Below are 57,671 nucleotides of genomic sequence, written 5' to 3'. Positions count from 1 at the left end.
ATTTATCTGTGCGTATTATATAATTGTTGGGAAGCCTGTAATTTTTAAAGAAATTATTTTGCAGGTACTTGTTTTCGTACGAATAGTTGCGCTTTATTAAATGAAAGGCGGCTGCTGTATATTCGCCAACATTTAAGGTATCAACCAGGTAATAACCGTTTGGCAGCGCTACCAGTCCATTGGTTTTTGGCAGATCTTCAAGGCGGTTGTAGAAAGTAATTCCGCGGTCGGACCAAAAAAACAGCTCATTATTTCTAAAAACCATCGAACCAAATCCGGTTTCGCCCACAAGCGTTTTTTCCTGGCTAAAAAATTCGCTGATACCCTCATCCAGATCATCTTCAATCAGCACCTGTTTAATTTCCAGAAGCTTATTCTGAAGCTCTGCTTCGTTTACCAGCAGCTGAGTTTGAAAATCGCTGATAAGTTTGGTTTCCGGATTTCGCCGTAGTAAACCATTTTCAAGAATGGCCGCCACAACCAAAATACCAATGGCTAAAGTAAGGTAAGTATATTTATTTAGTTTAAGCAACATTTGCTATTCATGATGATACGGTTCGCCTTTTAAAATTGTCATCGCTCTGTATATTTGCTCTACGCACAACAATCGCACCATTTGATGCGAAAATGTTAACCGCGATAGTGAAATTTTTGAACTGGCTCGTTTATACACTTCTTCAGAGAAACCATATGGGCCGCCCACTACAAGTATCAGTTCTTTTGGTCCGCTTATCATTTTCTTTTCTAAAAACTGCGAAAAATCCACCGACGAGAACATTTTTCCTTTCTCATCAAACAAATGCAACTCTTTGCCCGGCGCCAGTTTTGAAAGAACAATTTCGCCTTCCTTGTTTTTCTGCATTTCCGGATTGGTATTTTTCCCCTTTTTAATATCGGGAATAACTTCCATTTCGAAACTAATGTAGTGTTTCAGGCGTTTCAAATATTCATTTATCCCATCGCGTATGTAGGCCGCATCCGTTTTACCAACAACCAATAATGTAATCTTCATTTCGCTAAAATCGTTTATGTTCAGCAATCAGGTGTAAGTGGCCGCATATTATCCAATTCTTAAACTTCCCGGATGACAAAAAGACACCAGCACATAATTCACTGAAGGCGAATTAAATATAATTATGTTTCTACAACAATCGCCCAAATGATTTTTAATTTTATAAATTTACAGTAAAAATAAGTGTATAAAAGCGTTTTTGCACAGTTTTTGCTTATTATGCAACACATATGCTGAATTAAAATATGATGACAAAATTTAAACATATAGTTTCAATCATCCTGATCTTTTGTAGTTTCATATCGATAGCTGCTAATTCGTCTCAGGATAAAAAGGTACCGAACGAAATTAATGTTGGTTTGGCAACCGGAGATGCAAAAGTACTTTCCACTTATTTTAACCAAAACGTAGAACTGGTAGTACTTGATAACGACAATGTTTACAGCAAAGCCCAGGCCCAACAAATTGTAACCAACTTTTTCAGCAAATTTCCGCCGATAGAAAAAAATGCTTTTAGCATTATTCACGACAGTGGAAAAGAGAATGCGCAATACGTAATCGGGAGATTAAAAACAGAAAAAGGCGATTTCAGGGTTTACTTACTTCTGAAACAAAACGATGGTAAACAGTACATTCACGTACTACGAATTGAACAACAGTAATAGCCGGTATGGCAACGGAAAAAATCACTTTTAAACGAATTAAAAAGCTGAGCGAAAGAGCCGTTGAACACGCTAAACAAATTTCGCTTCCCCTTTTTGATGGAGTACCCTTATACGATGTTTTGTTGTTTTTCTGGAGAAGTATCGTCGACGGATCGATAACAACCCGTGCTTCAGGTATTGCATTTTCTTTTTTTATTGCCTTGTTTCCCGGTATCATCTTTCTTTTCACCTTAATTCCGCTCAGTGGCTTTCAGGATGAACTTTTTGTAATTATCCAGGAGATAGTACCCGAAAGCGTTTGGCCCACCATAGAAGAAACCATTACCGAAATTGTGATGCGTCCTCGCGGTGATTTATTGTCGCTGAACTTTGTTATGGCACTTATTTTCGCCACCAATGGTTTTGTTTCGATGATGAGCGCCTTTGATGCAACTGTACACAATATCAATCGTCGAAAATGGTGGAGCCAGTATATTGCAGCAGCTCTTATGCTCGTCGTTTTTACTGCCGCACTTACTATTGCAATAGCCTTGTTAACAGGTGGACAGATGTTGATTAACTACCTCGACCGGATTGACATTATTCAAGACAAGTTTCTGGTGTACCTGTTAATTATCGGGAAATGGATTATAACGATTACGATATTCTTTTTCGCCTTCTCGTTTCTGTATTATATGGCGCCGGCAAAAAAAACAAAGTGGCGTTTTATCTCGGCAGGAGGAACACTGGCTACCGTACTAAGCATTATTGGTTTTGCGGGCATGTCGTATTACCTCAATAATTTTAGCCAGTACAACAAGCTTTATGGCTCTATCGGCACGCTGCTGGCCATTCTTTTTCTGATGTACGTAATGTCGCTGATTTTGCTGATTGGATTTGAGCTAAACGCCAGTATTTACCAGGCACACACTTATCAGGGCGAAGACTAGGAAGGATTATTGATGAAGGGTTAATTTTGATTTTTGGGTAGAGCTTTTCTGAAAACCACCATCTTCCTTCAGAATTTGATTTCTGATAACTGCAAACTGCGACTGTCAACTATTTCTTCCCTTGTTTAAAAAGCAGCTCCTTTTCTTGTTTGGTTAAACTCTCGTAACCCGATTTGGCAATTTTATCCAGAATGCGATTAATCTCGTCTTGCTGCTTGTGTTTATGACGGTTGTATTCATAATCGTCGCGTGGCGGTTTCCGGTAAGTAACTTTCATTTTACTTTTGTGCTTGAAAAGCCCCTCGAAAAACTCACCAATTTTATTTACAAGGTTTACCAATCCGGCTCCCATATCTTTTCCTTTTCGCAGTTGATAGATATAAAACCACCCCCAGAAAGCACCACCTAAATGCGCAATATTACCTCCCGGATTTGTTGATGAAATACCGATTACCGATAATAGTACGTAAAAGGCAGCTACATATTTCAGCGGAAAACGACCGATAAAAAACAGGTGAATCTCGCGGTTGGGATCGTAAAAAGCAACAGCTACCAAAATAGCAAAAATGGATGCGGAAGCCCCCAGTAAAAGGCCATTAACAGAATCGAATACAGGAATAAAATTGTAGGCAATTAAGTATAAAAAGGCTCCCCAAAGGCCTCCCATAAGGTAAACGCCCAGCATCTTGTCCCCTTCAAAATGATAAAGAAACAGCTGCCCAAACCAATATAAACCAAGCATGTTAAATAGAAGATGGATAAATCCCTGATGTAAAAACATGTAGGTTATTACTGTCCATGGGCGTTGTGCCAAAACTTCGGTTACCGAAGGCACTGATAAATATTGATATAAAGATATATTTTGGCCGCCCAGGTAAAAAAATATACCAATGATTTTCAACAAAAGAAATACACCAATATTGATGTAGATGAGCCGGGTTAAAACCGATCCTTCTTTAAATGTTCGTTTTATGTCGCCTGCAATATCCACAACTATTCCGTCTTGTTTTTAATAAAAACGATTCGAGTTTTTGTTCCAGTATTTAATCATAAAATACCCAAATAACATTCCGCCAAGGTGGGCAAAGTGCGCTACACTTCCCTGAATTCCGGAAACACCAAAGAACAACTCCAAAGCACCATAACCAATTACAAAATACTTGGCTTTAATGGGTATTGGCGGAAACAGCAACATCAACTCGGTATTTGGGAACAACATACCAAAACCTAACAAAATACCGAAAACCGCACCCGAAGCACCAACAGTTGGTGTATTTAAAATGGCATTTAACTTACCGGCCAGCGGATCGCTAAAATTCTTTCCTTCGCTCCAAATCTGGTAACCCACTTCTTTTACGTAGGCAATCTGGTCGGGCGACATTTTACCAATCAGCGACTGGTATTCGAAATAAGTTACCACCATATGCAGCACCGCGGCGCCAATTCCGGTTACCAGGTAAAAAGTAAGAAACCGCTTTGGCCCCCAAACACTTTCAAGCACGCGCCCAAACATATACAGGGCAAACATATTGAAAAAAATATGCCCGATACCTTGCGAGCTATGCATAAACATATAAGTAAAAAACTGGTGTAGCTTAAACTTTTCCGACAGCGGAAAGTGCAAACCCAAAATCGGATACAAATCAGTTCCGCTTTGTTTTAACACAATGGTTATCAGAAAAAACACAACGTTGGCAAGAATCAAGTTCTTCACCACCGGTGGCATATTTAACATCGGACGGTATCTCATATTTATAAAGTTGGAAGACCGAAATAAACTTTCTTTCCAAAATCAACGGTCTTCAGTTGCATATTGTTTTAATGACCACGCAAGGTACAATGACCACGCCAAAATTTTAAGTGCTCAAATTAACGACAATCTGTCATTTCGAGAAACTTTTTTCGATATCATCTGTCGAAATGATGGTCAACACCTTTTTTCCGTCGGGCGAAAAATTGGGTGTTGCACAGGCAAACAAATTATCGATCAGGTGGTCCACCTCTTCCTGTTTCAGGTTAGTACCATAATCCATTGCCGATGCTTTTGCCAACGATGCCGCTATTTGCTCTTTAGCTTTTGAGCGTGCATCCACCGGCGAAGTTTTGTACTCTTCCAGCAATTTTTCAAGTATCAGCTCGGGCGACGAAATATCTAAAACTCCCGGCGTGCCATTAATAATAAACGTGTCTTTCCCAAATTCCCGGATATCAAACCCCAACGACAACAAATCTTCCAAAATGGATTTCAACAATGCCGAATCGGCAGGATTGAGTTCGATGGTTTGCGGAAATAACTGCTGCTGGCTGGCCACCGAATCCGATTTCAGCACCTCCATAAACTTTTCGTACAAAATTCGCTCGTGTGCCCGCTTCTGGTCGATAACCATTAATCCCGATTTTACCGGTGTTAATACATATCGCTGTTTTAGCTGCAAAACTTTTTTACCACTAAACTGCCCGGGCGCATTCGCATACAAGTCATCAGCCTGAATGGCGCTTTCGCGGTATTCGGGCTCGGGTTTTAATTTCAATTGTGCTCCCTGGTACAGGTCTTCCCAGTTGTCAAGGTTCTTCTTTTCTCTTCCCGACCCGGGAGAAGAGCTTCGTCCTTGTCCGGCAGAATCCTTTTCAAACGGCGAGTATCCACGTTCGGCAAACTGTTTTTCGTTGTCAAACGGATTGTAATCGGGATTGATTTGAATCTCCGGGAAACGCACTCCCTCGCCATCTTTTTTCGGAACAGGAATATCAATGCTTCCACTTTGGTCGAAATCGATTGACGGCACCACGTTGTGTTTGCCTAACGATTCGCGTATCGAGGCATGAATAATCGGCCAGATATCGCGTTCGTTTTCAAATTTTATCTCGGTTTTTGTTGGATGCACGTTAATGTCGATTGCTTCCGGATCGAGCTCCAGAAACAGAAAGTACGACGGATAAGTATCGGGAGGTAACAACTGCTCGTAAGCCTGGGTAATTGCCTTATGAAAATACGGATGGCGCATAAAACGTCCATTTACAAAAAAGAACTGTTCGCCCAGTGTTTTGCGGGCATATTTGGGCTGCCCAATGTAACCGAAAACCTTTACAATGCTGGTATCTTCATCAACATTTATAAGGCTTTGATTAAGGCTCCGGCCAAACACATCAACCAAACGTTTCCTGTAGTTGGCCGGCGGCAGATCATAAACCGGCGATCCGTTGTGGATTAACGACAATTTAATGTCGGGATTGGGCAATGCTACCCGCTGAATTTCCCAGATAATATGCTTTAATTCGGTTGAATTTGCTTTTAGGAATTTGCGACGTGCCGGCACATTATAAAACAGGTTTTTAATCATAAAATTGGTGCCGTTGTTGCATCCCGCAGGCTCCTGTGTTTTTACTTCGGAACCGATAATATGAATAAAAGTGCCCACCTCATCGTCGGCTTTTTTGGTGCGTAGCTCCACATCGGCAATAGCGGCGATGGATGCCAGCGCTTCGCCACGGAAACCCATGGTACGAATGGCAAACAAATCATTGGCCGAACGGATTTTTGATGTGGCATGACGCTCAAAAGCCATTCGTGCATCGGTTGGCGACATTCCGCTTCCGTTGTCCGAAATCTGAACAAGGGTTTTACCAGCGTCTTTTATATTGATGGTGATTTCAGTTGCGCCCGCATCAAGAGCGTTCTCCACAAGCTCTTTCACAACCGATGCCGGTCGCTGAATAACTTCTCCGGCAGCAATCTGATTAGCTACTGCATCGGGTAATAACTGAATAATATCGCTCAAGATTAAATCTTTAGAAATTTGTACTACGAGATTCGCTATTTAGGCTAAAAAGTCGGAAAAGAAGAAAAGATAAAGCACCAGGGCAAGGATTAAAACAATCCATATCAACCTGCGGTTTTGTGCTCGACGGGCCGATTCGGATGAGCGCGCCCAGCCATCTCCCGTCCGAAATTGACCTTTAATGTTTGGACGATACGGGCGATTGCTGTCTTTTTTCTCATCAACAATTCCTAACTCCTCCTTAATTCGGCGTTCCCGCTCGTCTCTTTCGTCCTTGTCGGGATCCCAAAAACGTGGGGTGATACTAAACTTTTTTGTTCCCGGTGTATGAAAAAATTTGCCAATCATCGCGTTCTGTTTATTGTACAAAGATAAGCTTATTCTGCAAAAACTGTTCCGTAAGAAAGGATTGTTCGTTCAACCCCCTCAGAGTGATGGTCTCACTCAGAGTGAGGCTATCACTATTGAAAGTTATTCGAACGCTGATAACACTGATTTTGCTGATTTACAATAAAAAGAAATGGCTCGCTGATTTCGCCGATTGGCGCAGAAGAATTTTCGGGTCCAGCGGTTTGTAACCGCTGCTTGATTGAGCCTAAAAAAGAGAGTCCGGGGCTGTATATGCTTAATGTATACATACTAAAACGGATCGGATCCTTTTCGAAACAGAAAAGCTACGGTTCGCAGAGTGATTTTGGGGATTAGCGGTTTGTAACCGCTGTTAAATTGCACCAAAAAAGAGAGTCCGGGGCTGTATACATTAAGACCTTCAAGGTTTTTGAAACCTTGAAGGTCTCACAGAAATTAGCTGCGAACCTTCTTCCAAGTTTAAAACTTTGGAAAAGATGAAACTGTTCCGAACTGATGCAGTCGCATCCTGACTACACCATCTTTTTCAGCTGGAACAAATCCTGGCGGCGGTCTTTCAGGTTTCTTACACTACCAAACTGGTTGAGTTCGCGCAACAAACCGATATCCACATCGGCAATTAAAATCATTTCGGTATTTGGCGTGGCTTCGGCTTTTATTCCGTTTACCGGGAAAGCAAAATCGCAGGGTGTAAATACCATCGACTGTGCATACTGAATATCCATGTTATGCACTTTCGGCAGGTTGCCCACACTTCCGGCAATGGCCACGTAACATTCGTTTTCAATAGCGCGTGCCTGCGAGCAATTCCGTACGCGCGAAAAACCATTTTGCGTATCGGTTAAAAAAGGTACAAACAAAATATCCACGCCTTCGTCAGCCAGCAAACGACTCAATTCCGGAAATTCCGAGTCGTAGCAAATCAACACACCGATCTTCCCGCAATCGGTATCCAGTGCTTTTAAAGTATGGCCTCCCTGCATTCCCCAAACTTTTACCTCGTCGGGGGTTACGTGCAGTTTTTCGTAACGCTCGGTGCTTCCGTCGCGGCGGCAAAGGTAGCCTACGTTGAACAACTTGTCGTCCACCAGCTCGGGCATACTTCCGGTAATAATATTGATGTTGTAACTAATGGCCAACTCCGAAAACTTTGCGGTAATAGCTTCGGTGTGCTTGGCCAAATCGCGAATGGCTTCGGGTTCGGTTAAGTGGTTATTTTCGGCCATAAGCGGCGCGTTAAAAAACTCGGGGAACAGCGCAAAATCGCAACGGTAACCCGAAACGGCATCAACGAAAAATTCAGCCTGCAACATCAGGTCTTCCAGGGTTTTGTAAGGCCGCATTTGCCATTGCACCAAACCCAAACGAACCACCGTTTTTGTGATCTCCGGCTTTTTCCGTGGCTTCTCGTAGTAAATGTTATCCCACTCCAGCAGCACCGCGTATTCATTCGAATCGGTGTCGCCTTCGAGGTAGCCCTTTATAATTTTTGCCGGGTGAAAATCGTTCGATATCTGAAAGTTCAGCACCGGATCGTGAATTTCTTTGGTACGCACTTTCTGTATGTACTCTTTTGGCGACAGTTCATTCTGGTAAAGGTGATAGTTGGGAATCCGTCCGCCAAAGGCAATTCCTTTTAAATTAAGCCGTTCGCACAACTCTTTTCGGTAATCGTACAGCCGGCGCCCCAAGCGCAATCCACGAAATTCGGGTTTAATAAAAACATCAATTCCGTACAACATATCGCCATTGGGCGAGTGCGTTTCGAAGGTATAATTCCCGGTAATTTCCTTGTACGTGTGATTATCTTCAAACTTATCGTAATCAACCACAATGGCAAGTGCACAACCGGCAATCTGCCCGTTTACCTTCAGCACCACCTGGCCCTCGGGGAAACGATCGATAAGCGATTTTATATGATGCTCTTTCCAATAGGCATCGGGCATGCTGGTGTACACCTCAATCATCGCCTGTTTGAGTTCCTGGTAATCGTCGAATTTTAAGTATTCCAGTTCTATATTATCAATTTCCTGCATATTTGTTTTGGTTAAAATTTTTTACAACCACTTTTTTCGTTTAAAATAAATCAGTAATCCGCCTCCAAGGATTGAAATAATTATCCAGAAAACCAGATAACCATATTTGAATTTAAGTTCGGGGATGTATTCAAAGTTCATTCCGTAAATACCGGCAATAAAGGTTAGCGGAATAAATATCGATGCAAAAATAGTAAGAGTTTTCATCACCTCGTTCATGCGGTTACTCATGTTCGAATTGTAGATATTCAGCTGGTCGGAGGTCATATTATTGTACATTTCCACGGCTTCCGAACACTGAACAACCATGTCATTCAAATCTTTTAAATAAGCAATATTCTTTTCCTTGAAGAAAGTATCTTCGGCGCGTAACAACGAGGCCATAAACTCGCGCATGGGGCGCACGGCTTTGCGCGTGAAATTCAATTCTGTTTTAAAACGATAGATTTCCTCTACAATTTTTGAGTCCATGGTTTTAAAAAGCCGATCCTCAATATCTTCCACCTGCCGGCCAATATTTTCAATCAGCATCGAATAATTATCCACCAAAGCATCCATTAAAACATAAGCCAGGTAATCGTTTCCGCTAACACGAATGCGACCTTTACTTTTGCGGATACGCTCGCGAACCCCTTCAAAAAAATGCGCTCTTTGTTCCTGCAGCGTCAACACATAGTTTTCGCCCAAAATCAAGGTAAGCTGCTCGGCACGTATGCGATACCCATCTTTTTCCTGAAGCAGAATTTTCATAATAAAAGCATCGTAATGCTCACCATTTTCGTATTTCGGAGGTTGGTCGGTATTCAGAATATCTTCAAGCAAAAGTGAAGGCAATTTAAATCCTTCACCCAGCTTTTTAATCATCTCCAAATCATGCAGGCCGTAAATATTTACCCAGTTTACCTTACCCGCTTTAAAATTTTGCCGTGCCGTGGCTATCGAATCAACTGTTTCCTCGTGCAATTCCTCTTTGTCGTAGGTAATAAACTGAATTTCTGACTGTTCCATTTTTTGTCTGCCGATTAAAACCAGCGAACCGGGAACAGCTCCCTTTGCATTTGAGCGATCTTTTAAAAAACGTGCCATATTTTAAATTTATGCTTCGGAATACAAAAGCAGCCAGCTTTTATGCCCGAAGAATTTTAGCCAATTTAAGAAATAAATTGCTTTAAATACAAGCGGAAACAGAATGTGATTCGTAAAAATTAACTGCGTTAAAAGACAAAAAAAAAATTCTACCTGCAATAACTACAGATGGAATTTTCAAGCTTCAAACTTTGGTCTTCCGACTTGCGGCTTCTCTTATTTCTGCCTGAAATAAATTTGAATAGGTACGCCGGTAAAGTTAAAGTTGTCGCGCAGCTGGTTTTCGATGTACCTTTTATACGGCTCTTTAATGTATTGCGGCAAGTTGGCAAACAATGCAAAGGCCGGTGTTGGCGATGGCAACTGCGTACAATATTTAATTTTTATGTATTTACCTTTTACCGATGGAGGCCCGTATTCTTCAATTGCCTCGAGTAATACCTGGTTCAATTCCGATGTTTTTATGCGCTGCTTGCGGTTTTCGTGAACCTCCATGGCAACCTCCAGCGCTTTGTGCACGCGCTGTTTTGTTAATGCCGAAATAAAAATGATCGGCACATCGGTAAACGGCGCCAAACGGTCGTGAATTTCCTGCGTCATTTTTTTGGTAGTCATGGTGTCTTTGTCAATCAAATCCCACTTGTTCACCAAAATAACCACACCCTTTTTGTTTTTGATGATCAGATTCAGAATGTTCATGTCCTGCGCTTCCACTCCGCGTGTTGCATCAATCAGCAACAAACATACATCTGAATTTTCGATGGTACGCACCGAACGCAATACCGAATAAAACTCCAGGTCTTCGCTTACTTTTCCTTTTTTTCGCAGTCCGGCTGTGTCAACGATCATAAAATCGTGACCGAACTTATTGTATCGGGTATGAATGGAATCGCGTGTTGTTCCGGCAACATCGGTTACTATGTTGCGGTCTTCGCCAATCAAAGCATTAATAAACGACGATTTACCCACATTCGGGCGGCCAACAACCGACAGGTGTGGCAATTCATGCTCTTCTTCCAACGACTCTCTATTTGGGAATTTATCGACCAGAGCATCCAGCATATCGCCGGTTCCGCTTCCGGTCATCGACGAAATACAATAGATTTCTCCCAATCCTAAGCCGTAAAACTCCTGCGCGTCCAGAATTCTGTTATGGTTATCGACTTTATTTACCACCAGGACAATTTCCTTTTTGCTACGACGTAAAATATTCGCGATGGCATCATCCAGGTCGGTAATTCCGGCTTCCACATCCACCACAAACATAATTACATCGGCCTCATCAATGGCCAAATGCACCTGTTTGTTGATTTCTGCTTCAAAAACATCTTCCGAATTCACCACATAACCTCCGGTGTCAATCACCGAATATTCAACGCCAATCCACTCGCCTTTTCCGTAATTACGGTCGCGGGTAACGCCGGCTGTTTCGTCAACAATGGCTTTACGCTGTTCAATCAAACGATTAAACAAAGTTGATTTACCCACATTCGGGCGTCCTACTATTGCTACTATTCTGCTGCTCATTTCTCTTTCAATTTTGTTAAGGGCTAAAGCCCATGTTTTCCGGAGGCTTCTAAATTCCCCGACTTAAAAGTCGGGGCTATGGATAGCTCTTCTTCAGGATATAATCCTCACTTCCGTCTCCGGTCTTCTGTCTTTTTAAAATTTATCGTACCCAAATTTTTTCAACTGGCCGTCTTTCTCACGCCAGTCTTTGGCTACTTTCACATACAATTCGAGGAAAATTTTCTTGTCGAAAAACTCTTCGGCGTCAGCACGTGCTTCTGTTCCCACACGTTTTATACTTTTCCCCTGATGGCCGATAATAATTCCTTTCTGGCTTTCGCGCGAAACATAAATTACCGTGCGGATATTGATAATTTTCTCCTCTTCTTTAAACTCTTCCACCTCAACTTCAACCGAATAAGGAATTTCTTTTTGGTAATGCAGAAGAATTTTCTCGCGAATAATTTCCTGCATGAAAAAACGCTCGTTGCGGTCGGTTAATTGCTCTTTCGAGAAAAAGGCCGGACCTTCGGGCAAGTGCTCCAAAATACGATCGAAAATAGGTTCGATATTAAATTTTTCGAGCGCCGAAATTGGGAATACATCTGCTCCCGGAAATATGTTCGACCAGTGATCGTACAATTTTAACACCTCTTCCTGGTTCGACAGATCGATCTTGTTCAGCAACACGATAACCGGCATGTTCGACTTACGTACTTTCTCGATATACTCCGGATTTTTGTCCACCTTTTCTTTTACATCGGTAACAAAAAGAATCACGTCGGCATCGATTAAAGCTGTATCAACAAACTTCATCATCGATTCCTGAAGTCTGTAACTAGGCTTCAGAATACCGGGAGTATCGGAATAAACAATCTGGAAATCGTCGCCACTTACAATGCCTTTAATCCGGTGGCGCGTGGTTTGCATTTTTTGGGTAATGATAGACAATTTTTCGCCTACCAGTGCATTCATAATTGTTGATTTTCCCACATTCGGGTTGCCAACAATGTTCACAAATCCTGCTTTATGTGTCATTATTTCAAATAATTAGGTGTTCCTTCCCTTGCGGGAATTCTCTGTTATTTTCTAAAAATCGGCACAAAGATAATCGAATTCAACAAATTGTGTTCACCACTGCATAATATTTTGATTTTCAACGAAAAAGTTTCATACCAGCACTCGCATACACCATCGCCTTTCCTTTTGATTTTAGGCCATTTTTTCGTATCTTAAATGATCCGACAGCTTTATTAAAAAAATTTTCGCCATGGATTCAATTGCTTTTTGGGACAAGGTTGGCATCTCCGTACGTGCACGCAAAATTCTTCAGAAATTATTGGCCGAGAATCCGGTGCTTGAAAAGATCATCAGAAATGCCAACAATGTTGTTGAAATTCATGAAGCGTTACGCAATTGGGTTTTGCCGGTTTTAAAACGCAATCCGGCTGCCGAAAGTTACTACCTCGGAACCTCTACCGACGAAGAACTGGCCGAAAAACTAAGCTGGCAGGATTTCGCAGCAATCCGCATCCTGGATTATATCGACAATGCAGGCAAGGAATTTCCCGACCAGAATATTGGCGGCCAACTGGCACAAACCAACCCGTTTAAAATGCTGTGGCTGGCCACGCACAAAGGAACCAGCGGTGCCGAACCCGCTTTTTTCGAAGATATGCTGCAGCTGTTTCGGCAGCTAAACGACACACAAATTCGAACACATCCCACAAAAAGCCAGGTAGAAAACTGGATGAAAAAATATCCTTCAGGACTTGATCCGGTGGTAGAAAATCTGCGACAAGAAAATAAAAAGCGGATTATCCGGATTTTGATCGAGAAAATCGATTGTGGCGATATCTCCAGTCATAAATATTCTTTTGAACCGGGGTTAAGTTTCGCCGAAAAAGAAAAGTTGATGAACCAGTGGTGGCTCGACAGTAATTTTCATTTGCGCTTTGCCATTCGTTCGCCTGAATTGCTGAACGAAATGCTCGACTACACGCTTACCGAAGAAACGATGAAAGTGCTGAAAAAGGCACGCAGAAAAGGCATTCCGTTTTTTGTAAATCCGTATTACCTGTCGCTGTTAAATTCGTACATCCCCGATTACGTGGTGGGTGCCGACATGGCCATTCGTTGTTATGTAATTTACAGCAAACAGCTGGTGGAGGAGTTCGGAAAAATTGTTGCCTGGGAAAAAGAAGACAAGGTAAAACCCGGCGAGCCAAATGCTGCGGGCTGGCTTTTGCCCTCGCACAATATACACCGGCGCTACCCCGAGGTTGCCATTTTTATTCCCGACACGGTTGGCCGGGCCTGCGGTGGTTTATGTGCCAGCTGTCAGCGCATGTACGATTTTCAGAGCGGGCGTTACAATTTTAATCTCGACAAGCTGAAACCACAAAAAACGTGGAAAGAACGCCTGCCAGTTTTACTCGATTATTTCAGAAACGACGCACAGCTTCGCGATATTCTGATAACCGGTGGCGATGCTTTAATGAGCAGCAACAATAGTATGAAACAAATTCTGGATGCTGTTTACAATATGGCACTAGTAAAAATTGAAGACAATAAATCGCGTGCTGAGGGAGAAAAATATGCCGAAATTGTTCGCATTCGGATTGGTACGCGTTTGCCGGCTTATTTGCCACAACGCATAACTCCCGATCTTTGCAAAGTCCTTTCAGCATTTAAAAAGAAAGCACAAAAAGCAGGCATAAGGCAGTTTGTTATTCAGGCGCACTTTCAGTCGCCAATGGAAATCACCTCCGAGTCGAAACGAGCTGTTCAGTTGCTGCTTGAATCCGGCTGGGCGGTTACCAACCAGGAAGTTTTTACCACGGCAGCCTCAAGGCGTGGACACAGTGTAAAACTGCGGCATGTACTGAATAAAATCGGGGTACTTTCGTACTACACCTTTACCGTGAAAGGGTTTAAAGAAAACAAAAGCAACTTTACCCCCAACTCGCGCCTGATGCAGGAACGCATGGAAGAAAAAATATTTGGAACGATACCGCAAAAAGACATGGACTTTGCCCAACATCTTTTGGTTAATCCGGCTAATATTGTGAAGCATATAAGAGCCCTGCACCAGGAAACTCAACTTCCGTTTTTAGCCACCGACCGAAGCATCCTGAATCTTCCGGGTGTAGGGAAAAGCATGACCTTCAGAACCATAGGCATTACGCGCTACGGCCGCCGGATTTTGGAATTCGACCACGATCCTACGCGTGCCCACAGTCCGATTATCCATAAAATGGGTAAGGTAATCGTTATCGAGTCGAAATCGCTCGACGAATACCTTGAGCAGCTGGAAGAAATGGGCGAAAACCGCGAAGATTACAACGGTGTTTACGGCTACACCATTGGGCACACCGAACCACGAATGGCCATGTACGAATACCCGCAATACTATTACCGGGTAACCAACGAAATTTCAAATCTGGAAATCTGATTACTGATTTTCCTTCACGTACTTCATTACATTTATGAAGGAGTCGTTATAAAAATCGCCTTGGTTTTCACTTACATATTGCAACAGTTTTTTGTGCACATCTGCTGCTGTATTCAGGTAACCGCCACCCACATTGTGAAACATAAACACCACAATTGTTCCTTTTGCCCGGGCTTCCTCAACCTGGGTAATCAAATCCTGAATATCCGGATCAACAGACATATAACTGGGGGTTTTCCAGGTTTTGTAATCGTCCATTGTTTCCGGAATTGGGCCATCGCAACGGGCAGCCACAAATATATTTTTTACCGAATCGGTAAAATCTACTCCGTTAGCAACATAGTTACTGCAGGTATATCCGTACGATCGCTCTGTATTTCCATCAACTGCTTTTAATAAAGTATTAGCCGTTTTTAGTTCGGCAACAATTTGTTCGGGCGTATAAGCTCTCAGGTCGTACTCGGGTTTTACCCAATCCTGCCCGGTTCCGTCGCACGGGTGAAATAAAGTATGATTCCCTAACTCGTGTCCTCGTTTTGTAATGGCACGCCACTCTTCGGTTCGGTTGTATAAGCATGGCGAATTACCCGTACAGAAAAATGTTCCTTTCAAACCAAACTCATCCAACTGCGGAACGGCAATATCCAAATGACAATCCAAAGCATCGTCGTAAGTAAAAACTACCGCCGCTTTGGCGCCGTTTGGCCATGTAAACTGTGCATTCGAGGTGAAAGCAAAAACCGTCAATATAAAAATCAGCAATGTTCTCATAGCTCCAGATCCTCTATTAATTCTGCACTCAGTGTTCCCGATCCAATTTCACGAACTTCGCCGGTCATTCGGATTTCCCAGTCTTCATCAATTTCGATGGCCAGGTTTCCGCCCGGCATTTTTATGGTAAGGTTGCGCTCTGTCAATCCACGTTTCACTACCGTGCACGCCACGGCACACGACGAACTTCCCGATGCCAGGGTCCAGCCGGCACCGCGCTCCCAAATCATCACTTCCACTTCGGTTGGAGAAACTACTTTTGCAAACTGCACATTTATGCGGTTCGGAAACATCGGATTCGTCTCAATTTGCGGCCCGAAGGTTTTTATTTCCTTTTCATCCAACTCATCCGTTAAAACCACACAGTGCGGATTACCTACCGACACACAATTAATTTCGTATCCGCGGTATTCCAACTCCAGTGTATCACCAATACATTCCTCTTTTTCGCAGTTAACAGGTATTTTTTTCGATTCGAAAATCGCTTTACCCATGTCCACTTTTATCATAAAAGCCTTGCCGTTTTTTTCCTCGGTAATTTCTGCACGAACAAGTCCTCCGGGAGTTTCAATGCTAAACGATTTTTCTGCGGTAAAACCATGGTCGTACAAATATTTAGCAAAAATACGCAGCCCATTGCCACTTTTTTCGGCTTCCGAACCATCGGGATTGAGAATGCGCAAACCAAAGTCAGCATTTTCGCTTGGCACTTTTAAAAGAATGCCGTCGGAACCAATTCCAAAATGCACATCGCAAATTCGGATTATAGCTTTTTCTGTTAATTCAAAAGTTATGTCTTCCTGGTTTAAAACGATATAATCGTTTCCCAGGCCATGTGATTTTACAAAGAAGTTTTGCATAATTATGTTCCCTTTTTAATAATTGTCAAAATTATAATTCTTAATGAACTCATTGTACTCTTCCTCCCAACTTTTCTTTTTGTGATGAATTTCTTGATTATGGATATAAGTTTTCACTTTCTCAACTTGCGATTCACTTATCGAAACGGCAAAGTATTCATCTGCCCATTTAAAGTTCTTACCTAAGTTTTCTTTATTAATCCAATATGAGCTTTCGCCTTTTAACAGCTGAATCACTTTAGCAATGTTCTGTTCGGGCAACAGTGATATTAAACAATGAACATGATCTCGATATCCATTAATAGAATAAATCAAAATCCCCTTTGTCCTGGCATTTGCTAAGATATGATCCAATATTTTCTGTTTATTTTCATCTGTTAAAAGCGGAACTTTGGATTTCGTCCCCCATACACAATGTAACCAATTTCGAACGTATGACATATCTTAAAATTTGAGGGCTAAAGCCCGGTTATTAGTTTATTCTCATAACCCCAGGCTTAAGCCTGGGGTTATGCGGCATTCCAACAAATCAGGGTTTTAACCCTGATTATTATTTCAAATAAGGTCAGGTTGCGAATAAGCTTTGAATTCCATTTAAAAATCTGTTTCCAATAAAAATAGGAAATATTACTTAAAATATAGGTTTATGAAAATCAAGATTCTATACCTCGATTCATAGAAACAGTACCAGCCCCATTCGTAAATTTTTGTTTTATTAAATTAATCTAAATAACCGCGCAGGAATTCGTCTCAAAAATACTTGCCGATAGTTTTTTTTATCTTTACGCTTCAATTTGGAAAACAGTATAAAATAGACAGATATGGCAAAAATCAACGAGAATTACCTGAAACTTCAGGCCGGATATCTTTTCCCGGAAATTGGACGCAGAGTGAGCGAATTTATCGATGCCAATCCCGATAAAAAAGTAATTAAAATGGGCATCGGCGATGTTACCCAACCATTGGTCCCCAGTGTTGTAAAAGCTTTTCACGAAGGTGTTGACGAAATGGCCAAAGGCGAAACGTTTAAAGGCTACGGCCCCGAACAAGGTTACGCTTTCCTGCGCGAAGCCATTGCCAAACATTCGTACCAGGAAAAAGGAATCGATATTTCAGCGGATGAGATTTTTGTTTCTGACGGATCGAAATGCGACACCGGAAATATTCAGGAGATTTTTGGCAACGACAATAAAATTGCCATCTGCGATCCGGTTTACCCGGTTTATGCCGACACAACGGTAATGAGCGGAAAAACAGGCACTTGCCAGGCAAACGGCCATTACGAAGGAATAATTTACATGCCTTGTACAAAAGAAAACGGCTTTATTCCTGAGCTGCCAACCGAAACTCCCGACCTGATTTTCCTTTGCTACCCCAACAATCCAACCGGAACAGTTGCCAGCAAAGAAGAACTGAAAAAGTGGGTGGATTATGCCATCGAAAAAAATGCGATCATTCTTTACGATGCGGCCTACGAAGCTTTTATTACCGAAGATGGAATTCCGCGTTCGATCTACGAAATTGAAGGCGCTAAAAAAGTGGCCATCGAATTCCGCAGTTTCTCGAAAACAGCCGGTTTTACCGGAACACGCTGTGCCATTACCGTTATTCCAAACGAATTGGTTGCTTACGATTCGGAAGGACAAGCGCACCAGGTAAAAAAATTGTGGAACCGTCGTCAATCGACCAAATTCAACGGCGTTTCGTACCCGGTTCAAAAAGCAGCTGCTGCCATTTTCACCGAAGAAGGTAAAAAAGAGGTAGAAGAAGTAATTGCTTACTACCTGGAAAATGCCAAAATAATGCGCGAAAGCCTGGCCGAAATTGGCTACGAAGTTTATGGTGGAGTTAACGCACCTTACGTGTGGGTGAAAACCAAAAACAACATGACATCGTGGGACTTTTTCGATAAAGTGTTAAACGAAGCGAATTTGGTTGGTACTCCGGGATCTGGTTTTGGCCCGGCAGGTGAAGGTTACTTCCGTTTTTCAGCTTTTGCCGACCGCGAAAATGTGCTGGAAGCCATGGAACGTGTTAAGAACTTATCGTAACAAACTACAGATAAACAAAAAACCGGACTGCTTACAGTCCGGTTTTTTTATGCTTTGATAGTCGTTTTCTGCTATTTAAATGCTAACGTTGCTTTCTTCCCGGATACACTTTTAATGCTTCAGCCAGAATCTTCAAACAAACGGCCAAATCGGCTTTGTTTAGCACATAGGCAATCCGCACTTCATCCTGCCCTTTATCCGAGCCGGTATAAAAACCCGAAGCCGGTGCAAGGAAAACGGTTTGTCCTTCGTACTGAAAATCGGATAATAACCAGGCGCAAAATTTATCGGCATTATCAACCGGTAAACGCGCAACGGTATAAAATGCGCCCATCGGTATTGGCGAATACACACCATCGATGCGGTTCAATCCGTCAATCAGAAACTTGCGTCGCTGAACATACTCGTTGTAGTTATTGAGCATGTAATCCGGGTCGGCATCCAACGAAGCTTCGGCGGCAATTTGCCCGATAAGCGGCGGACTCAACCGTGCCTGGCAAAACTTCATCACATTCCTTTTTACTTCTTTATTTTTGGTAATCAGTGCACCAATCCGCAAACCACATTCACTGTAACGTTTTGATACCGAGTCGATCAAAACAACATTCTGCTCAATTCCTTCTAAATGAAAAGCAGAAATATAAGGAGCGCCGGTATAACAAAACTCACGGTAAACCTCGTCGGAAAACAAATACAGATCGTATTTTTTCACCAAATCGCGAATGGCATTCATTTCCTGCTGGGTATATAAATATCCGGTTGGGTTATTCGGGTTGCAAATCATAATCCCCTTGGTTTTTGGGGTAATCAGCTTCTCGAATTCCTCGATTGCAGGCAATACAAATCCTTCCTCGATATCTCCCGGAATCGATCGGATTTTAGCTCCGGCCACAATGGCAAAAGCTTCGTAGTTGGCATAAGCCGGCTCGGGCACAATAATTTCGTCGCCCGGGTCCAAACAACTCATAAACGCAAAGGTTACCGCCTCGCTACCTCCCGAGGTAACAATGATATCGTCGGCCGAAACATCAATATCAAATTTGTGGTAATATTTTGCCAGCTTCTGACGAAACGACAAAATTCCCTCGCTCGGCGTATATTCCAGAATTTCCCGGTCGATCGACCGGATGGCCACCAGCGCTTCAGGAGGTGTTGGCAAATCGGGCTGCCCGATGTTTAAATGGAACACTTTAACTCCTTTCTCTTTAGCTTCATGAGCTAACGGAGCTAATTTCCTGATGGGTGAATCAGGCATTATCCTTCCTCTCTCTGATACTGTCGGCATGTTATATAATATATTTTACAGGCAGGCAAAGATAAGATTATCAATCTGAAAACAATAACCTAAAATTTCGAACAAATTAACATGTTGTCACAAACTTAACTTACAATTTTCAAGCATCTGGCATCACACCTACTACTTTTGCAATAAATTGTTGTAAATCCTGAGAATTTGTCATGTTTTAGTCACAAATAGAGGTCTATTTTTGAAGTCAGAAGAAACTAAAATCTATACGAAAATGATAATTGGAGTACCAAAGGAAATTAAAAATAACGAAAACCGTATTGCACTAACACCTGCCGGTGCTGCGGAGTTGGTTAAACATGGCCATGAAGTATATGTTCAGGCCGGAGGTGGCATGGGCAGCGGTTTCCAGGATGAAGATTATATCGGAGCCGGAGCCAAAATGCTTCCAACCATTGAAGATGTTTACGGCATTGCCGAAATGATCATCAAAGTAAAAGAGCCCATCGAAGAGGAATACAAGCTGATTAAAGAAGGACAAATTCTTTACACTTACTTCCACTTTGCATCGTGCGAGCCATTAACACACGCCATGATCGCAAACAAATCGGTTTGTTTGGCCTACGAAACTGTTGAGTTGCCCGATCGTTCGCTTCCGTTGCTCGTGCCAATGAGCGAGGTTGCCGGTCGTATGTCGATTCAGGAAGGTGCTAAATACCTGGAAAAAACTTATGGCGGTTACGGCGTGCTTCTTGGTGGAGTTGCCGGAGTTCTTCCTGCCAAAGTTTTGATTATTGGTGGTGGTATTGTAGGTACCGAAGCAGCAAAAATGGCTGCCGGACTGGGTGCCGATGTTACCATTATGGATGTATCGTTGAAACGCCTTCGTTACCTCGACGATATTATGCCGGCCAACGTAAAAACCATGATGAGCAACGAGTTTAACATTCGCGAAATGGTAAAAACGCACGACGTTATTATTGGTGCGGTTCTTATTCCGGGTGCCAAAGCACCACATTTGGTAACTCGCGACATGCTGAAAACCATGAAGCCGGGCACTGTTTTGGTTGACGTGGCAGTTGACCAGGGTGGCTGTTTCGAAACTACACATGCCACTACACACGCCGATCCGACTTTTGTAATTGATGATGTATTGCACTACTGTGTGGCCAACATGCCGGGAGCAGTTCCACGCACTTCAACCATTGCATTAACCAATGCTACACTTCCGTATGCTATTGAAATTGCCGGAAAAGGATGGAAACAAGCATGTATCGACAACGAGCCATTACGCAAAGGCCTGAATGTTGTTGACGGCAAAGTAGTTTACAAAGGCGTTGCCGAAGCTTTCGACCTGCCTTACGAAAGTGTTGAAAACGTTCTCTAAAAACCAATACAAAATAATTTCAAAAAGCCTTTCCCGTTAATTTGGGAAGGGCTTTTTTATGAAAGTCCCCATCTCTTTAGGTGTATTGCCTTTTGTGTTTCGTCCGGAAGAACCATCTGGCTTCGATCTGCTTGCTTCGCCGGACGATTTCGCTTTGGTCATTTCTTCCCGGCGCTACGCACCGGGTTAATCACATTAGACGCTTTTAGCGTCATGAAAAATTTGCAATTCCGACATGGCTGGCCAATAAAGTCGTCTTAACTTGGTATTCCAATTCAATATCCCGAAGGGATAAAATAGGATTAACCTCGGGTGAAACCCGGGGGTGATGAGAAAGTAAATTAAAGGCGCAAATAATCAGTTATTCAACGCACAACTGCTGTATGCGCCTTGTAATCTGATTTTTTTATGAAATGCTGTCGTTAGGCCTCACTTTCATCACTGTTGGTGATTTCCGGGAATCATGAATGTTTTTTATGAAAGCGGATCAAAGGAAGACAGTTGTTTTTCGTCCGGTGCAACCATTAGCGTTGAATAGCCTTCTTCGCCGGATGAACTAAATCACAACCATTTACCTGGGGCGACATAATTCTTTGAATTACTTTGCCCCGGGCTAAAATATTACGCACTTTCAGCGCTTATAATTAAGAGCTCCAAAGGAGCGACAAGCAATAACCCGGCGCGACTGACAGCAGTCAGGAAGCGCCGGGTAAATGAATGAAGAAAATCTCGTCCGGCGAAGAAAGCTGGATAGTGGCTGTTTGCCGACCCGGACGAAATAAACCGGAAGCAACTATTATGATTGCTTCAGCTCTTTCACTTGACAAGAGTATTTTTTTCACTTGACATCTTTTAAAACTTCACTTGTCTTCTTTTAAAAAATCACTTGACATCTTTTTATACTTCACCTGACGTTTCTATAATTTCATCAAGTCTCCTTTTTTTTGGGTTCGGTTAACTCACCCGAATGCCGCGCTCGTTCAAATTCGTTTTTCGAAATTAATAGTATCTTTAAAACTCAATTTTACTTTAAATGAGTAGTACCAAACAGAAGATTTACGAGATTATTTTTGAAGCCGACACTCCGGCAGGCAAACTTTTCGATGTGGCCCTGCTGTTCGTTATTATTATAAGCGTTGCGCTGGTGCTGCTCGAAAGTGTTCCTGCCATCCGCGATAACCATTATCAGTTACTGCGTATTCTGGAATGGTGCATTACCATTATTTTCTCGATAGAATACATGCTGCGTGTTGCCATTGTAAAAAAACCGCTGCGCTACATTTTTAGTTTCTACGGAATTATCGACCTCTTATCGGTTTTACCCACCTACATTGGACTGGTGATAGCAGGATCGCACAGCCTGGTGGTTATTCGCATACTCCGTTTACTCCGTGTTTTCCGGATATTAAAACTTACCCGCTACACACTCGCGGGCCGCTCGCTGGCAAAAGCCATTTGGAACAGCCGCGAGAAAATAAGTGTTTTTATTTTCTTCGTTACTATGCTGGTTATAATAATTGGCACTATAATGTATCTGGTCGAAGGTCCGGAACACGGTTTCACCAGCATTCCGCGCGGAATATACTGGGCAATTGTTACCCTTACAACCGTTGGCTATGGCGACATCAGTCCAGGAACGCCACTGGGGCAATTTATTGCCAGTATCGTTATGATTATGGGATATGCCATTATTGCAGTTCCAACGGGTATTGTTACTGCCGAAATCATTAATCCAACAAGCGATAAAAACACACAGGTTTGCCCGCAGTGCCTGCATCCTTCGCACGACGATGATGCTGTTTTTTGTAAGAAATGTGGTTCGCGGCTTAATCCTTAGCTATAGAAATAGTGATAGCATCACTTTGAGTGATACTATCACTAATAGTGTTCCGTTAACAATCTCAGTGTAATTGTGAATATTTAAACTGCGGAAATCGGAAGCAGTTGATTTTGAACGATTATTTTTGTGAGAAATATTTGAAAAATGAGGCAGTATTTAGATTTGTTGGAAACGATTTTGGAAAAAGGGACGGTTAAAGAAGACCGTACATGTACAGGAACAATCAGCCGCTTCGGGCACCAAATGCGGTTTGATTTAAGCGAAGGATTCCCGATGGTAACAACAAAAAAACTGCACCTGAAATCGATTATTTACGAATTGCTTTGGTTTTTAAAAGGCGATACCAACGTAAAATATTTACAGGACAACGGCGTACGCATTTGGAACGAATGGGCCGACGACGACGGCAACCTGGGGCACATTTACGGCTACCAGTGGCGCAGTTGGCCAACGCCCGATGGCGGCCACATCGACCAGATTTCGCAGGTAATTGATGCCATAAAAAACAATCCTGATTCGCGCCGCCATTTGGTGAGTGCCTGGAATGTTGGCGAACTGGATAAAATGAACCTGCCACCCTGCCACATCCTTTTTCAGTTTTATGTGGCCAATGGCAAGTTATCGTGCCAGCTGTACCAGCGCAGTGCCGACGTATTTTTGGGCGTACCTTTTAACATTGCATCGTATGCCTTGCTAACCATGATGATGGCTCAGGCTTGCGATCTTGAACCGGGTGATTTTGTACATACTTTTGGCGACGTTCATATTTATTCCAATCACGTTGAGCAGGTAAAACTGCAGTTATCGCGCGAACCCTATCCGCTGCCGCAAATGAAGATCAACCCCGATGTAAAAAGTATTTTCGATTTTAAATTCGAAGACTTTGAACTGACAGGATACCAGTCGCATCCACACATTAAAGGAGTTGTTGCCGTTTAAAATCACATTAAAATGACAAATAAAATCCAAAAGAATATCTCAATAATCGTTGCTATTGCCGAGAACTTTGCCATCGGAAAAAACAACGACCTTTTGTTTCATTTACCCAACGATTTGAAACGCTTTAAGGAAATTACCAGCGGACATACCATTATTATGGGGCGCAACACGCTGTTGTCGTTGCCCAAATGGCCCTTACCAAACCGCCGCCACATTGTAATTACCGATAAACCGGACGATGTTTTCCCGGGATGTGAAACGGTTTTTTCCATCGACGAAGCCATTGAAAAAGTGAAGGATGAAAAAGAGGCTTTTATCATCGGTGGCGGAATGATTTACAAACAATTCTTCCCGGTTGCCGGCAAACTTTACCTTACGCTTGTACACCAACCTTTTGAAGCCGACACCTTTTTCCCTGAGGTGAACTATGCCGAGTGGAATGAAGTAAAACGTGAAGACCTGTACGACGAAAAGAACGATTTTAACTATTCGTACCTGGATTTGAAACGTAACTGATTTTGCGTGTGAAACTTTCGTAGCTACTCAATTTCAATATCATGAGAAAAAAAACTGCTTTTGTTGTTGCGTTTTGCGTTATCAGCCTGTTTTTGTTTGCCCAAAAACCACTGTTAAACCTAAAGTACGAGCAAAATTATACGCCAACTTACAACGAGATTATTGAAATGTATGAGCTGCTCGATGCGAAATACGAAAATGCCACACTCGTTGAGATTGGTGGTACTGATATTGGCAAACCATTGCACACCTTCATTATTAATAGCGAGCCGGAATTCAACCCCGAAACGATAAAAGCACAGGGAAAATCGGTTTTGCTTATCAACAACGGCATTCATCCCGGCGAACCTTGCGGTATTGATGCCAGTCTTGAATTTGCTGACAATATTTTATGCAACGCCGATAATCTGGCCGAAATTCTTCAGAATACAGTACTTGTAATTATTCCGGCTTACAACATTGGCGGGCTTTTAAACCGAAGCGCCTACAACCGTTCGGGGCAAACCACACCATACGAAACCGGCTTTCGGGGCAATGCCGGCAACCTCGATTTGAACCGGGACTTTGCAAAATGCGATTCGGAAAATGCCCGAAGCTTTAACCGCCTGTTTACCCTGTGGGATCCCGATGTGTTTTTGGATACGCATACCACCAACGGCTCGGAACATCAATACAGCGTGACTTTGATAGCTCCGTCGCCTGACATGTTTCCGCCAAGCCAGGAAAAATTTATCCGCGAAAAGCTGCTCCCCAACCTTTACAACACTATGAAAAAAGGGGAATACGAACTGATTCCGTATGTAAACTGGATGTATTCCGACCCGAAAAAAGGCATCATGATGACACAGGAAACCAGCCGTTACTCGTCGGGCTATGCCAACCTTTTTAACTGCTACGGCATGATGACCGAAAATCATGTTTACAAAGATTATACTGACCGGGTAAAATCATGCTACCAGTTTATTGAGGTGCTGGCAAAATTTACTTCAGCAAACTCGGAAGAAATTATTAAAAGCCGCCAAACAGGTATCGAAGAATCGATGGCTGCTGAAACTTATTCCATTAATTTTGAAGTGGACACGACTCAATTTGAGATGCTGGAATTCAAGGGTTACGAGGTTGACAACCAGCAAATCAGTCCGGTTACAGGGCTGCCACGTTTTGGTTACGACAAAACCCGGCCTTACACCGAAAAAATACCATTTTACGATGTGTACAATGCAACGGAAGAAATTAAAATTCCGGAATATTACATTTTACCACAAACCTGGCAACGCGTAATTGAACGCCTGGAATTAAATGAAATTGAGTTTACACGTTTACCCAAGGATACCACAATGGAAGTAGAGGTGTACTACATCGATGAATATTCGGATGCAAACCGATTAAACAACGGGCATTATTTTCATGAAAAAGTGACGACTACGAGCGAGGTTCAGAAAGTTAAATACTATGCCGGCGACCTGATCATTCCTGTTCGCCAAAAGAAAATAAAATACCTGCTGGAGCAACTGGAACCCAAAGCCCGCGACTCATTTTTCAGGTGGAACTTTTTTGACCAGGTTTTGGATCAGCGTGAATATTTTTCGTCGTATGGATTTGAAGAGAATGCGCTGAAATACCTAAATGAACACCCTGAATTCAGAAAGGAATTTGAGAAGAAACGCAAGACAGATACTGAATTTGCCAAGAATCACCGGGCACAGCTGAGCTACATTTACAACAACAGCGAATGGGCTGAAAAAACCTATAAACGTTACCCGGTAGCCAGAATATATTAAAAAAGGCTGTCCAAAAAGTTCTTGTTTCGTCATCCTGAACTTGTTTCAGTATCTTCATGTTTTTAGCAATCCGCGTTTAACAGATTCTGAAATGAATTCAGACTGACGTACTTTCCAACTTTTAAGACAACCTTCTATTATTTACGACAGCAGTTTTCCTAAATTCGCAAACTTGTTGTTGTAATCTTCAACCGAAAGCTTGATTACCTCCAGCGCCTCATCGTGGCCGTAAGTTGCCGCAATTTCGGTGTTCGACTCAACACCCGGCATATCTTTATAGGTTAGGAAATAGTGCTCCAAACGCTGAATTACAATTTCAGGAACCTGCGACACATCGGTAAAATGACCGTAAACGGTGTCGTTATCCAAAACAGCAATAATTTTATCATCGGCCTGGTGGCCGTCAATCATTCGGAAACCACCAATAGGACGAGCTGTTACCAGCAAATCACCATGTGCCAGATCCTTTTCGGTTAGCACACAAATATCAATCGGATCGCCATCGCCTTTTATGCCTTTGCGGTTCACTTTCTCTGAGCAATACTCGCCAACTTTAGTGCCGCAATACGTTTGCGGAATAAATCCGTACAGCGCAGGAACAACATTCGAAAATTTCTGTGGCCGATCAACACGCAGATAACCACTGTCTTTATCAATTTCGTATTTTACTGTATCTGTTGAAACCACTTCGATAAAAGCGGTTAATTCTTCGGGGGCATTGTCGCCAATTGAAACGCCGTGCCAGGGGTGCGATTTATAACGCAATCCCATCAATCGTCCAATGGGATCGGAAAGTCTGTCTACCATCTTCGTTAAATTATGTTTTACTATCTCAAACCATTAGTATGCCTTTTTAGTTCATACTAATCGCCACAAAGGTCATTAAATTTTTGTTACGCCACAACTGTTTCAGCTCTATTTCCTGCTTTATCAACAGCAACCAGCGTAACATCTCCCGGCTCATCAATTGTAATACTAAACGGCTTGCTTTTTAACAGCTGAGGTTTGTGCTCCACTTTGCCCAGCAACTCGCCATCACGAATAATTTCGTAATGCGATATGGGTTCATCATCAGCCAAAGCCGTATTCCAGGTTAACTTGCCATCCACCAATTTTGCATCGCGCGGTGCCGAAAGTTTTTCTTTCTCAATGGCCTGAAAATAATTACTCTCCGGTTTCACACTTTTTGCCTGTCCTTCAATTCGTTTTCGCTCAGCGGCACTCATTCCGTCAGGAGCTATTTGTGCAGCATAAAAGTTCTGTATCAGCTGGCATTTCATCGGGTCATCGTCGATTTGCCCAATTCCGATAATCAGTGTATGTACGCCTGGTGTGGTAAGCGAATATTCAATAAGCGGTTTACTCGGCAGTTCATCGGTTCCCACTTTTCGGAACACATCGGCAGGTGTTTGCGACCAACGTGGCTCTTTATGGTATAGGGCAGCATCGGCAAAAACTTTCATCCCGATTATTCCCATTCCTTTGGCTTCGGCAATCGGAATAACGTTATTCTGCATGTTCATTTTGGTTTTGTCGTTGGCATTAATGGCAATCAGCATTCCATCTAATATACCGTATTCATCGCGCTGAATCATATCCATCATAGCAGGCGGATTTGCATGCCCCGAGAAACCAATGTGTTTAATCAGCTTTTCGTTTTTCGGATTCATCCCGGTAAGGTTGGTTCCGTCTCGCAAATCACGAAGGGCTACCAAAGCACCAAAATTTCCATCAGGATCGAGCGGCGTTTCCAGACCTTCGTAAAGCACATCCACCTCATCGGTATTATGCAAGGTATGGCACAACACCATATCCAGGTAGGCGCCCTCGGGATAATAACCTTCTCCATCGCCAAACAGCTGTGTTAACGAGCGTTTCACATCGTCAACCGCACATTGTACACTTTCTCCATTCGACCAGTTACTAACATTTTCCCGCTCGGGCCAACCCGGTTTACCCCAGCGCATAGCCGTTTTACTCGTCAGCCATATTGATTTTCGCAGTGCTTCGTTATACCCATTTTCGCCGGGAATCAGGTTCAGGTGTTTAAAAGCTTTATTGTAGTTGAGCTGGCTGTCGGCATAAAGGTTGGAGGTATCGAAATAGTTGACGCCCAAATCGAATGCTTTAAGAATGATCTTTTCTGGCTCAACATCATCGGGAGTCCACTGAATAGACGCCTGGCCACCGAGACCAAGTGTTGTTACATTAAAGCCCAGCTTGCCAAAAGGGCGCGTCATTGGCTCCGGTAATTTTTCGGTGTTACAGGCTCCAAACGACATGGCAGAAACCGCAGCTGTTGTTGCAGCCGATACTTTGATAAAATCTCTTCGGGTAACGGGATACTTTTTTGATTTAGTCATGACAGATAGATTTTGATTTCTATAAAATTAATTGAAATCTATTGAACTACCTAGTATTAAGCCAATTCTTAAGTTTCACGTACGTCATTCCGAACTTGATTCGGAATCTCTATCAAAAAGATGCTGAATCCGTCGGCTGACGGACAGCATGACGCAACGAAGTTACATAGTCGACTTTACAATAATATCCAGCTCACCCCGCGATAGCAGAAAACCGGACGATTTTAATAACTTACCAATCCGGCAAGGGCATAAACCAAAGCAGCTTGCCAGTTTATGGCAATTTCGTTGTGGCTGTACGATTCCTGTTTGTCCACCCAATCGGTTGCTGAGTGGCCACCGCCAACCAGGTACCCCGGCCATGGCGCATCAATAGTATCGGCTCCCGAACGACGATCGTGCGGAAACATTGGCGGATTAATTCCCAAACCGGTAACATACGATCGGTTATAATAATTCTTTCCGAAAATATGATCGACAATACCGATAGCCGTTTGTTTGTATTTTGAGTTGGGCTGAATACGATTGGCCACCTGCAGGTTTACCGTTTGGCGGGCAACAGTTCCGTTGCAACCCCAGTAATACCTGCCGGCAAGAGCACGCGAATACACATCAGCTTCTCCCTTTTCTACCAAAGCATCGGCGTTGGCAATGATGTTTTTCTTTATTGTAGCTTCTGCTTCCGGATTTTTTCCTTTGCGCGAAGAAAGTGCATAGGTGTACATCGCCAGGTTCGACACATTTGACCAGTCCCAGTTTTCCTGAATTTTATAATCAAAGGCTGCTGCACGCTTTTCAAAATCGCGCAAACAGCTTTCGTCGCCGGTAGTTGCCCATAACTCGGCAGCTGCCCACAACCGATCGTCCTCATCTTTCGACTGGTATCCTCCGGTGCGGAAATCACCCTGTTCAAAACGTTTGTATTCCGGATTTTCCTGCAGAAAACGATAACTCACCCACGCTGCATCCAAACATTTTTTCGCATAAGCGTCATCGTACGATTTAAAGTAGCGGGCAGCCATAGCCATTATTCCCACAAAATCGGCTGTTGCCGCCGAGCTCCATTCGGTAAAATAGCGTTTAGCATCATTATCGCAGGCCATTATAAAACCTGAAAAGTTCTTGCGCGTTAGTTTATGCGACACTCTGCCCGAGCCATCGGGATATTGCATTTTTAAAATCCAGTCGGTTTCCCATTTCAGCTCCTGCAGAAAATCGGGAAATCCGGGTGCCGTTTCAGGAATATCCAAATCCATTCTTTCCAACTGCGGTTGAAAATGATCCCAGGCATAAAACAGAACGCCCAATGAAATTCCAGCGTTCACCACATATTTTCCATGGTCGCCGGCATCGTGCCAGCCGCCTGTTCCATCACGTTTCGATCCTTTCTTTCCGATATAATCTTCGTAGGCATCATTCAAATGACACGCATCCTGATGATAGTGATTACCTGCAAATTCGCCGTCAACAGCCATGCCACAGCGCCACAAATAAAAAGCGCGCATACTTGTTTCTGCTGCAAAATTAAAGGCATCGTTTGCAATTTTGAATTCATCCGACTTTCCCACTCCGGGTACTTCCAGGTAGTAGTCGCCCGGTTTTTTGAAATCTGTGAAATCAATTTTCCATACTTCCTGATCTACATCCTTCTGATAGTTTGGGCCAGTAGTTTCTCCTTCAAAAACTACGTCTCCGGTAGAAACAGAAACAAGATGAAATGAACTACAGGATTGTGGAACAACAGCCGTTTTGGGGCCATCAGTTAAAAAACCAAGCGAGTTTAGATGGATGTTTTGTGCGAAAATTGTTTGTACAATGCTCATCAAGACAAGCACTATTAGAACAGGCTTTTTCATTTTGTGGTTTTATTGATTTAGACTGCTAAGATATGAAATTAGCTTATTGTTTGAAAGACAGGGTGTGTGATACAAGCTTACAGTTTGCTTCGCTCCTCCGGCTGCAAGGCTGAAAAAGGTAAACTGAATTTTTTGAATTAATTGACAAGACCTTCAAGGTTTTTTAAACCTTGAAGGTCTGATTTAGAAAACGCACCAAAGTGATAGCCTCACCAAAAGTGAGACCATCACCAAGCTGTAAAAAACACTAAAGTCCGGGGCTGTATTCATTAAGTATATACAGCCCCCGACTCTCTTTTTAGACGCAATTTAACAGCGGTTACAAACCGCTAATCCCAAAAATTATTCTGCGCAAATCAGCGAAATCTGCAAGCAATCTCTTTCAGCGAAAATCAAAAAAATCAGTGTTATCAGCGTTCCAACCAGTTTTAACAAGTGATAGCCTCACCAGGAGTGAGACCATCACCAAGCTGTAAAAAACGCTAAAGTCCGGGGCTGTATTCATTACATCGATACAGCCCCGGACTCTCATTTTAGGCGCAATTTAACAGCGGTTACAAACCGCTAATCCCGAAAAATTCCAAAGTGATATCCTCACTTGGAGTGATACCATCACCAGAGAGTGGTTACCCACCCCAGTTCTCGCGGTCCAGACTACGGTAATGAATGGCTTCCGAAAGATGGTCGGCCTGCACATTTTCTTGCCCGTCGAGGTCGGCAATGGTGCGCGATACCTTTAAAATCCTGTCGTAAGCACGGGCAGATAGACCAAGCCGGTCCATGGCATTTTTAATCAGGTTATTGCTTTCATTGTCGAGCACCACATATTCGCGTATCAGTTTCGAGGTCATTTGTGCATTGGCATAAACCCCCTGATGTTCCGCAAAACGTTTCTCCTGAATTTTCCGGGCAGCTAAAACCCGCTCGCGAACGGCTTCACTATTCTCCGATGACTCCATCTCCGACAATTTTTTGAAAGGTACGGGAACAACTTCCAGGTGAATATCTATACGGTCGAGCAGTGGCCCCGAGATTTTATTGAGGTATTTCTGCACCACTCCCGGAGCACAAACGCACTCTTTTGTGGGGTGATTGTAATACCCGCACGGACACGGATTCATGGAAGCCACCAGCATAAAACTTGCAGGATATTCAACCGAAAACTTGGCGCGCGAGATGGTAATATTCCGGTCTTCCAGCGGCTGGCGCATCACTTCGAGCACCGTTCGTTTAAACTCCGGAAGTTCATCCAAAAACAAAACTCCATTGTGAGCCAAACTGATTTCCCCCGGCTGGGGATAGTTTCCTCCGCCAACCAGCGCCACGTCGGAAATTGTATGGTGAGGCGATCGGAAAGGCCGCTTTGTCATTAACGAAGCATCTTTATCGATCTTCCCAACCACCGAATGAATCTTAGTGGTTTCCAGCGCTTCTTTTAGCGAAAACGGTGGTAATACTGTAGGAATTCGTTTTGCCAGCATGGTCTTTCCCGATCCTGGCGGGCCAACCAAAATGATATTGTGACTTCCTGCGGCTGCAATCTCCAAAGCCCGTTTTACATTTTCCTGTCCTTTTACATCCGAAAAATCGAGCGGATTGTTATTTACTTGCGCATAAAACTCGGCCCGGGTATCGATTACCGTTTGCTCCAGACGACCTTCGTTGTTTAAAAAGTCGATTACTTCCCTGATATTTTCCGCACCATATACTTTTAAACGATCAACAACAGCCGCTTCGCGTGCATTTTGTTTAGGCAGGATAAATCCCTCAAATTCCTCTTTTCGTGCATTAATAGCAATGGGTAAAACGCCTTTTATGGGTTGCAAAGTTCCGTCGAGCGAGAGTTCGCCCATTAACACATACTTTGACAGTTTATCGTGATTTATCTGCCCCGATGCAGCCAAAACAGCGGCAGCCAGCGGCAAATCGTAGGCCGATCCTTCTTTGCGGATATCGGCCGGAGCCATGTTAATAATGATTTTCTTTTTGGGCCATTTGTAGCCGTTTAAACGAAGGGCAGATTCAATGCGTTGCTGACTTTCTTTCACAGCACTGTCGGGCAAACCAACAAGCAGGAATTTAATTCCGGTGGTTACATCAACTTCAATGGTAATGGTTGTGGCATCGATTCCGAAAACTGCGCTTCCGAAGGTTTTAACTAACATAAACGGAAATTAGTTTAATATTAGCTAAATATAGTAAAAAGCGCTGAATTTTAAAAGGTTAGTTTTAGCAAGTGTTACTTAGTACAGTTTTTTACGCTTCACCAGATACGAAAACAAAACTTCCTTAAAATCTTTGTTGATGTCGGCTTCGACTAAATCGATCTGGTATTGCCCGCACCTTACTTTCAGGTCGTTGAAATACGCGCTAACCGTATTGGTGTAGTGTTGTTTTACTTCCGAGGGATTAAACTTCACCACCTGGCCGCTCTCCAAATCAACAAACTTGTGCGGACGGTTACTAAATTCAAATTCACGCTCCAACGAATGATCGGTTACATGAAAAAGAATCACCTCGTGTTTGTTGTAGCGCAAGTGTTGAAGCGCAGAAAACAACTCCTCGTTTTTCGAGCTGTCGAGCATGTCGCTGAAAATAATTACCAGCGAACGTTTATGAATATTCTCGGCAATTTGATGCAATACCTGCGTGGTGTTGGTAGTTTTTCGTAACCCGGCATTTTCGGGCTGAATAAGCTCCGACAGTTTTCCGTACATTACCTCGGCATTTACCGATGAAATTCGTGGCGAAGAATGGAACTCTATTTCGTCGGAAAAAAGTGTGAGACCAACGGCATCGCGCTGTTTACGCATCAGGTAAATTAACGCAGCCGCGGTGTAAACCGAGAAAGCCAGTTTGTTGTGTAAATGCTTTTTGCCTTTTGTGTAAGGGAACAACATGGATGAAGAAGTATCGACAACCAACTGACAGCGCAGGTTGGTTTCTTCTTCGTATTGTTTTACAAAAAGCTTGTCGGTGCGCGCAAACAATTTCCAATCGACGTGCTTGGTCGATTCGCCCTGGTTATACAAGCGGTGCTCGGCAAATTCAACCGAAAATCCATGAAACGGACTTCGGTGCAGGCCGGTTATAAAACCTTCAACAACCTCGTGAGCCACCAGCCCCAGGTTGTCAAAACGGTGAAATTGTTCTATGTCGATGAGGTTCTTCAAAATGATGATAAAAAAGAAAACTGTCATTTCGGAGATGGGAAAAGGTCACTCTCTAATCAAGAGATTTCTTCTCGCCTACTCGTCGAAATGACAGTTCAATAAAAATGCTAATACAGCAGCGCGTTTAGCTTGTCAACAAAAGCTTGTTTTGGAGCAGCACCAACTTGCTTGTCAACCACTTCGCCGTTTTTCACAAACAATACTGTAGGAATGTTTCTGATTCCGTATTTCATTGCAACATCCTGGTTGTTGTCAACATCAACTTTGCCGATTACTGCTTTGCCTTCGTACTCCGCCGACATTTCTTCAACGATGGGTGCAATCATTCTACAAGGGCCACACCAAACTGCCCAAAAATCGATCATCACCGGTTTGTCTGAATTCATTACCAATTCTTCAAAATTGGCATCTGTAATTTCTAAAGCCATATTATTATCTTTTTATTGTTGTATATCGTTTCTCTTATCTGCAAAACTAATTAATTCTGTAAGTCATTTCCGGTTGCTCATCAAAAAAGTTCAGAAAACCATCCAAAGGATTTACCCTTGTTGTTCTTGAAAACATTTCAATGTACATATTGTTCTCAGTATCAAAAACATTAAACTTTAGCAGAGCTTTTCCCTTGTATTCTCCGGCCATCTCGTCAACGCGTTTTACGAAATCTTCGGTCAGGGCTTTTAGCGGCACGTTAATGGTTAAACTTTTAATGTACTTTTCGCGCACATCGTCGAGTAGCTCAATACTGTTCACTTTGTACTCGTAAAAATCGCTGTTAAAACGCTGCTTCACCGTACCTCTTACCATGATAAAAATTCCGACTTTACAGAACTTACTGAAGTTTACATAGTCGTTTCCAAAGAAGAAAAGTTCTTTCGAATCGGTGTAATCGGTCAGGGTCATAACGGCATACATATTTCCGTTTTTTGACTGTCCTTCGCGCGCCGCCGTAACCATTCCTCCAAAGGTAAAGTCTTTCCCCTGGTATTTCGAGATATCATTATTCAGGTCTTTCAGCGCCACTTCTCTTGAGCAGAAATTGGTGATCTCCAACCGGTAATCATCCAGGGGATGTGCGGTGAGGTAAATACCAATCAGGTTCTTCTCTTTCTCCAGCATTATGAGCTTTGCCCATTCATCCACTTTTGGGATTGGCGGCTTTTGAATGTCCTGTCCGCCTCCCATTCCGCCGAACAAACTTTGCTGTGCACTTTGTGCTTCCAACTGAACGCGGTTGCCATAGCGAATTAGTTTTTCGATAAAATTGGTGTCGTCGTTTTCATTTTCGCCGGCAAAAAAGCAACTGCGGTTTACTCCTTCCAGGTTGGTGAACGCTCCGGCCATAGCCAGTGCTTCGAGGTTCTTTTTGTTAACGGCCTGAAGACTTACGTGTTCCACCAAATCGTAAATGGTTTTAAAATGACCACGCTCGTTCCGCACATCAATAATATGCTGAACTGCACCAGACCCAACCCCTTTAATGGCCCCCATTCCAAAGCGGATATCGCCTTCAGAATTGGCAGTAAATTTGATAAAACTTTCGTTAACATCCGGACCAAGAACATTTAAGTTCATGCGTTTGCACTCGTTCATTAACTTGGTAATATCGACAATATTATTGAGGTTTCGGCTAAGGTTGGCCGCCATAAACTCGGCCGGGTAATGCGCTTTTAAAAAGCCTGTTTGGTACGCAATGTAAGCATAACAAACCGAGTGCGATTTGTTAAATGCATACGAAGCGAAGGCCTCCCAGTCTTTCCATATTTTATTGATTACCTCGTCGGTCTGTTTTCCTTTGTTTTTGCATTCGTCAACAAACTGCCGGTTGGCTTTACAACCGTCAACAAACTTAACCTTAAGTTTTTCCATCACCGACATAATCTTCTTACCCATCGCTTTACGCAGCGTATCCGAGTCGCCACGGGTAAAGCCCGCCAGTAAACGCGAGAGTAACATCACTTGCTCCTGGAACACCGTAATACCGTAAGTATCGCTCAGGTATTCTTCCATCATCGGCACATCGTAATCCACTTTTTGTTTCCCGTGTTTACGGGCAATATAATCAGGAATGTATTCCATTGGCCCCGGACGATACAGAGCGTTCATGGCCACCAGGTCTTCAAAGCGGTTAGGCTTCAAATCGCGCAGGTGTTTTTTCATTCCGTCCGATTCAAACTGGAAGATAGCCGTGGTTTCGCCCTGACTAAAAAGCTGAAAGGTCTTTTCATCATCGAGCGGAATATCATTTATCGGAACTTCAATTCCTTTCGACAGCTTGATGTTTTCCAGACATTCTTTAATGATCGATAAGGTTTTTAGTCCCAGAAAGTCCATTTTCAGCAAGCCGATGTCTTCCACAAAACGCCCGTCGTACTGTGTTGTCAGCAGATGTTCCTCGTCTTTGGTAGGCATCAACGGAATATGATCGGTCAGTGGATCACGACTAATCAGAATTCCACAGGCATGCACCCCGGTATTTCGTACCGAACCTTCGAGTTTCTCGGCATAATTCAGCGTATCAACAACCAAAGGAATAGGCGAATCTTTTTCCCGCGCCAGTTCAGGACTTTCTTTAAAAGCCTTTTTGAAACTCATTTTAGGGGCTTCGGGCACTAACTTGGCCAAACGATCTGCTTCGGGCAGGGGCAGTTTCAATACGCGGGCCACATCCCTGATGGACGACTTGGTCGCCATTGTTCCGAAAGTACAAATGTGAGCTACCTTATCCTTGCCATATTTATCAGTAACATAGTTAAGCACCTGTTGTCGTCCGTCATCATCAAAGTCGATATCAACATCGGGAAGCGATATACGGTCGGGATTCAGGAAACGCTCAAAAAGCAGGTCGTATTTAATCGGGTCGATGTTGGTAATTCCGGCGCAATACGATACTGCCGCACCGGCTGCCGAACCACGTCCAGGACCAACAAGAACGCCATTATCTTTTGCCCAGTTAATAAAGTCCTGCGTAATAAGGAAGTACCCCGGATAACCCATTGTTTTAATGGTATTCAGCTCGAAAATCAGGCGTTCTTCCACACTCTTCTCCAGCGGGTCGCCGTAACGTTCTTTTGCCCCTTCGAATGTAAGGTGCTCCAAAAATGCCGACTCCAGTTTTACACGAATTACCTTATCGTAACCGCCCAAACGTTCGAATGCCGAATCGCCAAATTCTTCGCGTAAATCAGCTTCTGAATATTTCTCCTTAAAACCTTCTTCTGTTCCAATTTCTTCAGGAATGGGGAACATGGGCATAATAGGCGCACAGTTCAGCTCAAAAGTCTCAATCTTTTCAGCAATTTCGTTGGTATTTGCCAGGGCCTCGGGAAGATCTTTAAAAAGTTCATTCATTTCAGCCTGCGTTTTAAACCACTCTTGTTTGGTGTAACGCATCCGGTTCGGATCATCGAAATCCTTACCGGTATTCAGGCAGATCAACAAATCATGCGCCTCCGCATCCGATTCGTTCGTGAAGTGAATATCGTTGGTGGCAATTAATTTAACTCCCAATCTTTTAGCCAACGGAACCAATTGTTTGTTTACTTTTACCTGCCAATCGTACACCTCTTCGCGCTCGCGTTGCGATTGCGCCGGATGCCGCATCAACTCGAGGTAATAATCATCGCCAAACAGTTTTTTATACCAAAGCACGGCGTCTTCGGCAGCCTGCATATTATTGGCCATTATATGTTGTGCAATCTCGCCTCCCAAACAGGCCGATGATGCAATCAGTCCTTCGTGATATTTCTCGAGCAACTCCTTATCAATACGCGGCTTGTAATAAAAACCGGCAGTGGTGGCTGTTGATATCAGCTTAATCAGATTAATGTAACCAACCCTGTTTTTTGCCAGCAGAATAAGGTGATGCCCCGAGCGGTCGACCTTATCGCGTTTATCATTAATTGTGCGTGCAGCCACATAAGTTTCACATCCTAAAATTGGCTTTATCTCAGCCTTCGAACAGGCTGCATGAAACTCTTTAATACCGAACATTGTTCCGTGATCGGTTAAAGCCAAAGCCGGCATATTATCCGATTTAGCCTTGCCAACCAGATCGCTGATGCTGGCAGCGCCATCGAGAATAGAGTATTGCGAGTGTACGTGTAAATGCGTAAATGGAACCATAAAAACTGTGCTAAAAAAAGTTTTTAAAGATACCAATTCTCTCCCCCTTATGCAGGAGATGTTAATAATTTTTGATGGAATTTTTGGAGCAAAAAAAAGCCCCGATGCTTCGATCGGGACTTCTTTCTAGTCAATATTTTCGGCGATGAGCTTTGCCAGTTGTTCCATCTCCCCGGGAGGGAATTGGGTTTTGTCGGCAAAATTCAGCAAATCGTGTTCGCTTTGCATGGGCACCAAATGAATGTGTGCATGCGGTACCTCGAGACCCAAAACCATTACCCCTACTTTTCTACAGGGAACAGCTTTTTCTAATCCTTTGGCAACTTTTTTGGCAAACATTTGCAAACCTGCGTAGGTTTCATCATCCAAATCAAAAAGGTAGTCTACCTCTTTTTTCGGAATTACCAAAGTATGCCCCTTTGCTGTTGGAAAGATATCGAGAAATGCAAAATAATTCTCGTCCTCAGCTACTTTGTATGAAGGGATCTCACCATTGATAATTTTTGTAAAAATGCTTGCCATGATTCTTAAATTGAAATTTCTACAATCTCAAAAGGTATCACTCCTGACGGAACTTTAATTTCAACCACATCGCCAACTTTTTTGCCCATCAATCCTTTGGCAATTGGCGTTTGTACCGATATCTTTCCTTCTTTCAGATTCGCTTCACTTTCGGGAACCAAAGTATACTGCATAGTAGCATTATTCTTTTTGTTCTTAATGGTTACTTTATTCAGAATCTGAACTTGTGACGTATCAATTTTCGACTCATCGAGAATCCGGGCATTGGCCACTTTATTTTTTATCTGGGCGATTTTAGCTTCAAGCATACCCTGGGCATCTTTAGCTGCATCGTACTCGGCATTTTCCGAGATATCTCCCTTTTCAATGGCCTCGCCAATCTGCTTCGAAATCTTTGGGCGCTCAACAGTCATCAAGTGCTCCAGCTCTTTCTTCAGCTTTTCTAATCCGTCTTTCGTCAAGTATGTTACTTCGGACATTTTGTATCCTCCTTTATTTAATTGTTTCGCCTCAACGTAGGCATAAAAAAATAGAAAGAATCCCGATTTGTCCGGAACTCTTCCTTTTGCAAAATTATATAATTTCTTGAATATTAAAATATTCTAAGTAAAAAAATATCGAAAACAGATGATATTTACGCAGTTAGACATATTTCCTGTTGATAATCTCACTATATATCACAGCTTTCTTCAGCGAAAACTTCTCCCCCAGCAACAACGACTGCTTTTTCGTTTTTTTAGCCGGTTGCTCTTTTCGTTTTAGCGGCGTCGATTTCTTTCCTTCAGCACTATATTGGAATGCCGGACGAACTTCCTGAGCAGGCTCTTCTTCCTCCACTTCTTCTTGTATTACCTGAGGCTGTGGCTGCCCCGGCATATCTTTATTGTCATCCATCAGCATTTCCCAAAAATCCTGAGCACTGCCGGCTCCTGAAGCAGACTCTCCGGGTGCAGCATTCTTTTTACGTGTTTTATTAAGAATGCCAAACAAGGCAACTATCAAGGTCAATATGATAACTACTATATCATCCATAATTTTCTATCAGCAATAAATTGTATTTTTGGCTGTTCAGTTTATAAAAGTACGAAACGTGTGCGGAAATAAAAATTTTCGCGTTAAAGAATAATAAAACAAAGTTAGCATTATGCAAAAAAGCAACACCGGCAGCAAGGCGATATATTCGGGAATGAAGTATTTGTTTTTTATTGCACTTACTTTTTTGATGTATTCGTCGTGCAACGAGATTGCCTCGGAAATTCCGGATGTTTGGGTGGGCTTAAATCTTGATTTGGGGCTTTACAACGAACTAACCGTGCCCGGCAACTCGGCCTACTTCCCGAACCAGGGCTTTGGAGGCGTTATTGTTTATTGCGAAATAGAAGGCTCGTACTATGCATTTGATGCGGCTTGTACCAACGAAATCAATCCTTCGTGCAGGGTAGTAAACGACGGAGCTGTAGGAAAATGCTCGTGCTGCGAATCGGAATACATATTTATTGGCGGCACAGTATTAAAAGGCCCCGCTGCGGCTCCACTAAAGCAGTACAATACCTCGCTTAGTGGAAATATACTTCGGGTTTATAACTAAAAAAAATGGGCTACACAAAGTGAAACCCATTTTCTATTATAAAAATATTTCTTCTTAATACCTGTAGTGCTCCGGCTTAAACGGACCTTCTTTCGAAACGCCCAGATAAGCGGCTTGCTTTTCGGTAAGCTCAGTCAGTTTTACGCCAATTTGCGCCAAATGCAAACGGGCAACTTCCTCATCCAGCTTTTTCGATAAAGTGTAAACACCAACTTCGTAGTTGTTCTCCCACAAATCAATTTGCGCCAAACTCTGGTTGGTAAACGAGTTACTCATTACAAACGACGGGTGTCCGGTTGCACATCCAAGGTTTACCAAACGACCTTCGGCCAGCAAGTAAATACAGTGACCATCTTTATAAATATATTTATCAACCTGTGGTTTGATGTTTACTTTTTCAATTCCCGGCCATTTTTCCATTCGGGCAACCTGAATTTCATTGTCGAAGTGGCCAATATTACAAACAATCGACTGATCTTTCATATTTGCCATGTGCTCGGCAGTAATTACATCGCAGTTTCCGGTGGTAGTAACATAAATGTTTCCTTCGGCCAATGCATCTTCCATGGTTTTCACCTCGAAACCTTCCATAGCTGCCTGCAGCGCACAAATCGGATCAATCTCGGTAACAATTACGCGGGCACCATAACTGCGCATTGAGTGAGCACAACCTTTACCCACATCGCCATAACCGGCAACTACAACAACTTTTCCGGCAATCATTACATCGGTAGCTCGTTTAATACCGTCGGCCAGCGACTCGCGACATCCGTACAGGTTATCGAACTTCGATTTGGTTACCGAATCGTTAACATTAATAGCAGGAACCAGCAACTCGCCTTTCTCCGCCATGTGATATAAACGGTGCACTCCGGTAGTTGTTTCTTCCGAAACACCCTTCCATTCGGCTACAGTGCGGTGCCATTTTTGGTTATCTTCTTTTAATGTTGTTTTCAGCAACTCAAGAATTACGCCTTCTTCTTCGCTCGACGCGTCAACATCCAAAACGCTGGCATCTTTTTCGGCAGCATAACCTTTGTGAATTAACAAGGTAGCATCGCCACCATCGTCAACAATCAGCTGTGGGCCTTTTCCATCAGGGAAACTCATCGCCTCGCGGGTGCACCACCAGTACTCTTCCAGTGTTTCACCTTTCCAGGCAAACACCGGAACTCCGGCTTTTGCAATAGCCGCCGCAGCATGATCCTGCGTTGAGAATATATTACAGCTCGCCCAACGAACATCGGCACCAAGCGACACAAGTGTTTCAATTAAAACAGCAGTTTGCACGGTCATGTGCAAACTACCCATCACACGCACTCCATCAAGCGGTTTGCGCGGGCCAAATTTTTCTCTGATGGCCATTAATCCCGGCATTTCCTTCTCCGCGATCTCAATTTCTTTTCTTCCGAATTCTGCCAACGAAATATCGGCAACTTTGTAATCTAGTTTTTTCTGAACTGACACAGTCATATCTATCATTTAATTTTTTCAAATAAAAAAGGCGTGCAAAAATAACAATTTATGCCACAAAAAAGTTGAATATCAACAACAAGGATTAATTCCCCAGATCAGAGAAAAATTTCACCCGCATCAATCGAATGTCATCTTCCGAGTATTCTTCTTCGCCCAATTCTTCCAGTGCATCCTCTATGGAGTCGGTTTCAGCTTCGCGAAAATATTCAAAAATATCCTCCTGATGATCTTCATCAATTACATCATCAATGTAATAATCGATATTTAATTTGGTTCCCGAATTTACAATCGCCTCCACTTCGCCAATTACATCTCTCACTTCAATTCCTTTCGAGTCGGCAATATCTTCAAACGACAGTTTGCGGTCGATACTCTGAATAATAAACACCTTCATTTTCGACTTGTTGGCTACGGTACGTACCACCAGGTCTTCCGGGCGTTCAATCTCATTTTCTTCGACATACGATTTTATGAGCGCCACAAACTCTTTACCATACCGACGGGCTTTCCCCTGCCCAACTCCCTGAATGTGCTGCAACTCCTTGGTAGTTACCGGATATTGAATAGACATATCGGCCAACGATGGATCCTGAAAAATTACAAACGGAGGCAGATTGTGCTTCTTGGCTATTTTTTTCCGCAGGTCTTTCAGCATGGCAAACAACTGCGGATCGCCACTTGCTCCTCCCGATGGAGCACCTCCGGCGTTGGCCGAATCATCCTCTTCCTCGTATTCGTGGTTTTTCACCAACATAAAACTATGTGGCTTCTCCAGAAATTCGTGTCCTTTTTCGGTAACTTTCAGCAGGCCATAATTTTCAATGTCTTTATTGATAATACCGGCTACCATCGACTGGCGGAACACGGCATTCCAAAAACGCTCGTCGTGCTCTTTTCCTGTGCCAAACGATTTTAGCGTATAATGTTTAAACGATTTTATGGCCGCAGTGCTGTTTCCAATCAGGATATTGGCAATATGGTCGCCTTTGTATTTTTCGTTTACTTCCAAAATAGCTTTCAGGGCCGTAACAATTTCGTCTTTCGCTTCAATCTGCTCCTTCGGATTCAGACAGTTATCGCAATTTCCGCAATTATCAGTTCTGTAGTGCTCGCCAAAATAATGCAACAATATAATGCGGCGACAAATGGCCGACTCGGCATACGAAACCGTATCCAACAAAAGTTGTTTCCCGATCTCCTGCTCGGCAACCGGTTTTCCGTGCATAAATTTCTCCAGTTTCTGAATGTCTTTATAACTGTAAAAAGTTATGCATTGCCCTTCGCCACCATCGCGGCCGGCCCGCCCGGTTTCCTGGTAATAACCTTCTAAACTTTTTGGAATATCATAATGAATTACAAAGCGAACATCGGGTTTATCGATACCCATACCAAAAGCAATGGTAGCCACAATTACATCCACCTCTTCCATCAGAAATTTATCCTGATTTCCCGAGCGGGTAGTGGCATCCATCCCGGCATGATAAGCAAGAGCTTTTATTCCGTTCACCTGAAGGGTTTCGGCCAGTTCTTCCACTTTTTTCCGGCTCAAACAATAAATAATGCCCGATTTCCCTTCGTTTTGTTTTATGAATTTAATGATCTGCGTTTCGGTTTTCACCTTTGGCCGCACTTCGTAATAAAGATTAGCGCGATTAAATGATGCCTTAAAAACTTTTGCATCCAAAATGCCCAGGTTTTTTTGAATATCGTGCTGAACTTTTGCCGTTGCCGTTGCTGTAAGTGCAACAATTGGCGACTTCCCGATTTCCTCAACTATCGGTTTTATTCGTCTGTACTCCGGTCTGAAATCGTGTCCCCACTCCGAAATACAGTGCGCCTCATCAATGGCGTAAAACGAAATCTTAATTTGTTTGAGGAATTCAATGTTCTCTTCTTTTGTTAACGACTCAGGAGCCACATAAAGCAGCTTTGTTTTTCCGGCCAGCACATCTTCTTTTACCTGGGTTATAGCTGCTTTCGATAGCGATGAATTCAGGAAATGTGCAACACTGTCTTCGGCATGTGTACCACGTATCGCATCTACCTGATTTTTCATCAGGGCAATTAATGGAGAAATCACGATGGCAGTGCCTTCAAGAATTAAGGCCGGCAACTGATAAATTAACGACTTTCCACCCCCTGTAGGCATCAACACAAAGGTGTCTTTCCCATCCATCACACTTTTAATCGCTTCTTCTTGTTGACCTTTAAAACGGTCGAAACCAAAAAAACGCTGCAACTCTTCTGCTAATACAACTTTTTTACTCATATATCCAATCTCCCAATATCTGTAGCATAAGCAAATTTTAAATTATTAAAAGTAAGCAAAATGGCAATACAATTTAATAAAATTTAAAACATGATGTATTTAATAGAGATTAACAGTAGGGGAAAAATTTTGGCCGTGCAATATATAAGTAATATTTGAGATATTAAATGCGAAAAATTCATGTACATTTGTGAAGTTTTTTTTGAAAACCAGAATTCATGAGCGAAGAGCGTACTACCAAAAAACAAGGCGAAGAAAGTTCAAAAGGAGAAATGTCCTTTCTCGAACACCTGGAAATACTTCGTTGGCATATTATCCGGTCGTCAGCGGCCATTGTTGTTTTTGCCATCGTGGCATTTGTAATGAAATCGTTTATTTTCGATGTGGTCATCCTCAGTCCGAGAATGCCCGACTTTTGGACTAACCGTATGTTCGAGAAACTGGGCGACCTTATCGGATCGGAAGCCGTAAAAATTAACCAGGTACCATTAAAAATGCAAAGTATAAAAATTGCCGGGCAGTTTTCTACTCATATTATGGTATCGATTATTGCCGGATTCATAATAGCATCACCTGTTGTTTTTTATGAATTTTGGCGTTTTATAAAACCTGCTTTATACGAAAAAGAGCGAAAACACGCAGGTGGTGCAGTATTTTTTACATCCATACTGTTTTTAATGGGAATACTGTTTGGCTACTATTTAATTGTACCCTTATCCATTCACTTTTTAGGAACTTACCAGGTAAGCAGCGAAGTGGAAAACACGATTAACCTCCGGTCATATATCGGATCGGTTACATCAATATCGCTTGCCGCCGGGGTGGTTTTCCTTATTCCCATCTTCTCTTACTTTTTAAGTAAAGTGGGAATATTAACGCCACAGTTCATGAAAACATACCGTCGTCATGCCTATGTAGTAATGTTGCTGGTATCGGCAATTATTACTCCTCCCGATATTTTTAGCCAGGTAATGGTTTGTTTCCCCTTGGTTTTCCTTTACGAAATTGGCATTTTCATTTCGCGCCGCGTAGTTAAAAATCGTGAAAAAGCCATGGAGGCCATGTAATTCAGTCAAAAATTGACGTTATTTGAACCATTATGATTCTTCGAGCAGAAAATATCGTTAAAAAATACCGAAAAAGAACCGTAGTAAAAGGAGTTAGTTTTCAGGTTGAACAAGGTGAAATTGTGGGATTGCTGGGACCGAACGGAGCCGGAAAAACCACGTCATTTTATATGATTGTTGGATTGATTCAACCCTTTTCAGGAAAGATCTTTCTCGATAATAAAGAGATTACAAAACTCCCGGTATACAAACGCGCACAACGCGGAATTGGCTACCTGGCGCAGGAAGCCTCAGTATTCCGAAAGCTGAGTATTGAAGACAACATCAGGGCGGTTTTGGAAATGACCGATTATTCGAAAGAATATCAGAAAGAGAAACTGGAAACACTGCTTGATGAATTCAGTTTGCAACACATTCGGAAGAGTAAAGGTATTCAGCTTTCGGGAGGTGAGCGACGACGTACAGAAATTGCACGTGCACTGGCCATCGACCCGAAATTTATATTACTTGATGAGCCTTTTGCCGGGGTTGACCCAATTGCGGTGGAAGACATTCAGCAAATTGTAATGCAGCTGAAAGAAAAAAATATTGGCGTATTAATAACCGACCACAACGTACACGAAACACTGCGTATTACCGACCGCTCTTATCTCCTGTTTGAAGGAAATATCCTAAAAGCCGGAACAGCGGATGAGCTGGCTGCCGACGAGGATGTGCGCCGTGTTTACCTCGGTCAGAACTTCGAATTACGTTAGGAGAAACATTTTTCGCATTTTTTTTTATTTTTTTGTTTGCAGTTTTAAAAATGTTTCTTTCCTTTGCAGCGCTAAAATAAAAACGGCGCTTTAAACGAAAAGCAAACCGATTTTAGCTGAGAAAAAAAAATCCTGAAAAAATTTGGCAGATTACAAAAATGAAGTATTTTTGCAATCCCAAAATCAAAGGAGTTAAATAGGAAGGCCCGTTCGTCTAGGGGTTAGGACGCCAGGTTTTCATCCTGGTAGCAGGGGTTCGAATCCCCTACGGGCTACTAATTTTTAAAAAAGAGAGAAAGAAAGAAAATGGCACATCATAAGTCAGCATTAAAAAGAATTCGTCAAGACGAAAAAAAGAGAGTACACAACAAGTACTACGCAAAAACTACACGTAACGCGATTAAAGCTTTGCGTAATGCTACTGACAAAGCTGAAGCAGAGAAAATGTATCCTTCAGTTGTTGCTATGATTGATAAATTAGCGAAACGCAACATCATTCATAAAAACAAAGCTGCAAACTTAAAATCGAAATTAACTACTCAGGTTAATTCGCTGTAAGAAGAGAAAAACCACAAGATATTAAAAACCTCTCCGAGTTTCGGAGAGGTTTTTTTGTGTTTCATAATCCCGTATGTTCTGTAACTATAAATTAGTATTTCCGAAATAACTAATTATAATTATTTTTAGGATAGAACTCCGGGACAAATGGGAGAATACAAAAAGCTAAATATAAAAGACTGGGCTGTTGAAGATCGTCCGCGCGAAAAACTACTAAGCAAAGGACCACGATCGTTAACCGATGCCGAACTTATTGCCATTTTAATTGGTTCGGGAAATATTGAAGAAACAGCCGTAGAGCTCTCCAGGCGCATTTTATCATCAGCCAACAATAACTTAAACGAACTGGGCCGAAAAGGCATTGATTTCCTTACCCGATTTCAGGGAATTGGCGAAGCAAAAGCCGTTACCATTGCAGCGGCGCTAGAGCTGGGTAAACGCCGAAAAGACGCTGATGTATTCAACAAAAAGCAAATTACCGGCAGTAAAGATGCCGCTGAATATTTCCAGCCCATGCTTGGCGATCTGAATCACGAAGAATTTTGGATTCTACTGCTTAACCGTGGCAACCGGATAATCGACTCATTTATGGTGAGCCAGGGCGGAATTTCAGGCACAGTAATCGATGTGCGGCTGATATTAAAAAATGCGCTGGATAAAATGGCCAGTGCCATTATTCTCTGCCACAACCATCCTTCAGGAACTATGCAGGCATCAAATGCCGATCTGAATATTACCCGTAAAATTAAAAGCGCGGCTGAAATTATGGATATTACTGTGCTCGACCATATTATTATTGGGCAGAACAATTACCTGAGTTTAGCCGACGAAGGAATGATAAACTAATAAACCGAACGAAAATGATACTTTTTTATTCCGATGAAGTTAACCCACGGATCGAGTACATTGCAAAGCTAATCTTCGCGAACATTTTGCAAACGGAAATTGCGTTTACTCAAAACTCTGCGGAATTTCGAAAGTCGGAAATCCCAAAGATCAATTATTCGCACGAGAAATTTGGCGATGAATTTTACATCAAACCACACAAGCTCATTTTTCAGAACGCACTTATAAAACCTACCATTAATTCGGTTTGGTACGAGGGCGAAAAATATTTTTGCGAAACGTCCAAAGATTCCGACCTGCCTTTCGATCCCTTTGCAGCGTCGTTTTACCTGGTTACCCGCCACGAAGAATATGTAGATAAAAACCGCGATAAACTGGGGCGTTATCCTTACCAAAACAGTATTCTTAGCAAATATAATTTACTGCAAAAGCCCGTTGTAAATATCTGGGCAAAACTGCTGGCCAAACTGCTGAAAGAAAAATATCCGGAGTTTAACTACATCGAATCGAAATTTAAATTTATCTCCACAATTGATATCGACAATGCCTACGCGTACCAAAACAAAGGTTTTTTCCGCACAACTGCGGCCTGGGCAAAGTCGCTGATAAAAGGCAACCGGCAAGACACCCTAAAACGTAAACGGGTTTTAGCCGGAAAAGAATCCGATCCGTACGACACCTACGATTACCTCGACAGTGTTTTTGCCGGTAACGAAGATAAAGTAAAATTCTTCTTTTTGCTGGGCGATTACGGAAAGTACGACAAAAACATTGCCCACACCAACAAAGAATACCGGGAATTGATAAAACGAACAGCCGAAAAATACGACGTTGGAATTCACCCCTCATTCGGCAGCAGTAAGAAAAAAGGGAAAAAGAAAGTAAAACTGGAGAAACAACGCCTGGAAGAAATTATTGGCAAAAGCATTTCCAAAAGTCGCCAGCACTATTTACGACTGAAATTTCCGAAAACCTACACCCGCCTTATAAAAGCCGGGATTGAAGAAGACTACACCCTGGGTTATTCCGCAAAACCGGGATTCAGAGGTGGAATTTGTACACCCTATTGTTTCTACGATCTGAAACACGAATCGGTCACCAATCTGAAGATCATACCGTTCAACATTATGGACGGAACGCTGCGTTATTACCTTCAATTGTCGCCTGAAAGAGCTTTTGAAGAAATAAAAAAGATTATGCAGGAAGTTAAAAATGTTGGTGGTACATTTGTAAGTGTCTGGCACAACGAAACCGTAAACGATTTGGGAACTTGGGAAGGTTTCAGAGATGTGTTTGAACAGATGAACAAACTGGGATTTGAATGGGCGAACAAGTAGCCCGGCATTTTTAAATGAGGAGCGAAAATAAAATTCACTATATAAAACATGCGTTAATCGATTCCGAAAAATGGAATCAATGCATTGATGGTGCGTTAAATTGCAGGATTTATGCCTACGACTGGCACCTCGACCGGACTGCCATTGAATGGGATGCCCTGGTTTATGGCAATTACGAATATGTGATGCCACTGCCCTTTCGAAAAAAACTGGGTATAAAATACCTTTACCAGCCACTTTTTTCGCAACAACTGGGAATTTTCCCGACACCATCGAAAGCAATTTTCGATGCCTTTATAGATGCGATAAAAGATCGTTTTAAATACGCCGATGTACAATTAAATGCGCTAAATGTTCCCGGCGAGAATAGCGGCGATATTTTTTTCGAACGGAAAAACTACCTGCTTTCGTTAACAAAAGATTTTAAATCGATCATTTCCGGCTACTCGAAAAATACGAAACGCAATATTGCCAAAGCTCAAAATCAGGATCTAACGATTATTGAAGGCATCCGGCATGAAGATTACCTTGCATTTAAAGCAAAAAATCTGCCTGCGGGAGTTGAACAGTCGGCTATAGCCAAACTAAAGAGCCTCATTGCTTTTGGCGAATACAAAGGCTTTGGTAAAATATACGGGGTGTACACTCCGGAAAATAATCTTTGCGCAGCCGTTTATTTTTGCCGCTGGAAAGACCGCGTGATCTATTTTAATGCGGCCTCAAACGAAGAAGGTAAAAACACGGGAGCCATGTATTACCTGGTCAACCGTTTTATTGAAGACAATGCCGGAAAAAACCTGCTGTTGGATTTCGAAGGATCGATGATTCCGGGAGTTGAGCGCTTTTACTCAGGTTTTGGAGCGAAACCCGAAACCTACTTTCATCTTAAATACAACCGTTTACCTTTGCTGCTAAGGTGGCTAAAACGATAATTGGCAATGAGGCATTTTCCGCGTTTGGTGAGTAAAAAACTGAGCACCCTGTTTTCAACCCGAAAACTTCTGGCGGCAAAAACACCTCTGTTTCTGCCCTTTTACCACACCGTTAGCAACACGCCTTTACCACACCTATTAAACTACCCGGTAATTAACGAGAAACAATTTAAGCAGGAACTCGATTTTTATTTGAAATATTTTAAGCCTGTTTCGTTGGAAGAACTAGCAAAGCCAACCAAACCCAACAGTTTTCATTTAAGTTTTGATGACGGACTTAAAGAATGTGCCGAAATAATTGCACCAATTCTTTTGCAAAAAGGAATACCGGCCACATTTTTTGTGAATAGTGGTTTTGTTGACAACAAAGATCTTTTTCATCGGTACAAAGCCAGTTTAATTGCCAATAAAATGCGCATGCACCCCGATGCAGAAGCAGAGAACTACCTGCACGAAAACGGGGTGCCGCTAAATGCATTATTGCAAACTCCCTACTCAAAACGAGAAATACTCGATCATGCGGCAGAGTTACTCGAAATCGATTTTCAAACGTTTCTGGAAACGCAACAACCTTACCTGACAACTGCCCAAATTAAAAAACTGCACAACCACGGTTTTTCCATTGGTGGCCACAGTCACAAACACCCTGAGCTTTGGAAGATCTCGCAGAAAAAACAACTAAAGCAGATTAAAAAAAGTATGAATTGGGTGGTTGAGAATGTTAATCCAAAAGTAAAAGCATTTGCATTTCCTTATACCGATGATGGCGTTTCCGGAAAAATGATAAAAAAGATACACAACAACCGATGGTGCGATATTAGTTTTGGAACTGCGGGTGTTAAATACGACGAAATACCCAACCATTTTCAACGCTACCCGGCCGAACAAACGGGTAATTTTGAAGGGAATATAAAAGCAGAATTTGTTTATTTTAAACTGCGTAAAACAATTGGCAAAGCAACAGTAAAACATTGACTTTACAGGTAAAAAAAATACGACTAAGCGAGCTGGAAAACTTTGTGAACAGCAAAGAATTTCAGAATTACGAAGTGATTCCCATTTCTTCAATTCGCGCCCAATCGTATCTTGCCAATCCACACGGACATCCTGACGACATTGTACTTTATCTTGGTTTTATTGCTAATAAACTGGTGGCTTTTCGCAGTATTTTTGCCGACACGATTCATTCCGATGGTCAGCAACTTCGTTTTGGTTGGTGTAGCGGAGCATGGGTTCATAACCTATTTCGCAGAAAAGGCTATTCTAAACAACTTTTACAAGAAGCCTATACTGACTGGAACGAAAAACTAATGTTTACCAATTATTCTCCCGAAGCTGAAAAGTTAATAATTAACAGCAAGCGTTTTCAAGCGATCCACCAGTTTGAAGGCTGCAGGGCCTATGCTTTTGTAAAAACTGAAAAGTTATTAAATGAGAAAAACTATTCGCTTCCGGGTTTGTATCCCACTTTAAATTTTATCATTCGAGTGGGCATACGCTTTAACCGTATTTTTTTTCGCCCTTCTCCTCCCCAATCGGTAGCGTTTGAAATGCTTTCACAACCCGATAAAGATTGTTACGATTTTCTGAAACAGCAACCGGGCAATAGTTTCTCTCAAAAAGACCAGGCGTTTTTTAACTGGTTATTTCAATACCCCTGGCTGTCGGATAAAAAAACGCCCGATGCGGTACGTTACCCCTTTTCAGTTTTCTCTGAAGCTTTTTCTTACCAAACCATAAAAGTATATGATAATAAAAGCTTTAAAGGTTTTTTTATTTTTTCGCTTCGGGAAGGACATTTAAAAACCTTGTTTTTTTATGTCCCCGATTTATACATGCACGAAATTGCCCTGTTTTTAAAAAATTATTGCTTAAAATATGAAATTGAGCGCTTAACTGTTTACAAAAAACAATTGGCAGACGAACTTTTAAAAAGAAAATTCCCATTTTTGCATGCGAAAAGATACGGGCAAAAAATATACAGTACTTTTCAGGTATCAAACCAAAAGCAACTAATATTTCAGGACGGTGAGGGCGATGTTCCCTTCACCTAAAAAAAAAAATATGAAAGTTCGAGTTTTAGGCAATACTCACTCCATTTTAGACCAATACCTGGCAGAAATTCGGGATACAGGAATTCAAACAGACCCACTTCGTTTTCGTGATAACCTGAACCGAATTGGTGAAATTTTCGCCTACGAAATCAGCAAAGAAATGCAATTTGAGATTAACGACGTAATAACTCCGCTGGGTGTTGCCAAAGTGCCTAAATTGTGTCGTCAACCGGTTTTAGCAACCATATTACGTGCAGGGTTGGCCATGCACAATGGTTTGCTGCGTGTTTTCGACCGGGCAGAAAACTGTTTTATTTCCGCGTTCAGAAAATACACCGAAGGTGGTGAGTTTGAAATTGAATTTGAATACATGGCTTCGCCGTCGCTTGATGATAAAGTGGTGATACTTTCAGACCCGATGCTGGCCTCGGGCAAATCGATGGAAATTGGTTACGAAGCATTGTTCAGCAAAGGAAAACCGGCGCACATTCACCTGGTGGCAATTATTGCCAGCGAAGAAGGAGTTGCGTATGTGAAGAATGCCATTAAAGACGAAAATGTGACCTTATGGCTCGGCGCCGTCGATCCGGAAATGACTCCAAAATCGTACATTGTTCCGGGACTGGGCGATGCCGGTGATTTGGCATTTGGCGAAAAAATCGATTCGAAATAAAATAAACAAGAATGCCAGCCCTTTACAGGACTGGCATTTTTTTGCAACTCTCTCAAACTATTCTTTTGTAATTCTATCTTAAAAATATACCTCAACGGTAATATTCTCTCTTCCAAATCTTTTGTCGCTTAATATCTCCATCGAGTCGAAAATCATATCGCTGTTTCCGCACAGGTAAAAACAGGTATTTTTATCAAAATCTGTCTTTTTCAGATAGTCAGTCACCCGGCCGTTAAAATCACCGCTTTTATCGCGCGATGTGCAAAGTACGTAATTCTCTTTATTGTAATCCTGCTGCTCGTAGCCTTCTTCGGCATAACGCACACCGTGAATTAACTGGTAATTTAAACCCGGATTACTTTTTACCATACTATGAAACGGTGCAATTCCGGTTCCGCTGGCAATAAAAATATGCTTGTGCGTATCTTTATTTTTCTCATCCAACCCAAATTTTCCGAAAGGACCATGCACTTCTACCATGTCGCCAACTTTCAAATGTTTTAGCTTTGGCGAGAAATAGCCACCTTCAACTTCTTTCACCAATACCTCCAGGTTTTCGCCCTTTTCGGCACTGTAAATCGAGTACTCGCGGCTTTGATAGTCGCCTGTAATCGACAACGACACATGCTGCCCGGCAACAAATTCGAAGCGACTTTTTGGTAACGACAACACAAAAGTGTGCTCTGTTAATCTCCTGATCCCAACAACCTTATAATAATTCGTATCAAGCTGTACTTCTGGTTTCATATCAATTGTCATGATGTATCTGTTTTTTCTTCGACACAAAAATATGTGCAATTATTGATTTAAAGACTTTTTGGTGTTTTATTTCACCGATAGTTTTAGAGAATTAACCGATTTTTAACACGAATGTTCAATAGTATGCCATAATTTAGAATAGAAATTTTCGAATATCGATCTCAATTTCTAAAAAACCAAGTCATCAGAAAAAAAAATGAAAACATTAATCACCTATTGCACCACTCACGGATGTACAGAAAAAACAGCGAATGAACTAAAACAGTTTTTAGGAGGCGAAGTTTTATTGGTTAACCTAAAAAAAGAACTGGTTCCTGATCTTTCTTCTTTTGATCGGATAATTATTGGAGGCTCTATTCATGCCGGCCAGATTCAGAAAAAAGTGAAAGATTTTTGCAACGAGCACTACGAAACGCTTAAGGATAAAGAGCTTGGCTTATTTATTTGCTGCATGGAAGAAGGCGAAAAAGCGGAAAATCAGTTACATGAGGCTTTTCCTGCGGGCTTGTTGAAAAGTGCCAAAGCAACAGCATGCCTGGGTGGAGAGTTCGACTTTAATAAAATGAATTTTTTCCAGAAGCTTATTGTAAAGAAAGTGGCAAAGATTGAAAACAGTGTTTCGCACATTAACCACGATGCCATCAAACGTTTCTCGCAGCAAATGAACCAGATTTTTAATCCGTTTCTGTTTTTTGTTTAAAAGTTGAGGTAATAATCACGGGTTAAGGTTTTAAAGTTATCGCTACACGATCCATCGTTATTGTAAATTACAAGATCATCGGTTACTGTCGCTGTTTCCTTTTTACTCATCTCCATTAAAATCCGGTTCGCCGGTTTTTTCTCATTGGGAGCTATCCTCGTTATTCTTCTTATATACAATTGATTTTGCTGTGCCAGCTTTTCAATTTCCATTGATGCTGTTTCAGGAAATATAAATGCAAATCGTCCCTTCTCTGATAATAACTGCGAGGTACTTTGTACTAACGTTTCGTACGACAAACTATCCGTATGCCTTGCCAGCGAGCGGCTTTCATTATCTGCTTTTAGCGAATTCTGAAAGAAAGGAGGATTCGACACAATCAAATCGAATTTTGAAGTAGTTTCGGCAGCAAAGTTTTGTAACGAAACATTCGCTACTTCTACCCTATCTTTCCAGGGCGATGCAGCAACATTTTCTGTGGCTTCTTCGGCAGCATTTTTCTCAATTTCGATGGCGGTAATTCTGGCTTGCGAGCGCTGGGCCAGCATTAATGCGATTAATCCGGTTCCGGTACCAATGTCGAGAATCGTATTGCAATCGCCAACATCTGCCCACGCTCCCAGCAAAATGCCATCGATACCCACTTTCATGGCCGAACGCGCCTGTTCGATCCGGAATTGTTTGAATTGGAAATAATTGTTTCTACCCATTACATAATAAATCATTTAATACCTACTTGTTACACAAAGATTCACTAAGACCACACAAAGAAGCACAAAGTTTATTTTACTTTGTGAATATCTGAGCCTCCTTCGAGGTTCTCTGTGTAATAAAGATACAAAGGTTAGAATTTTTCAAAAACTCCCAATCCAAACAGTGCAAAGTCATATTTTATTGGATCGTTGGAATCGAATTCGCGCAAGGTGGCGGTAATTTCTTCCACCGCTTTCCAGTCGTTTGAGCGGCGTTGCAGCAGCCCGAGTTTTCGCCCCACATTTCCGGTGTGCACATCCAGCGGCAACATTAGCGCCGATTGCGGAATAGCTTTCCACAAGCCAAAATCCACACCCGCTTTATCATTTCTGCACATCCAGCGCAAATACATGTTCAGGCGTTTGGCCGATGCTCCCTTGTTTACATTCGAAATATGTTTGCGTGTGCGTTCGCCTTCCGTTTCGAAAAACACCGAATGGAAATGTGCCAAAGCCGATTTTACCGATTGTTCCTGTTGAAATCCACCTTCAAAAACCTTTTGCAAGCCCCCGTGATTTTTGTAGATATTTCGTAACGAGCAAATAAAATAGATACAATCGTCGCCATTAAATGTGCGGTGCACAAACTTTTGCAGCCGGTCGAGTTCCTTTTCCGAGGCGTTTAACACAAAGTCGTATGGTTGATTATCGAGCAAAGCCATTAAACGCAAAGCGTTTTTTATAATGGCAGCACGATTTCCCCAGGCAATGGTTGCCGCCAGAAATCCGGAAATCTCAATATTTTCTTTTTCAGCAAATTGCTTGGGAACCTGAATTGGGTCGGTTTCAATAAATTCGGGTTGATTGTACTTTTCAACCTTTTCGTCGAGGAACTCTTTTAGATCAGCTATTTCTTCCATTGTTCAATTTTATGAGAAGATTGATACTGGATGTCGGATGCTGGATACTGGATACTGGATACTCGATGCTGGATGCTGAATACTGCGACTGATCACTGGCCACTTTCTTTACTCGATAATTCCGTCCTTAATATGGATAATCTGGTCTGATTGTTCGGCAAAATGATCATCGTGAGTTACAATAATAAAAGTTTGCCCCATGTCGTCGCGCAATTTGAAAAGCAGGTCGTGCAGCTCGTCTCGGTTGGTGGAATCGAGGTTTCCCGATGGTTCATCGGCCATCACCACCGACGGGCTGTTTATCAACGCACGCGCCATTGCCACGCGTTGCTTTTCGCCACCCGACAATTCGGATGGTTTATGTCCCATACGATCTGCCAGTCCCAAATAATCGATCAATTCTTTTGCGCGGGCTTCGGCCTTTGCTTTTGGTGTTTTGGCTATAAATGCCGGAATACAAACATTTTCCAATGCCGTAAACTCGGGCAACAAATGATGAAACTGAAACACAAAACCAATTTCGCGGTTACGAAAATCGGCCAGCTTTTTTTCGCTGAGATCAGAGATTTTTGTGTCGTTGAAAAAGAGCTCCCCGCTATCGGGTTTACTCAGCGTTCCCAGAATTTGCAGCAAAGTAGTCTTCCCTGCCCCACTGGCACCAACAATTGAATACAATTTTCCTTTCGGAATATCCAGGTCAATTCCTTTTAACACCTCAAGTGCTCCGAACGATTTTGTTATGTTTTCAGCTCTTATCAATGCAATTATTTATAGGATAAACTCCAATTCTACAGCTTTAGTATTTCATACAGCACATAGGCCAGGTAAGCCACTAAAAGCACAACTCCGGTAAGTTTCCCGACTTTCCAGCGTTGAACAAGTAAAAGCACAATCAGCAATACTACCGATCCGGACAAAATAAGCGACGAACCCAGCAGGTTTCCACCGGCCTCAATCGTACCGCCAGAAATAAGCATTACGAGGATGAAAGGCAATCCCAGGCCTACCAGAATATCGAAAATATTGGATCCAATGGCATTACTAACGGCCATATCGCCACGTCCCTGACGCGCCACAATAAGCGACGAAAACAAATCGGGGATTGAGGTACCAATTGCCAGAACAGTAAGTGCAATTATCGCTTCCGGAATATTTAATTCGTGCGAAATAACAACCGCCAGCTCCACCAATGCCCAACTTAATGCAGCAATTAAAACGATGGAGACAAAAAATACCAGGTAGTAGCGTTTTGGTTTCGGAAAAATAAAACACAGAAAATGATCAAACGGCGCCAGAATTCCTTTCGGGTTACAATCGGCCTCTTCTTCCACATCACTTTGTTTATCTTCGTATTTAAACCACTTTCGCCAGTACACCACCGCAATTACATACAGCACATAAACGGCCAGGAATACCGCTGTTTCCCACAATTCGAGTTTTCCGTCCCAGATAAAAACCACCAGGAGAGCCACCGAAAGCGAATAAAAAAGAAGATCGCGAATTACCGGGCTTTTTGTTAATGTGGCTTTTCGCACCAGTGCCGATGCACCAACGATTACCAGCAGGTTGAAAATGGCGCTTCCCACAATGCTTCCGATACCAATGGCCTGATGTTCGCCCGGTTTTATAACGGCAAACAGTGCTACAAACAGCTCAGGAGCACTCGACCCCACGGCCATCAATGTGGCTCCGGCGGCATCGCTCGATAAACGCAGGTCTTTCGATATTTTATCCAAAGACGATATAAAAAACAAATCGACAACACGGGCAAGCAAAATAAAGCAAGCCAGCAAAGCCAATATGGAAAGTATAATCATTAAAATGATTTTTTGTGTTAATCCTTCAACTTGTCGGTAATACCTTTTTGAATATCGGTAGTTTCCTTTTTAACGGTTGAAGAAACCTCGTTAATATCTTTTTGAATATCAGAAGTATGGTTATCGAGTTCGCGTTTTATTTCGTTTGTGGCTTTCTTAAACTCACGCATTCCCTTCCCCAGTGTTTTGGCAATATCGGGTATCGCTTTCGACCCGAAAAACAACAATGCCAACAGCATTACCAAAACTATCTCGCCACCACTTATAAATAATAAATACTGCATCGTTAAAATTGATTTAGAACACAAATATATAAAAAGTTGGAAGTCGGAAGACGGAAGATGGAAGATAGTTTATCAAGTTTAAATGATGACCGGACATGTACGAACCTGAAGCCAATAAGTGTTGATACCGGGCACCGATGAATGGCTTTACAAAATGTCAATATTATACCAATTTGATTATAAAATGCCGTATTGGATATGTCGGTTATTTTCCGTTTGTACAAGGCGAAAAATTTTAGCATAGCCGAGCTACGTTATAATTTTTCAAGGCAGAAGAAACGGAAAAGAACAAATTCATATGCAGCATTTTGTGGTCAATTTGGTATTACATCCGTTTTCCCCTGTTATCACTCCCTTTTACCCACTTATCACCATGCCACGAGCTCTTATCACCTGCCTGAAGGGTCTTATCACCCATAAAAAATGCCTTATCACCCACATAAAGGGTCTTATCACCTATAAAAAGTATGTTCTCCGATACAAAATGTCGGTTATCACCGGAGAGATTTTACAAAACGACAGTGATAGCACCACTTTTTGCTCGTTTAACTACTTTTATCGGAATAAAATCACACATTAATCAATCGAGTAGGAGGAAAATAAAATAGTTTTCCTCCTACTTTATTTTCCGACCTCTCACACCACCGTACGTACGGTTCTCGTATACGGCGGTTCCTT

52 protein-coding genes and 1 tRNA gene (1 of these 53 running past the window's edge) are annotated in these 57,671 nt (G+C 42.4%); 21 read left to right on the top strand and 32 right to left on the bottom strand.

What is annotated here, in order from left to right; translation table 11 throughout:
• Positions 1-535, bottom strand: partial view of a sensor histidine kinase gene (locus BMW53_RS12385; protein WP_038556255.1) — the 5' portion only. Its footprint begins 3,149 nt before the window's first position; 535 of the gene's 3,684 nt are visible here — the first part of the coding sequence; its start codon is at positions 533-535; its stop codon lies off the left edge, out of view.
• 3 nt (positions 536-538) lie between these two features.
• Entirely contained in the window at positions 539-1,012 is a 474-nt protein-coding gene (gene rlmH, locus BMW53_RS12380) for a 23S rRNA (pseudouridine(1915)-N(3))-methyltransferase RlmH (RefSeq protein ID WP_038563879.1), read from the bottom strand.
• A gap of 245 nt (positions 1,013-1,257) precedes the next feature.
• On the opposite strand from rlmH, the gene BMW53_RS12375 reads away from it, so the two are divergent.
• Positions 1,258-1,674: a DUF4783 domain-containing protein gene (locus BMW53_RS12375; RefSeq protein WP_081804765.1), complete on the top strand. Its 417-nt coding sequence runs from the start codon at positions 1,258-1,260 to the stop codon at positions 1,672-1,674.
• Between the two features lie 8 nt (positions 1,675-1,682).
• Positions 1,683-2,606, top strand: a complete 924-nt coding sequence (locus BMW53_RS12370) for a YihY/virulence factor BrkB family protein (RefSeq protein ID WP_051567611.1) — start codon at positions 1,683-1,685, stop codon at positions 2,604-2,606.
• A gap of 109 nt (positions 2,607-2,715) precedes the next feature.
• Here BMW53_RS12370 and BMW53_RS12365 read toward each other — a convergent pair whose 3' ends face one another.
• From BMW53_RS12365 to era, 8 genes are all read right to left on the bottom strand, one after another.
• A complete protein-coding gene (locus BMW53_RS12365; RefSeq protein ID WP_051567612.1) occupies positions 2,716-3,597 on the bottom strand; it encodes a rhomboid family protein in 882 nt (293 codons plus the stop codon).
• Positions 3,598-3,615: 18 nt separating this feature from the next.
• Positions 3,616-4,356, bottom strand: coding sequence for a rhomboid family intramembrane serine protease (locus BMW53_RS12360; RefSeq protein WP_217642944.1), 741 nt, complete (start codon positions 4,354-4,356; stop codon positions 3,616-3,618).
• Positions 4,357-4,489: 133 nt separating this feature from the next.
• Positions 4,490-6,385 (bottom strand): DNA mismatch repair endonuclease MutL, encoded by a 1,896-nt coding sequence (mutL, locus tag BMW53_RS12355; RefSeq protein ID WP_038556263.1) that lies wholly within the window; start codon positions 6,383-6,385, stop codon positions 4,490-4,492.
• Between the two features lie 39 nt (positions 6,386-6,424).
• The gene (locus tag BMW53_RS12350; protein WP_038556265.1) at positions 6,425-6,733 is read right to left on the bottom strand and encodes a hypothetical protein; all 309 of its coding nucleotides are present in this window, start codon (positions 6,731-6,733) and stop codon (positions 6,425-6,427) included.
• Positions 6,734-7,266: 533 nt separating this feature from the next.
• Complete coding sequence (locus BMW53_RS12345) at positions 7,267-8,790, bottom strand: carbon-nitrogen hydrolase family protein (protein WP_038556266.1); 1,524 nt, start codon at positions 8,788-8,790, stop codon at positions 7,267-7,269.
• Between the two features lie 21 nt (positions 8,791-8,811).
• The gene (gene corA / locus BMW53_RS12340) at positions 8,812-9,876 is read right to left on the bottom strand and encodes a magnesium/cobalt transporter CorA (protein ID WP_038556268.1); all 1,065 of its coding nucleotides are present in this window, start codon (positions 9,874-9,876) and stop codon (positions 8,812-8,814) included.
• 216 nt (positions 9,877-10,092) lie between these two features.
• A complete protein-coding gene (gene der, locus BMW53_RS12335) occupies positions 10,093-11,403 on the bottom strand; it encodes a ribosome biogenesis GTPase Der (protein WP_038556270.1) in 1,311 nt (436 codons plus the stop codon).
• 135 nt (positions 11,404-11,538) lie between these two features.
• Positions 11,539-12,423 (bottom strand): GTPase Era, encoded by an 885-nt coding sequence (era, locus tag BMW53_RS12330; protein ID WP_038556272.1) that lies wholly within the window; start codon positions 12,421-12,423, stop codon positions 11,539-11,541.
• A gap of 232 nt (positions 12,424-12,655) precedes the next feature.
• Between era and BMW53_RS12325 the strand changes: the two genes are divergently transcribed.
• On the top strand, positions 12,656-14,839 hold the full coding sequence (locus BMW53_RS12325) for a KamA family radical SAM protein (RefSeq protein WP_051567613.1): 2,184 nt from the start codon (positions 12,656-12,658) through the stop codon (positions 14,837-14,839).
• On the opposite strand, the gene BMW53_RS12320 is transcribed toward BMW53_RS12325, so the two are convergent.
• The 3 genes from BMW53_RS12320 to tnpA are packed head-to-tail and all read right to left on the bottom strand — an operon-like array spanning position 14,840 to position 16,911.
• Entirely contained in the window at positions 14,840-15,610 is a 771-nt protein-coding gene (locus BMW53_RS12320; RefSeq protein WP_038556274.1) for a polysaccharide deacetylase family protein, read from the bottom strand. It abuts the gene before it with no gap.
• A complete protein-coding gene (gene dapF, locus BMW53_RS12315; protein ID WP_038556276.1) occupies positions 15,607-16,470 on the bottom strand; it encodes a diaminopimelate epimerase in 864 nt (287 codons plus the stop codon). The genes BMW53_RS12320 and dapF overlap by 4 nt, the downstream gene beginning before the upstream one ends.
• Positions 16,471-16,485: 15 nt before the next feature.
• On the bottom strand, positions 16,486-16,911 hold the full coding sequence (gene tnpA / locus BMW53_RS12310) for an IS200/IS605 family transposase (RefSeq protein ID WP_038556278.1): 426 nt from the start codon (positions 16,909-16,911) through the stop codon (positions 16,486-16,488).
• 380 nt (positions 16,912-17,291) lie between these two features.
• Here tnpA and BMW53_RS12305 point away from each other — a divergent pair, with 380 nt between their 5' ends.
• Entirely contained in the window at positions 17,292-18,521 is a 1,230-nt protein-coding gene (locus tag BMW53_RS12305; RefSeq protein WP_038556280.1) for an LL-diaminopimelate aminotransferase, read from the top strand.
• Positions 18,522-18,603: 82 nt separating this feature from the next.
• Here BMW53_RS12305 and BMW53_RS12300 read toward each other — a convergent pair whose 3' ends face one another.
• Positions 18,604-19,806 carry a pyridoxal phosphate-dependent aminotransferase gene (locus BMW53_RS12300; RefSeq protein WP_038556282.1) on the bottom strand — a complete coding sequence of 401 codons (1,203 nt, stop codon included), beginning with the start codon at positions 19,804-19,806 and terminating at the stop codon, positions 18,604-18,606.
• Between the two features lie 235 nt (positions 19,807-20,041).
• Here BMW53_RS12300 and ald point away from each other — a divergent pair, with 235 nt between their 5' ends.
• The 5 genes from ald to BMW53_RS12275 all read left to right on the top strand — a co-directional run bounded on the left by ald (position 20,042) and on the right by BMW53_RS12275 (position 26,230).
• Complete coding sequence (ald, locus tag BMW53_RS12295) at positions 20,042-21,154, top strand: alanine dehydrogenase (RefSeq protein WP_038556284.1); 1,113 nt, start codon at positions 20,042-20,044, stop codon at positions 21,152-21,154.
• A gap of 1,033 nt (positions 21,155-22,187) precedes the next feature.
• Positions 22,188-22,991: an ion transporter gene (locus tag BMW53_RS12290; protein ID WP_038556286.1), complete on the top strand. Its 804-nt coding sequence runs from the start codon at positions 22,188-22,190 to the stop codon at positions 22,989-22,991.
• Between the two features lie 147 nt (positions 22,992-23,138).
• Complete coding sequence (locus BMW53_RS12285; protein WP_038556288.1) at positions 23,139-23,933, top strand: thymidylate synthase; 795 nt, start codon at positions 23,139-23,141, stop codon at positions 23,931-23,933.
• A 12-nt stretch (positions 23,934-23,945) separates the two neighbouring features.
• The gene (locus BMW53_RS12280; RefSeq protein WP_038556290.1) at positions 23,946-24,449 is read left to right on the top strand and encodes a dihydrofolate reductase; all 504 of its coding nucleotides are present in this window, start codon (positions 23,946-23,948) and stop codon (positions 24,447-24,449) included.
• A gap of 41 nt (positions 24,450-24,490) precedes the next feature.
• A complete protein-coding gene (locus BMW53_RS12275; protein ID WP_038556292.1) occupies positions 24,491-26,230 on the top strand; it encodes a M14 family zinc carboxypeptidase in 1,740 nt (579 codons plus the stop codon).
• Between the two features lie 141 nt (positions 26,231-26,371).
• Here the strand turns inward: BMW53_RS12275 and BMW53_RS12270 are convergent, their stop codons facing one another.
• The 10 genes from BMW53_RS12270 to BMW53_RS12225 form a co-directional block, all read right to left on the bottom strand.
• Positions 26,372-27,037, bottom strand: coding sequence for an inorganic pyrophosphatase (locus tag BMW53_RS12270; protein WP_038556294.1), 666 nt, complete (start codon positions 27,035-27,037; stop codon positions 26,372-26,374).
• A gap of 86 nt (positions 27,038-27,123) precedes the next feature.
• Entirely contained in the window at positions 27,124-28,593 is a 1,470-nt protein-coding gene (locus tag BMW53_RS12265) for an aldo/keto reductase (RefSeq protein WP_038556296.1), read from the bottom strand.
• A 224-nt stretch (positions 28,594-28,817) separates the two neighbouring features.
• Positions 28,818-30,416: a glycoside hydrolase family 9 protein gene (locus tag BMW53_RS12260; RefSeq protein WP_217642943.1), complete on the bottom strand. Its 1,599-nt coding sequence runs from the start codon at positions 30,414-30,416 to the stop codon at positions 28,818-28,820.
• A 659-nt stretch (positions 30,417-31,075) separates the two neighbouring features.
• Positions 31,076-32,614 (bottom strand): YifB family Mg chelatase-like AAA ATPase, encoded by a 1,539-nt coding sequence (locus BMW53_RS12255; protein ID WP_038556300.1) that lies wholly within the window; start codon positions 32,612-32,614, stop codon positions 31,076-31,078.
• 78 nt (positions 32,615-32,692) lie between these two features.
• Entirely contained in the window at positions 32,693-33,649 is a 957-nt protein-coding gene (locus tag BMW53_RS12250; RefSeq protein ID WP_051567614.1) for a DUF58 domain-containing protein, read from the bottom strand.
• Positions 33,650-33,729: 80 nt separating this feature from the next.
• Positions 33,730-34,050, bottom strand: coding sequence for a thioredoxin (gene trxA / locus BMW53_RS12245; RefSeq protein ID WP_038556302.1), 321 nt, complete (start codon positions 34,048-34,050; stop codon positions 33,730-33,732).
• Between the two features lie 46 nt (positions 34,051-34,096).
• Positions 34,097-37,744 (bottom strand): DNA polymerase III subunit alpha, encoded by a 3,648-nt coding sequence (gene dnaE / locus BMW53_RS12240; RefSeq protein WP_038556303.1) that lies wholly within the window; start codon positions 37,742-37,744, stop codon positions 34,097-34,099.
• 126 nt (positions 37,745-37,870) lie between these two features.
• On the bottom strand, positions 37,871-38,266 hold the full coding sequence (locus BMW53_RS12235; RefSeq protein WP_038556305.1) for an HIT family protein: 396 nt from the start codon (positions 38,264-38,266) through the stop codon (positions 37,871-37,873).
• Positions 38,267-38,271: 5 nt separating this feature from the next.
• Positions 38,272-38,745 carry a transcription elongation factor GreA gene (greA, locus tag BMW53_RS12230; protein WP_038556307.1) on the bottom strand — a complete coding sequence of 158 codons (474 nt, stop codon included), beginning with the start codon at positions 38,743-38,745 and terminating at the stop codon, positions 38,272-38,274.
• Positions 38,746-38,908: 163 nt separating this feature from the next.
• Entirely contained in the window at positions 38,909-39,298 is a 390-nt protein-coding gene (locus BMW53_RS12225; RefSeq protein WP_038556309.1) for a hypothetical protein, read from the bottom strand.
• Between the two features lie 112 nt (positions 39,299-39,410).
• Here BMW53_RS12225 and BMW53_RS12220 point away from each other — a divergent pair, with 112 nt between their 5' ends.
• Positions 39,411-39,854 carry a Rieske (2Fe-2S) protein gene (locus BMW53_RS12220; RefSeq protein WP_038556312.1) on the top strand — a complete coding sequence of 148 codons (444 nt, stop codon included), beginning with the start codon at positions 39,411-39,413 and terminating at the stop codon, positions 39,852-39,854.
• 54 nt (positions 39,855-39,908) lie between these two features.
• Here the strand turns inward: BMW53_RS12220 and ahcY are convergent, their stop codons facing one another.
• Both ahcY and recQ read right to left on the bottom strand, forming a co-directional pair.
• Positions 39,909-41,327, bottom strand: a complete 1,419-nt coding sequence (ahcY, locus tag BMW53_RS12215; protein ID WP_038556314.1) for an adenosylhomocysteinase — start codon at positions 41,325-41,327, stop codon at positions 39,909-39,911.
• 85 nt (positions 41,328-41,412) lie between these two features.
• Positions 41,413-43,599, bottom strand: coding sequence for a DNA helicase RecQ (recQ, locus tag BMW53_RS12210; protein WP_074780716.1), 2,187 nt, complete (start codon positions 43,597-43,599; stop codon positions 41,413-41,415).
• A 218-nt stretch (positions 43,600-43,817) separates the two neighbouring features.
• On the opposite strand from recQ, the gene tatC reads away from it, so the two are divergent.
• From tatC to upp, 10 genes are all read left to right on the top strand, one after another.
• Positions 43,818-44,666, top strand: coding sequence for a twin-arginine translocase subunit TatC (tatC, locus tag BMW53_RS12205; protein ID WP_051567615.1), 849 nt, complete (start codon positions 43,818-43,820; stop codon positions 44,664-44,666).
• A gap of 32 nt (positions 44,667-44,698) precedes the next feature.
• Positions 44,699-45,421 (top strand): LPS export ABC transporter ATP-binding protein, encoded by a 723-nt coding sequence (gene lptB / locus BMW53_RS12200; protein WP_038556316.1) that lies wholly within the window; start codon positions 44,699-44,701, stop codon positions 45,419-45,421.
• Between the two features lie 203 nt (positions 45,422-45,624).
• Positions 45,625-45,696: transfer RNA gene (locus BMW53_RS12195), tRNA-Glu, on the top strand.
• Positions 45,697-45,727: 31 nt separating this feature from the next.
• On the top strand, positions 45,728-45,979 hold the full coding sequence (gene rpsT / locus BMW53_RS12190) for a 30S ribosomal protein S20 (RefSeq protein ID WP_038556318.1): 252 nt from the start codon (positions 45,728-45,730) through the stop codon (positions 45,977-45,979).
• A 147-nt stretch (positions 45,980-46,126) separates the two neighbouring features.
• On the top strand, positions 46,127-46,825 hold the full coding sequence (radC, locus tag BMW53_RS12185) for a RadC family protein (RefSeq protein ID WP_038556320.1): 699 nt from the start codon (positions 46,127-46,129) through the stop codon (positions 46,823-46,825).
• A gap of 14 nt (positions 46,826-46,839) precedes the next feature.
• Complete coding sequence (locus tag BMW53_RS12180; protein WP_038556322.1) at positions 46,840-48,162, top strand: polysaccharide deacetylase family protein; 1,323 nt, start codon at positions 46,840-46,842, stop codon at positions 48,160-48,162.
• Positions 48,163-48,176: 14 nt separating this feature from the next.
• Entirely contained in the window at positions 48,177-49,094 is a 918-nt protein-coding gene (locus BMW53_RS12175) for a GNAT family N-acetyltransferase (protein WP_038556325.1), read from the top strand.
• A 6-nt stretch (positions 49,095-49,100) separates the two neighbouring features.
• Complete coding sequence (locus BMW53_RS12170) at positions 49,101-50,069, top strand: polysaccharide deacetylase family protein (protein WP_051567616.1); 969 nt, start codon at positions 49,101-49,103, stop codon at positions 50,067-50,069.
• Positions 50,066-51,148 (top strand): hypothetical protein, encoded by a 1,083-nt coding sequence (locus tag BMW53_RS12165; protein WP_038556327.1) that lies wholly within the window; start codon positions 50,066-50,068, stop codon positions 51,146-51,148. The genes BMW53_RS12170 and BMW53_RS12165 overlap by 4 nt, the downstream gene beginning before the upstream one ends.
• 10 nt (positions 51,149-51,158) lie before the next feature.
• A complete protein-coding gene (upp, locus tag BMW53_RS12160; RefSeq protein WP_038556329.1) occupies positions 51,159-51,821 on the top strand; it encodes a uracil phosphoribosyltransferase in 663 nt (220 codons plus the stop codon).
• A gap of 78 nt (positions 51,822-51,899) precedes the next feature.
• Here upp and BMW53_RS12155 read toward each other — a convergent pair whose 3' ends face one another.
• Complete coding sequence (locus BMW53_RS12155; RefSeq protein ID WP_051567617.1) at positions 51,900-52,580, bottom strand: FAD-binding oxidoreductase; 681 nt, start codon at positions 52,578-52,580, stop codon at positions 51,900-51,902.
• A 196-nt stretch (positions 52,581-52,776) separates the two neighbouring features.
• On the opposite strand from BMW53_RS12155, the gene BMW53_RS12150 reads away from it, so the two are divergent.
• A complete protein-coding gene (locus BMW53_RS12150) occupies positions 52,777-53,280 on the top strand; it encodes a flavodoxin domain-containing protein (protein ID WP_038556331.1) in 504 nt (167 codons plus the stop codon).
• Here BMW53_RS12150 and BMW53_RS12145 read toward each other — a convergent pair.
• From BMW53_RS12145 to BMW53_RS12125, 5 genes are all read right to left on the bottom strand, one after another.
• Positions 53,277-53,990 (bottom strand): tRNA1(Val) (adenine(37)-N6)-methyltransferase, encoded by a 714-nt coding sequence (locus BMW53_RS12145; protein WP_038563900.1) that lies wholly within the window; start codon positions 53,988-53,990, stop codon positions 53,277-53,279. The genes BMW53_RS12150 and BMW53_RS12145 overlap by 4 nt on opposite strands.
• A gap of 134 nt (positions 53,991-54,124) precedes the next feature.
• Positions 54,125-54,892: a TIGR02757 family protein gene (locus BMW53_RS12140; RefSeq protein ID WP_038556333.1), complete on the bottom strand. Its 768-nt coding sequence runs from the start codon at positions 54,890-54,892 to the stop codon at positions 54,125-54,127.
• Positions 54,893-55,000: 108 nt separating this feature from the next.
• Positions 55,001-55,651, bottom strand: coding sequence for an ABC transporter ATP-binding protein (locus BMW53_RS12135; RefSeq protein WP_038556335.1), 651 nt, complete (start codon positions 55,649-55,651; stop codon positions 55,001-55,003).
• 29 nt (positions 55,652-55,680) lie between these two features.
• Complete coding sequence (locus BMW53_RS12130; RefSeq protein WP_038556337.1) at positions 55,681-56,709, bottom strand: calcium/sodium antiporter; 1,029 nt, start codon at positions 56,707-56,709, stop codon at positions 55,681-55,683.
• A gap of 17 nt (positions 56,710-56,726) precedes the next feature.
• The gene (locus BMW53_RS12125; RefSeq protein WP_038556339.1) at positions 56,727-56,993 is read right to left on the bottom strand and encodes a Sec-independent protein translocase subunit TatA/TatB; all 267 of its coding nucleotides are present in this window, start codon (positions 56,991-56,993) and stop codon (positions 56,727-56,729) included.
• Between the last annotated feature and the right edge of the window lie 678 nt (positions 56,994-57,671).

Source organism: Draconibacterium orientale, from assembly GCF_900111425.1.
Taxonomy (GTDB): Bacteria; Bacteroidota; Bacteroidia; order Bacteroidales; family Prolixibacteraceae; genus Draconibacterium; species Draconibacterium orientale.
This window is presented reverse-complemented; position numbering and strand designations above follow the sequence as displayed.

What these genes read in the sequence shown, in the direction of transcription:
- radC (WP_038556320.1), top strand. Translation starts at nt 46,127, where the DNA reads ATGGGAGAATACAAAAAGCTAAATATAAAAGACTGGGCTGTTGAAGAT.
- BMW53_RS12255 (WP_038556300.1), bottom strand. Translation starts at nt 32,614, where the DNA reads ATGTTAGTTAAAACCTTCGGAAGCGCAGTTTTCGGAATCGATGCCACA.
- tnpA (WP_038556278.1), bottom strand. Translation starts at nt 16,911, where the DNA reads ATGTCATACGTTCGAAATTGGTTACATTGTGTATGGGGGACGAAATCC.
- BMW53_RS12300 (WP_038556282.1), bottom strand. Translation starts at nt 19,806, where the DNA reads ATGCCGACAGTATCAGAGAGAGGAAGGATAATGCCTGATTCACCCATC.
- rlmH (WP_038563879.1), bottom strand. Translation starts at nt 1,012, where the DNA reads ATGAAGATTACATTATTGGTTGTTGGTAAAACGGATGCGGCCTACATA.
- ahcY (WP_038556314.1), bottom strand. Translation starts at nt 41,327, where the DNA reads ATGACTGTGTCAGTTCAGAAAAAACTAGATTACAAAGTTGCCGATATT.
- upp (WP_038556329.1), top strand. Translation starts at nt 51,159, where the DNA reads ATGAAAGTTCGAGTTTTAGGCAATACTCACTCCATTTTAGACCAATAC.
- BMW53_RS12350 (WP_038556265.1), bottom strand. Translation starts at nt 6,733, where the DNA reads ATGATTGGCAAATTTTTTCATACACCGGGAACAAAAAAGTTTAGTATC.
- trxA (WP_038556302.1), bottom strand. Translation starts at nt 34,050, where the DNA reads ATGGCTTTAGAAATTACAGATGCCAATTTTGAAGAATTGGTAATGAAT.
- BMW53_RS12290 (WP_038556286.1), top strand. Translation starts at nt 22,188, where the DNA reads ATGAGTAGTACCAAACAGAAGATTTACGAGATTATTTTTGAAGCCGAC.
- recQ (WP_074780716.1), bottom strand. Translation starts at nt 43,599, where the DNA reads ATGAGTAAAAAAGTTGTATTAGCAGAAGAGTTGCAGCGTTTTTTTGGT.
- BMW53_RS12305 (WP_038556280.1), top strand. Translation starts at nt 17,292, where the DNA reads ATGGCAAAAATCAACGAGAATTACCTGAAACTTCAGGCCGGATATCTT.
- corA (WP_038556268.1), bottom strand. Translation starts at nt 9,876, where the DNA reads ATGGCACGTTTTTTAAAAGATCGCTCAAATGCAAAGGGAGCTGTTCCC.
- BMW53_RS12265 (WP_038556296.1), bottom strand. Translation starts at nt 28,593, where the DNA reads ATGACTAAATCAAAAAAGTATCCCGTTACCCGAAGAGATTTTATCAAA.
- BMW53_RS12155 (WP_051567617.1), bottom strand. Translation starts at nt 52,580, where the DNA reads ATGACAATTGATATGAAACCAGAAGTACAGCTTGATACGAATTATTAT.
- BMW53_RS12150 (WP_038556331.1), top strand. Translation starts at nt 52,777, where the DNA reads ATGAAAACATTAATCACCTATTGCACCACTCACGGATGTACAGAAAAA.
- BMW53_RS12275 (WP_038556292.1), top strand. Translation starts at nt 24,491, where the DNA reads ATGAGAAAAAAAACTGCTTTTGTTGTTGCGTTTTGCGTTATCAGCCTG.
- BMW53_RS12345 (WP_038556266.1), bottom strand. Translation starts at nt 8,790, where the DNA reads ATGCAGGAAATTGATAATATAGAACTGGAATACTTAAAATTCGACGAT.
- der (WP_038556270.1), bottom strand. Translation starts at nt 11,403, where the DNA reads ATGAGCAGCAGAATAGTAGCAATAGTAGGACGCCCGAATGTGGGTAAA.
- dapF (WP_038556276.1), bottom strand. Translation starts at nt 16,470, where the DNA reads ATGCAAAACTTCTTTGTAAAATCACATGGCCTGGGAAACGATTATATC.
- BMW53_RS12235 (WP_038556305.1), bottom strand. Translation starts at nt 38,266, where the DNA reads ATGGCAAGCATTTTTACAAAAATTATCAATGGTGAGATCCCTTCATAC.
- BMW53_RS12270 (WP_038556294.1), bottom strand. Translation starts at nt 27,037, where the DNA reads ATGGTAGACAGACTTTCCGATCCCATTGGACGATTGATGGGATTGCGT.
- BMW53_RS12125 (WP_038556339.1), bottom strand. Translation starts at nt 56,993, where the DNA reads ATGCAGTATTTATTATTTATAAGTGGTGGCGAGATAGTTTTGGTAATG.
- BMW53_RS12130 (WP_038556337.1), bottom strand. Translation starts at nt 56,709, where the DNA reads ATGATTATACTTTCCATATTGGCTTTGCTGGCTTGCTTTATTTTGCTT.
- BMW53_RS12225 (WP_038556309.1), bottom strand. Translation starts at nt 39,298, where the DNA reads ATGGATGATATAGTAGTTATCATATTGACCTTGATAGTTGCCTTGTTT.
- BMW53_RS12140 (WP_038556333.1), bottom strand. Translation starts at nt 54,892, where the DNA reads ATGGAAGAAATAGCTGATCTAAAAGAGTTCCTCGACGAAAAGGTTGAA.
- BMW53_RS12280 (WP_038556290.1), top strand. Translation starts at nt 23,946, where the DNA reads ATGACAAATAAAATCCAAAAGAATATCTCAATAATCGTTGCTATTGCC.
- era (WP_038556272.1), bottom strand. Translation starts at nt 12,423, where the DNA reads ATGACACATAAAGCAGGATTTGTGAACATTGTTGGCAACCCGAATGTG.
- BMW53_RS12375 (WP_081804765.1), top strand. Translation starts at nt 1,258, where the DNA reads ATGATGACAAAATTTAAACATATAGTTTCAATCATCCTGATCTTTTGT.
- BMW53_RS12360 (WP_217642944.1), bottom strand. Translation starts at nt 4,356, where the DNA reads ATGAGATACCGTCCGATGTTAAATATGCCACCGGTGGTGAAGAACTTG.
- BMW53_RS12250 (WP_051567614.1), bottom strand. Translation starts at nt 33,649, where the DNA reads ATGACAGTTTTCTTTTTTATCATCATTTTGAAGAACCTCATCGACATA.
- BMW53_RS12320 (WP_038556274.1), bottom strand. Translation starts at nt 15,610, where the DNA reads ATGAGAACATTGCTGATTTTTATATTGACGGTTTTTGCTTTCACCTCG.
- greA (WP_038556307.1), bottom strand. Translation starts at nt 38,745, where the DNA reads ATGTCCGAAGTAACATACTTGACGAAAGACGGATTAGAAAAGCTGAAG.
- rpsT (WP_038556318.1), top strand. Translation starts at nt 45,728, where the DNA reads ATGGCACATCATAAGTCAGCATTAAAAAGAATTCGTCAAGACGAAAAA.
- BMW53_RS12370 (WP_051567611.1), top strand. Translation starts at nt 1,683, where the DNA reads ATGGCAACGGAAAAAATCACTTTTAAACGAATTAAAAAGCTGAGCGAA.
- BMW53_RS12145 (WP_038563900.1), bottom strand. Translation starts at nt 53,990, where the DNA reads ATGGGTAGAAACAATTATTTCCAATTCAAACAATTCCGGATCGAACAG.
- ald (WP_038556284.1), top strand. Translation starts at nt 20,042, where the DNA reads ATGATAATTGGAGTACCAAAGGAAATTAAAAATAACGAAAACCGTATT.
- BMW53_RS12220 (WP_038556312.1), top strand. Translation starts at nt 39,411, where the DNA reads ATGCAAAAAAGCAACACCGGCAGCAAGGCGATATATTCGGGAATGAAG.
- BMW53_RS12170 (WP_051567616.1), top strand. Translation starts at nt 49,101, where the DNA reads ATGAGGCATTTTCCGCGTTTGGTGAGTAAAAAACTGAGCACCCTGTTT.
- BMW53_RS12180 (WP_038556322.1), top strand. Translation starts at nt 46,840, where the DNA reads ATGATACTTTTTTATTCCGATGAAGTTAACCCACGGATCGAGTACATT.
- BMW53_RS12175 (WP_038556325.1), top strand. Translation starts at nt 48,177, where the DNA reads ATGAGGAGCGAAAATAAAATTCACTATATAAAACATGCGTTAATCGAT.
- BMW53_RS12260 (WP_217642943.1), bottom strand. Translation starts at nt 30,416, where the DNA reads ATGAGCATTGTACAAACAATTTTCGCACAAAACATCCATCTAAACTCG.
- tatC (WP_051567615.1), top strand. Translation starts at nt 43,818, where the DNA reads ATGAGCGAAGAGCGTACTACCAAAAAACAAGGCGAAGAAAGTTCAAAA.
- BMW53_RS12285 (WP_038556288.1), top strand. Translation starts at nt 23,139, where the DNA reads ATGAGGCAGTATTTAGATTTGTTGGAAACGATTTTGGAAAAAGGGACG.
- lptB (WP_038556316.1), top strand. Translation starts at nt 44,699, where the DNA reads ATGATTCTTCGAGCAGAAAATATCGTTAAAAAATACCGAAAAAGAACC.
- dnaE (WP_038556303.1), bottom strand. Translation starts at nt 37,744, where the DNA reads ATGGTTCCATTTACGCATTTACACGTACACTCGCAATACTCTATTCTC.
- BMW53_RS12325 (WP_051567613.1), top strand. Translation starts at nt 12,656, where the DNA reads ATGGATTCAATTGCTTTTTGGGACAAGGTTGGCATCTCCGTACGTGCA.